Raw genomic sequence first — 57,137 nt, forward strand, 5'->3', positions numbered from 1 at the left:
TGTGCCGGAACCGCTCCACAGAACGCTGCCGGTTTTCAGGTCCACCAGCTTAGAGGTGGCCGTGACAACCGTATTACTGCTGAGAACCTGATAGACAGACCCATAGGCTGTAATGGTGGTGTACAGCGCAGCATCTGCCCCAAAGACTGACTGCAATTTGGCCGCCGGGGCCTGCATGATGTCATCGGGCGTATCCAACCCGTTCTGGCGGAAGGTTTCAATTTCCACGGCTACCGGCACAACGTAATAGCCGCCTTCGGCCAGCGGGTGCGTCATCTGCGCAATCAGGCCGGTGGAGGCGTTGACATCCGGCGTGTGGTTGACCGGCGGCAACACCAGAATGGAGCGCGGCTTGGCGGAGCGGAAAGCGGTGTAGTCCGGCCCTTTGACGGGCGTGGTGCAGGCCGTCGCCATCAGCGGCAGGGCGGCGCAGAGGCACAGGCGGGCAAGGTGAGAGAGCTTCATGAGGACGGCTGTGCTTTCTGACCAAGGTTATTCAGCAGAAAATCCATGTAGGTTGCGGATTCAGGAAACAGCGTTTTTTCCTGACTGAATTCCTGCTGAGCCAGATCTGTCCTGCCTGTGGTGGCGTAGAGCATGCCCAGATGGGCGTGGAAGCCCGGCGGCAGCGCCAGCCCTTTGGCCTGTGCTTTCTGCACGTCTTTTTCCAGCACAATAATCTGGGCCTGCGGGTCGGTCTGCCCTTTCAGATACAGATATTGCTGGGTGGGGAAGTCCTGCCAGCTATAAAGGGGCGGGGTTCTGCCCCCGTTGGAACATGCCGTCAGACAGCCCAGCAGGCCAAGGCCCGCCAGTGCTTTTGTGGACAAAGCCATAAGCGATAAAATCCAGTTTTAAGAAACGCGTTTTTTTAAAAGCGGAGGGGTAGTACGCCTTACCGGATCTGCCCGGCATCCACCTGCTGCGCGAGATGATTGACGGCATCCTGCACGGCGAGATCCAGCACCTTGCCATTCAGCGTGGAATCATAGCTCGCGGTGCTGCCAAAACCGATAATTTCACGGTCAGACAAAGCATATTCCGCAGCGCCTTCGCTGGAGGTGACAATCTGCGAGGTCAGCGGATTGACGATCTGGAGGCTGACTTTGGCATAGGCAATCTGTTTGTGGCCGCGGCCTGCAATGCCAAACAGCTGCTGGTCGCCCACTTCCTTGCGGCCAAATGCCGTGACATCCCCCGTAATCAAATAATTGGCGCCCTGAATGCTCTGGCCCTGTTTGAGGAATGCGGCTTCCTGCCGGCCTTCCGTCAGATTATCGCGGTCCATCACGTTAAAGCGGCCGCTCTGTTGCAGGCGTGTGAGCAGGATGGTGCGGGCCTGATTGCCCAGCCGGTCAATCCCGTCTGAAAAAATGCCGTTCATATAATTGGAGCGGTTGGCAAACTTGCCTGCCGCAATCGCTACACGTGGCCCGTTATAAGCGGTCTGGGCGGCTGCTACGGGAGGAACAGGCAGCGTGCGCGAGGATTCCGTTGCGCATCCACACAGAAGCAGACCAGTCAGAGCAAGGCTGCTGATAGAAAAAACAGAACGCAAACCGATAATCCTTATAAAAATCATAATGCGACAGATGTATACTCATGTTTAGAAAAATTGTGAATACTTTTGGATAGTATGAAAAATGCGTCTAATTTTTAAACCGATTGCTATTTGTGAGGTCCTCTTTCCTTTTTCTTCTGAAAAAGAGGCTAAAAAGCGTTCCGAAACAAAAAATCCGCTCTTGCGCAATCACGGGTCTGCATGGTCTCCCGCCAGCCTGCGGGGTGTCTCTGTTTGCCAGAAAAGGGTGCGTTTTTGCCTGTTGAGAGAAATAAGAACTGCGTGCAGATGTTGTCCGGAATGTCCTCCATGCACGACTCATGAGGGGCAGGAACAGGTTTGTGAAGGAGGCAGACGGTTCGACCGCTTACAGGCTCAGAGTCTTGCATCGTGCGGACGAGCCGGGTTTACAGCCGATTCTTAAGACTTTGTCTTCCGGTCACTCAGAGAGAGTGTTTCAAAAAAGACACAAATCATGCTGTGTACGCATACCTGAATTACCTTGCATGCAAGGAGAAGGCAGAAGTGTGTCGAAAATGTATCATTTCTGGTGCAAAATATTACCCAATTCTATTTTGGGGCTTCCCGACCGCACGGAAAGGCGGTTCTTAAGAAATTACGAGCTTAAAAACTATTTCACACCTTACACCTTGGGAACAAATTTGATGGTGCAGAGACATCGCAGATTGACAAAACACGGGCAGAGCAAAAAAGGACGCGTTTCCCTGTCCTTCTCCCTGCTGTATGTTTTGCCGGTTCTTACTGCCAGCGCACCGGTTTTTGCGCAGGCTGCTGCCCCGCAGGATGCAGCAAATGCGGCAGAAGTCGCACCGGGTTCTGCCAAAGCCTCCAAGAAATATGTCACCCGCTCCAAAACCAGAGCAACGACGACGGCTGCACCGGCTAAAGCCTCTGTGGCCCCGGCGGCTCCTGCCACAGCAGCCCCGATCGCCGGAGCGCCCATCAGCGCATCCAAAACCACGTCTGCGCGTAACACTGTTTCCAATGCCCGGCTTGCTGCGGCGGAATCCAATAAGCCGGAAAGCGTGACGGTTATCGGGTCCCTTTTTAAAGACCCGAACCTGAAAAGCATGTCTCCCATCACGCACATTTCGCGTCAGGACATGCAGCGTCGCGGCTTTGCAAACGTCACCGATGCTCTGCAGTCTCTCTCGTCCAACGGGGCCGGGACGCTCACAAACGCCTTCTCTGCAAACGGCGCGTTTGCCGGGGGTGCGTCTGCGCCGTCCCTGCGCGGCCTTTCCACAGATTCCACACTGGTTCTGATGGACGGCATGCGTCTGTCCTACTATCCGCTTTCTGATGATGGTGAACGCAACTTTGTGGACACCAACTGGATGCCCTCTTCCATCATGGAATCAGTGGATACCATGGAAGATGCAGGTTCCTCCCTTTACGGTGCAGATGCGGTCGCGGGTGTGATCAACTACAACACCCGTAAAGAAATCAAAGGGTTTGAAGGTAACGCGGAAGGTGGTCTGGCGCAGGGCGGCTTTGGTGGCCACCAGAAGCTTTACGCCACCTACGGTGTGGGTGACCTGCATCGTGATGGCTATAACTTCTACATCAACTCCGAATACCAGCAGGATGACGCAATCTATAACCGCCAGCTGGCATATCCGTATAATACGGCAAACCTTTCCGGCCTTGGCGGGATTGACGGCACAACAAACGTTTCTGATGGTGCTGGCGGCATCAGTAACTTTGGTCCAACCCCTGTTGCATTGGTGCGGCCCAGCAATGGTGGCAACAGCGGCACCGGCCCATGGCAGTTGCTGAACCAGGGGGCTGGTTGCGGCAAATACGGATCTGTTGTTACGGGTACAGTGGCCGGCGCTCCGGGAACCAGCCAGGCCTGCTCTCAGGATTCTGTAAACGACTATTCCCAGATTTCGCCGTCCCTGCGGCGTATCAGCGCTACGGCGCATCTGACTGTGGACGTGACGCCGCGTTCTCAGTTGACGACGATGTTCATGTATTCTCAGGCTCTTTCTGAGTATACAGGCACCCCTTATGCAGCACGGTCGCGTTCTCAGTCCCGTAATGCGGATACCTTGAGCACCCCTCTGCCTGTTTACCTGCCAGATGGCTCTGTCAACCCCAACAATCCGTTCGCCTCGGAAAATCAGGCAGCTGAGGTCATGTATGCGTTTGGTGACATAACGCCCACCACGGAGCAGTTCAGCCAGAACTTCCGTGGCGCCATCCGTTACAATGGCACAGCCGCCTCCCATTGGGGGTCTGACTGGAATTACGACGTTAACTTTACCGGCATGAACACCATGCTGCAGCAGACCATTACGGGTGCTCCAACCATTGCCGGTATCAAAAACGCAATCATCAACGGCACGTATGATTTTGTTGATCCCACGCAGAACAGTCAGGCTGTTCTGAATTCCATCGCGCCGAAAAACGTCATGAACGCCCGCTCGCAGGAATATTCGGGTGACATGCATGTGTCCAAAGGGCTGTTCCGCCTGCCCGGCGGTATGGCGAACCTCGCAATTGGCGGTAACATCCGTTACGAGGCCCTGAACGATCCGAGTGCTAACCCGTATGACCGTGAAAACCCCGATGCGCAGTATGTAGGGTATATCAACCCCTTCAACGCTGCCGGGAGCCGCTGGGTTGAGGCTGGTTACTGGGAACTCGGGCTGCCGTTCCACAAAATGGTACAGGCTGATATTTCCGGCCGTTATGACCATTACGCGCAGGGCAGCGGCTTTGGCCGTTACTCGCCCAAGGCTGGTCTGTCCTTCACGCCCGTGCGTCAGTTCACGCTGCGTGGCACGTTCTCTCGTGGTTTCCGCGTGCCGAGCTTTGCGGAAACAAACGGCATGAACGTGGCCTACACCACGTATAACGTGACCAACCAGAACTTCATCAACCAGCATCTGAATTCCAACGGTACGGCAAACAGCTATGCTCAGGCTTACAGCCTTGGGCAGAACACGGCTGGTAACCCCAACCTGAAGCCGGAAATTTCCACCAACTTTACCGGGTCTGCCATCATCCGTCCCACGGACTGGCTGAACTTTACGTTCGGGTATTACTACGTCAAAAAGAGCAATTACATTGCACCGAACCCGCTGGGTGCGACGGCTATTGCCAACGCATGGTTGCAGGGTGGTGATGCAGCTGTCCCGGCCGGTACAAGCGTGACGCCGGACGTGGTTGATACGCAGAGCCCCAACGGGCAGGTGCGTCCGTACATGGTGAATCTGGGCTATCTGAACACCCGCAGTCTGGTGACAGATGGTGTGGATATGAAGGTGAATGCCAATGTGCGTCTGCCGGGCTTCCTGCGGGATGTCCGTCTGATCAGCACCGGGCAGGCAACCTATGTCCGCTCCTTCAACCTGACCATGCCGGATGGAAGTGTGCAGCATTGGGCTGGCACGCTGGCTCCGTATAACGCGGTCTCGGCTTCCGGCACACCCCGCTGGCGCGCCAACTGGTCCAACACCTTCCTCTGGAAAAAACTGGCTGTTACGCCGACGGTTTACTACACCAGCGGTTATAAAAACGTGGCAGAAGACACCAACGGTGTCGGCACCCGGAGCTGCAGTGACAGCGCGAACCTTCTGGCCGGTAGCTCAGAGGCTCCCGCTACGCAGTGCCACATCAAGAACTGGTGGGATGTGGACCTGAACGTGACCTACCGTATCAATGACAGATGGCGCATTTACACCACGGTGTATAACCTCCTTGGCTTCCGCGCTCCTGCCGATTACGGGACGTACGGTTCTTACCTCTACAACTCTTCCTGGTCTCAAAAGGGTGCCATCATGCGTTCCTTCCAGTTCGGTGTGAACGTAGCCCTTTAATCCACAACACAGAGTTTGCAGGGTGGTCTCTCTTAACCGTCCTGCAAACTGTGTCAGGATACTTCGGGTGATATAAAAAAGGGTCAGAGGATTATCCTCTGACCCTTTTTTTATGGGCTGTTCCCAATGTTTCGGAAATCAGCCTGAACTGTGCGGGTGTGTGACTACCGCATAATAAACTGCTGCACCGCCACCATCACGCCAAGGCAGATGGTCAGGAACAGGCTGTGTTTAAAGGTGCGGGCCAGCACCACGCCTTCCTGCCCTTTGAGGGACGTGACGGCCACGCCGGTAGTGATGTTCTGCGGGGAGATCATTTTTCCCATCACGCCGCCGGAGGAGTTGGCGGAAGCAAACACCACCGGGTCCAGCGAGAGCTGGTGCGCTGCTGCCACCTGCAAATTGCCGAACAGTGCGTTGCCGGATGTGTCACTGCCGGTCAGGAAGACCGCAATCCAGCCAAGGAAGACGGACACGAAGGGGAACAGAACCCCTGTGGAGGCCACGGCATATCCCAGCGTATAGGTCATGCCGGAATAGTTCATCAGAAAAGCCAGCCCGATGGTCAGGGCAACCGTCACCACGGCCAGCCAGCCCTGCCGGGCGGTTGTGACCAGTGCGGCCCAGATTTTACGCGGGGCAAGGCGGGTGAACAGCGCCGTCAGCAGGGCGGAAACCAGAATGGCCGTGCCCGTGCCCAGAGGCTCAAAGTTCCAGACCGCCGCATAAGGTTTCTGATACAGCGAGATAAAGACCTGATGGTCCAGCCCCGGCCATTTGATAGGCATCGCGCCAATTTTGGCAATGTGCAGAGAATCCCACACAATCACCACCAGCACGACCGTGATCCACGGAATCCAGCCCTGCCAGTGCGGGCCATTCCACTCGCCAGCCTTGCGGGGCGCCTGTTGCAGAATACGGTCGTCAATGGCGTGGGCCGGGTCAGGCGTTGGCTGCCAGATTTTCAAAAACGCAATGGTCGCCAGAAGGGAAACGCAGGAGGAGAGCACGTTGGTCAGGCTGTACGTCACCCAGCTTGATACAACCAGCAGTGTCAGAGCAAAGCTCCCGCTGGCCACCACCAGCACCGGCCAGATCTGCCGCAGTGTGGACCAGCCCGCATACAGCACCATCACATAAAACGGGATGAAGAAGGCGAAGGGCGCAATCTGGTGGCCAATGGTCGCCCCCAGCGTATCGGCGGGCAGGCCGGTAATGGAGGCCAGCACGGTAATGGGAATACCAAGGCCGCCAAACGCCACCGGGGCGGAGTTGAAGATCAGCACATAGGTCAGGGCTTCCAGCGCGGGGAAGCCGAGCATGATCAGCAAGGCGCTGGTAATGGCGACAGGTGTGCCAAACCCGGCCACCCCTTCCAGCGCCGCGCTGAAGCAGAACCCCAGCACCACCAGCATAATCCGGCGGTCATTGGGCAGGTGGGTGATAATCCATTGCCGGAAGGCGTCAAACCGCCCGCTTTCCATGGCGATGTTGAAGAGAAACAGCGCGGAAAGCGCAATCCACATCACCGGCAGGAAAGAGAAAATCACGCCGTTGCTGATGCTGGCGAGGGCGAGTGACACCGGCAGCCCCCAGACGCCAAGGGCCATGATAACCCCCACAATCAGCCCACCCAGCGTGGCCTGCCAGGCGGGGCGCCTCAGCACGCCCATCAGGATCAGGGTTGTGAGAATAGGGGCGGCGGCAAGAATAAAGGAAAGAACCAGAGAGTGACCTGCAGGCACGAGAGGCTGAATGAACATGATCGTCTCTTTGACAGGATTGATCCCAAAAACGGGAAGGTCCTATGCGTAACGTGCAAGTCTGTAAGAGGCTGACTCACGTTTGAGTGTAAGCTGTCCGGGCAGGGGGCCTCAGCAGTGGAAGAGGCGGAGAAAAGCCGTTTTCATTAAAATGACATAATAGTAACCTTAACAGCATCATCCCTGATATCAGGGTCACTTGAAGGTTTCTGGCGGAGCGTAGCGTAAAACAGGCGCGTCAGTCGGGCAGAACAAGGCCCGGCGCGCAGGGGTAAGGGGCAGATTGTGCGGAGTCGAACACCAAAAGCACATTCACTTTGCGTGCTGGTAACAGCGCTCGGGCTGGGGGCAGGCGGCGGCTTGCTGCCCGCACAGGCCCGTTCCTACCATGCTGTGTATGACCCCAATGCTGCCTATGACCCGGATGCCATTTACGACAGGGGCACCGTCGAGACGACGCACCCGGCCTACCGCGCTCCCGGCCCGGCGGAAGATCCGTGGGGGCCATATATCCGGCAGGCAGCCAAGCGCTTTGCTCTCCCCGAGACGTGGATCCGGGCTGTCATGCAGCAGGAATCCGGCGGCAAACAATATCTCAATGGTGGGCTGACAACGTCCGGGGCAGGGGCGATGGGGCTGATGCAACTCATGCCCGCCACCTATGCGGACATGCAGAGCCAGTATGGTTTGGGGGGTGACCCCTATAACCCGAAGGACAATATTCAGGCCGGGGCCGCCTATATCCGCCTGATGTATGACCGGTACGGCGCACCGGGCTTTCTGGCCGCCTACAACGCCGGGCCGGACCGGGTGGATGATTACCTGAACAACGGCCGCCATCTGCCGGATGAAACGGTGAATTACGTGGCGGCCATCACCCCGCATCTGGGCGGGGGCGTGGCCGTGCGCGGCAAATGGGCACCCGTGCCTATCCAGAGCACAACGCAGGTTGCGTATTCCGAGGCCTATTACGCCAAGGCTGATCTCTCCCGCACCGCCGATGGCTGCCTGAGAGACCCGGATGCCGCGTATGATCCTTCTGCGCCCTGTTTGATGGACCGCGACATTCCGCACCCCGACCCGGTGCCTGAGGCCACCAGCCCGGCCCCTGTCGCAGTGGCGCAGGACGACGTGTCTGCCGCGCCTGCACAGGCTCAGATGGCGACTAACACAGGGGGGAGTCATGTCGGACAGTTTACGTCTGGTTCTTCATCTTACGAAACAGCAGCGCCCATACAGACAGCATCTGCTGCGCCTGTAACGCAGTCCGCTGCTATCACGCAGACCAGCCTGCCCGCGGCTCGTGTCATGCCGGCCTCTTTCACCTCTGCACCGTCTCAAACAGCCCGCGTGCAAAATGCTGTTTACACATCGCCCGCGTCGTCTTCTGCGCATGTGCTGAGGTTGCCCGCTTCCTATTCGCCATCTGCCGGGGCAAGCCGTGCCCCGATGCTGTCTTCCGCGGTCGCAACACGATCTTTGCAGACACCGCATACCGGTAAGGGCGGCACAGTGCAGGTGGGTGCGTTCGCATCCTATGCCGAAGCGCGGCGTACAGCAGAAAGTGTAAACCGTGTTCTCGCGTCTCGCTCCATGCAGGCAACGCCGACAGTGCAGTCAGTCTCCATTTCCGGAAAAGCCATGTACCGGGCACAGCTTGTCGCCAGTGATGACGCAGCCGCTTTCGGTGTTTGCCAGGTTCTGCACGCCCACTCTATGCCCTGTATCCCGGTAAGGAGCAGCTAAGCCAGCGGGCAATGATTCCATGGGGTCATTGCCCTTTAAGGCGTTATTTCGCCGGATCATCCGGGTTGTTTTTGTGGTAAGAGGCCGTGAGCACAGCAAGAGTTTCCGCGTTCGGCTCACCAAGCGGTAGCTTGTAAAGCGTTTTGCCGTAACGGCGGGACAGCAGGCCCCATGTCGCCTTGCCATCTTCCGAGAACACAACGTCAAGCTGATGGTCGCCGCAGTCATGCGGTTTGCACAGATGGCCTGTCAGATAGGTCTTGCCGTTCTGCTTCAGCGTTTCGGTCGGCACGGAAACAGCCGCGGCTTTTGTAACCCAGTCAGGCAGTTCCGTCATGGCCTGATAGGCGTGGCGGTATTTGACCGTATTGACCAGATCCGCCGTGGTTTGCGTGCTTTGTGCAAAAGCCGGGGTCGCGAGGCAAAGAGCCAGTGCCATAAAAGGAAGTTTTTTCATTCTTGTTGCTCCTGTCAGAAGGCTGCAAAAGGATAGCCCCGCCAGTATAAACCCGTTAGACTCAAACACAGAGTATAAAATACGGATGCAAAAGACCCAGATGAACACTCATGCGGGATTGGTGGACTTCCTGAATAGCCTGAATCATCGTGCAAAACGCGCGTTTGATACGCTGCGGGCCGGACCATGCTGGCAGGTGCGGTCAGACGTCACCATTCCCGCTTTGCGGCATGCTGCCCTGCTTATGCTGGTGAAGGATGAAGCCGATATTCTGGGCCTGAATTTACGGCATCATTACCGGCTGGGTTTCCGGCGTTTCTTTATTCTGGATAACAACAGCACAGACGGCACAGCGCAGGAAATTGAGCTTTTCCGCAAAGATGCGCCTCAGGCCGATGTTTTTTATGCGCAGGATTATCAGCAGGCTTATTATCAGGCTGCAAAAATGCAGGCTCTGCAACAGTTTGCAGAAACCTACCTGCGGCATGATGCCAACCCGCCAGACTGGATCTTTTTTGTGGATGCGGATGAATTTATCACCTGCTGCCACACTGGCCCGAACGCGGGGGAAGAATTTGCCCGCATGCTGGCGGACCCGCAGGCCCGTCTTCTGGTCTTCCACTGGGCGCAGGCGGCGTTGGTCACCAGCACGCCCCCTTATCGGCTGACATCCTTTGGTCCGTCACTGGCTGAAACAGAGTGCGTGGTCTGGCCCGCTATGCGGCAGGAGGTCACTAAGGTCGGGCTGCGCACCGGTTACGGGCTGACAACAGGGCAGGGCAACCATTTTGTGGAGCAGGTCGATAGTGTGCAGGACCATACCCGCCTGATGATGGAAGCCGGTTTCTGCATGCTGCACTTTCCGCAACGCTCCATGGCGCAGATTGAAAGAAAAGTGCTGAACGGCATGCGCGCCTTACAGGCAAGCACGCTACCGCCGGAAATGGGGAAACATTGGCGGGAGCATTATGACCGCTATCAACGTGAAGGTTCCAGCGCCTTACGCGCGCTGCTCACACAGCATCTCGCCCTGTGTCTGACAGAAGGTCAGGACACATAACTCAGTGTGTTCGCTGGCAGCGCAGCCCGGAATCTCGCAAAGACCCATGCAGGCAGTCAGGTTTTCTGGAAATTTTGTAGAAAATGGAAAAATAGCCCGCTGAGCGGGAAATCCCTTAAGCCAGCCTGCCTCTGTAAGGCAGAGAAAGGCGGATCACTGAGGCACATTCTCAAACGAAAAGTTTGAAAATCTAAAGTGCTTCAAATTGAAAAAGGGAAGTGGTGCACCCGAAGAGACTCGAACTCCTAACCCCCAGATTCGTAGTCTGGTGCTCTATCCAGTTGAGCTACGGGTGCGCCTTGACGCGGTGTTTAGCCGAGGGAGTGGGGGGTGGCAACCCCCAAAATTCACATCAGGCGATTTTTTTTCAATCATCCCCCATAAAGTTCTTCCAGGCCCGGCCTTCGGGGCGTTTGAGCGTGACGTGCGCGCGGCATTCCGGCGTGCCGTAAACGCCTTCAAACGTATCGCCCACCGGATGCGCTTCAAACACCATGGGCAGCGGCTGGTGGTGGGAGTCCTGCAGGATCAGCTGCGCATGATAATGCTGCGTCTTCTTATCCGGCACACCGCGCAGCACCATCGCGCCCATTTCCGGCGTGAAGGTGATGTGCTTGGGCTGCACCTGCATGAGCGAGACCGTATGCACCGGGCAGTTGTGCCCCTTCTCGGCCACCAGTGTGCCAATCCATTCCCCATACGGGTCATCCGCTGCCGGGCCAGCCGCGCCACAGAACAACGCCAGCAGGGCAACACCGGCCAGCGGCAGAGCGCGCAAGGGCTGGCGTGTGCGGCTGGTGGAGGGCCTGCCGGGGGCCAGAAGAGAGAAAGGATTCATGAACACACTCCTGTCAGAGAGAAGATCCGGGGCCAGATGCCCCCGCTCAAGGGTCTCACCTGCGCCACGCCTTTATAAAATGATGCTGCGGAGAGTCTTATTATAGGGTGACGTTTGTAACCCATCGCTTTATATCCGCTGTCTAGCATACAGCTGCCCCGTTGCCGGTGCCCCCTGTTTCCGGCGCTCTGCCCCGGTGGTGGCTGTCCGTCGTTTAGAATGCCGCTCAGGCGCTGACCAGAAAGACAGTAGCTCATGCCTGCCGATGCCACCATCCCCGCTTCCTCCACCAAACTGGACGAGTCCCTTCATCAGGACCGTATCCTGATCCTGGATTTTGGCAGTCAGGTGACACAGCTTATTGCCCGCCGCGTGCGGGAAAGCGGTGTCTATTGTGAAATCTGGCCGTTCACCGCCACCGCAGAGCGCATCCGCGCCTTTGCACCGCGCGGCATTATTCTCTCTGGCGGCCCTGCCAGCGTGACCAACCCGGATTCTCCCCGCGTGCCGGAAGTGGTGTTTGAGCTGGCCATACCGGTTCTGGGCATCTGCTACGGCCAGCAGGCCATGTGCCTCCAGCTGGGCGGGCAGGTTGAAAGTTCCGACCACCGCGAATTTGGCCGCGCCTTTGTTGATATTGTGGAAGACTGCGCACTCTTCCGTGGCGCATGGGCCCGCGGCAACCGCGAGCAGGTGTGGATGAGCCACGGTGACCGCGTGACGGAACTGCCCCCCGGCTTCCGCATTGTGGCCGTGAGCGAAGGCGCACCGTTTGCCGTCATCGCGGATGAAGGCCGCCGCCTGTATGGCGTGCAGTTCCACCCGGAAGTGGTCCACACGCCGCACGGTGCCGCGCTCCTGCGGAACTTCACACACAATGTTGCAGGCTGCTCCGGCACATGGACCATGGCTGGCTTCCGCGAGATGGAAATTGCCCGCATCCGGGAGCAGGTTGGCACCGGCAAGGTGATCTGCGGTCTGTCCGGCGGCGTCGATTCCTCCGTGGCGGCTGTGCTGATTCATGAAGCGATTGGCGACCAGCTGACCTGTATCTTTGTCGATCACGGCATGCTGCGTGCGGGTGAGGCTGAGGAGGTGATTGAAACCTTCCGTGGCCGCTTCAACATCACGCTCGTGCATCGGGATGCGTCCGAGCTGTTCCTGCGTGAGCTGGACGGCGTGACGGACCCGGAAATCAAGCGCAAGACCATTGGCCGCCTGTTTGTGGAAGTGTTTGAGGAAGAAGCCACCAAGCTGGGCGGCGCACAGTTCCTCGCACAGGGCACACTGTATCCGGATGTGATCGAGAGCGTGAGCTTTACGGGTGGCCCGTCTGTCACCATCAAATCGCACCATAACGTCGGCGGCCTGCCGGAACGCATGAACATGCAGCTGGTCGAACCGCTGCGTGAACTGTTCAAGGACGAAGTGCGCGATCTGGGCCGTGAACTGGATATTCCGGAAGCCATTGTCGGGCGGCATCCGTTCCCCGGCCCGGGGCTGGCCATCCGTATCCCCGGTAACATCACGCGGGAAAAACTGGACCTGCTGCGGAAAGTGGATTCCGTCTTCCTTGAAGAAATCCGCGCTGCTGGCCTGTATGACGCTATCTGGCAGGCCTTTGCGGTCCTGCTGCCGGTCCGCACCGTGGGTGTTATGGGCGATGGCCGCACGTATGATCAGGCCTGTGCTCTGCGCGCCGTGACCAGCACGGACGGCATGACGGCCGATGTCTACCCGTTTGACATGAGCTTCCTCAACCGCGTCGCTGGCCGCATCGTCAACGAAGTCCGCGGCATCAACCGCGTGACGTATGACATCACCTCCAAGCCCCCGGGCACGATTGAGTGGGAATGATCCTCTAAGTTGTCCTCGTAAGAGGTAAAAGACTGATAAACGCAAAAACCGCTGTCTGGGGTTATTTTTTAAGGTAACTTCAGGGGCGGTTTTTGTCGTTTTGGAGGGAATATTCTTTCTGGCATGAAACGTATGAAAAAATGCACAGTATCCGTTTTGAAAATACTGTCAGGGCTGGTGGCTTGCTGCGTTTTTACCTACGGAGCAAAGGCAGCCGATATTTCGGTATGCCGGGACATTAAGAAGAATTTTGACACGCATTATAAAGTATTCCCTACGGCTTCGGTGCTTATAAAGGGCTGGAAAGACGCGCCTCTTCTTTCAGGATTAGCGTATCAACAAACACGGGAAGCGCTGGCGACGTTGCCAGAAATTCAGAAAAGTGCGCCTACCTGGGTAGAGGACACAGATGCGGTTTTGGAAATTCGCTTTCTGCCAGAATTCGGTCTGGGTGTGGCGATGACGATTGAAGGCACCGCAAATGTTCAAACGATGGTGCCGTTTTTGAAAAGAGACGCCTCGTTTATACTTTCCCAGCCGCTTATGCAGACGGACCCCGGCACGCTTGCTTTCGGCCTCGTGCGGGGCAGACTATTTATTGTGATGGTCAATGCTTTTATAAGCAACGCATCCGACCGTGATGTGACATTTCAGAGCGTTGATGTTCTGAGCTGGCAGCATCAGAAATGGTCGGAACTATGCCACGTAAAGCTTTAAAAAACTCATTTTCCTCTAGGGAAAAAGATCAAAACCCCGCACAAACCGGAGCCACGGCCAGCCCAACAGACTGCTGCTCAAAGCGCTCTTTGTAGCGGTTGCGGACGGTGTCCAGCCGGGTGGGGAGGTCCGCCGCCGGTGTGGTAAGGATCGTCACCAGTCGGGCCGGTTCCTGTGAGATGCGGCCAGTTTGTGGGTCCTGCCATTGTCCCTGAGCAGAGACAACGGAAAGCCCGGCAGGGAAGGCAGGGGTAAGGGTGGTTTTCAGAAAATCCCGCCATTCAGAGGCAGAAATAGCCTGCCCGCGCGGGCGTGTCTGCCCAAACAGCAGCGTAATGTTCAGCATCGCATGCGTTTGAAAAGCCTGACACAGTGTGGGTGTGGCGTTTGCAGGCGTTGGCTCTGCAATGTTTGAGCCGGCTTGCAGATTGGCCGTGGCGGGCGGCGTGCCAGCAGCTGTGGCCGGGGCGTGGGCCGCGGACGTGCCGACAATGCTCTCAGCACCGGGGGCGACAAGCGCGCTGCCGCACCCGCTCAGAACAACGGCCATTCCGGCCAGCGCACCCCACCGATGGATGCTGCGCGAAGGAAGCAAGGGTGTGCGGACCGGCATGGTGATGACCTCTTGTTTATCCGGTTATTAATCCAGCCAGGGGGCAACCGGCAGGTTTTTGCCCCGCAGGAAGGTGGGGTTGAACAGCTTGGACTCATAACGCGCCCCGCCATCGCACAGGATAGTCACAATCCGGTGCCCCGGCCCAAGCTTGCGGGCCGTGCGGATGGCAGACGCCACGTTAATGCCGGAGGAGCCACCGACCGACAGACCTTCATCAATCAGCAGGCTGTAGATAATGTCCAGTGCTTCCGGGTCGGGAATACGCTCGGCATCATCAATCGGCGCGCCTTCAAGGTTGGCCGTCACGCGGGACTGGCCAATGCCCTCGGTAATGGAGGAGCCGGAAACGGACAGATCATTGTCCTTCACCCAGCCATACAGGCCGGAGCCTTCCGGGTCAGCCAGCACAATGCGGGGGGCTTTTGCGCCCGCCTTGCTCGCGGCGTCATGCAGGCCCATGGCCGTGCCAGCCAGCGTGCCACCGGTGCCACAGGCGCAGGTAAAGGCATCAACCTTACCGTCCATCTGCTGCCAGATTTCCGCGGCCGTGGTGGCGCGGTGGCCTTCACGGTTGGCAAGGTTGTCAAACTGGTTGGCCCACACATACCCGCCTTCTTCCGCCAACCGGCGCGAGACGTGCACGTAATTGCCTTCATCCCGATACGGCTTGGCAGGCACCAGCCGCAGGTCTGCGCCAATCATGCGCAGAAAGCCGATTTTTTCCTGACTCTGCGTCTCCGGCATCACAATAATGCACTTATAGCCGCGTGCATTAGCCACCAGTGTCAGCCCGATGCCGGTATTGCCAGCCGTGCCTTCCACCAGTGTGCCGCCGGGCTTCAGCACGCCCCGGCGTTCGGCATCTTCAATAATGGCAAGGGCTGCACGGTCCTTCACGGAGCCGCCGGGGTTCATAAATTCGGCTTTGCCGTAAATCTCGCAGCCCGTGGCTTCAGACGCCTTGCGCAGACGAATCAGCGGTGTGCCGCCCACTGCGTCCGGCATATCGGCAGAAAGGGTGTGCCAGCCGGGGCGGGCGGGGGACGTTGCACTGTCGGTCATATCTGGTTGCACCTTCTCGCTTCGTTCAACAGGCTCGCATCTGCGTGCATCAGGGCATGAAGTCTGTCGTATTCAGAACAGGATAACAAGATGGTGCCGGGGTGATTACAGCCCTGCGTCCGGTTCCGCCTCTGCATCATAGAGCACTTCCAGAATGGCGCACCACGGATAGCGCGAGTCATAGCTCTGTCCGCTGGGGGCGGAGATATGGCCGGTTGCGTCTGTCGGCACATGCGTCAGGGCCACGGCATCATCAATATTGCCGCCAATAATGCTCAGCTGGTGGCCAAAAGGCTGCCCGTTCTGGTTGGTGGCAACCACATAGCCGCAATGCGCCGGAAAGCCGTAGGAGGTCGGCAGGCTGGAAAAGCGCACGGACGTTTTGGCGCGGCCACGGCCCACGCAAATCAGGTCACCCTGTTTGGGTACATAGGCCGCCGGGTCCTGCGCGTGCAGGACGGCAGACTGCCCCGCAGCGGCGGCATTGATATAGGTGGAGTGGTTGGGAGAATACGGGAAGCGGTTATTCGCCCCGGCCACACGCATCACATAAGAGATAAAGGCGGCGGACCACGCATAGTCCCCATCACGCACAAAATTGGTCAGGCGGCCACTGGCGTCATGCTTGCCGGTAAAGGTGGATTCCGTCACCTCCGGGTCCATGCCGATCCACCAGTATTCCCCAACACGTTCCCACAGGCCGGGGGCGCGTTCGGGTTTGACAGAGGCAACCTGGGGTTCGGGGCGCAGTTCCGGGTCATCATCATTCACCGGGCTGCCGAACATCCGCCATTCCCGCATGGCAATGGCCACAACGTCCTGCCGGTTGAACGGCTCATAATTGCGGGTGGCAAAATCCGGCACGTGGCCGGAATAGCTGTAGCCGTAGCTCCCTGCGGTGCTGCCTGCGGCTGAAGTTGCAGTGGGGCGCGCCCCCGGAACGTGCGAAGGTTGCGCCGCACAGGCTGCCAGGCATAAGGGGGCCAGCAGGGCAACAGAGAGCTTGCGTGACAATCTCGTCTCCATCCAGACAAATCCCTCCGGGGTGCCCGGAGCGTCAGGAGCCCTTGCCGTCAAGAGCTCTCCTGTTCTGCATAAGCCGCCGCGCGACGTGGGAAAAGAGGGGGATGCCTTTTTCACGGCACCCCTGTTTCCTTTTTGTCGCGTCTGTGTCTTCAGGCAGCCGGTTCAACCGTCAGGTCAGCCGTCTGGCCGTTGACGCATTTTACGGCGTCCGCCGGGGCCAGCCCGACCACCAGACCACGACCGCCGCCGTTGATGTACATGATGTCCTGGTTGAGTGCGCTTTTTTCAAACACGACGGGCACCTGTGTGCGGGCACCAAACGGGCTGATGCCGCCAACCTGAAAGCCCGTCAGCGCTTCTGCCTTTTCCGCACCCAGCATCCGGGCGTTTTTGCCGCCAAACAGGGCCGCGACCTTTTTGAGGTTCATTTTCTGATGCACGGGAATAACTGCACACACCACCTGCTTTTTATCAATTTCGACCATCAGGGTCTTGAAGACCTTTTCGTTATCAATCCCGATACCTGCTGCGGCGTGCAGGCCAATTTTCCCGGGGTCAGACACATACTCATAGTCATGCATGGTGTAGGCAACGCCATGGGCCGCCAGAAATTGGGTTGTGGGGGTTTCTATCGTCTCAGACATGGTCTTGCCCTTTCAAAATGGCATCATGGCGCGGACTGTATTGCGTCGTATAGCGCTTATCAGGCGCAGGCCGGGGGCCGTCAAGAAAAGCCGTGCGCATAGGCGTATGCACAAAAAAATGCGGCACCGGACAAAGGGGGCCGGTACCGCAGGATCAGGCTCGGATGAAAGGCTGTTTGTTTACTGTTCAGGAAACAAAGAGCGCAGGCCTTCTTCTGTCGCCGGGCAGACGCCGCGCTCGGTAATCAGGCCGGTCACAAGCCGGGCGGGGGTCACGTCAAACGCCGGGTTGGCGGCGGGGCTGCCGTCCGGGGTAATCTGCACGCGGGTCTGTTTTCCATTCTCGTCCCGGCCCGCAACATGCGTGATCTCGGACGCTGCCCGCTCTTCAATAGGGATTTCCGTCACGCCGTTGGCCACGCTCCAGTCAATGGTGGTGGAGGGTAGGGCCACCCAGAACGGCACCTTGTTATCCTGCGCGGCCAGCGCCTTCAGATACGTGCCGATCTTGTTGGCAACATCCCCTGTGCGGGTCACGCGGTCTGTGCCCACAATCACCAGATCAACCTTGCCATGCTGCATCAGGTGGCCGCCTGCATTATCCGCAATCACCGTATGTGGCACGCCATGGCTGCCCAGTTCCCACGCGGTTAGAGCAGCGCCCTGATTTCTCGGGCGGGTTTCATCAACCCACACATGCACGTTCAGCCCTTCATCATGCGCCATGTAGATGGGGGCTAGCGCCGTGCCCCAGTCCACGGTGGCAATCCAGCCTGCGTTGCAATGCGTGAGCAGGTTAATCTGCGTGCCAGCCGGGCGGTTTTTGGCAATCTCACGGATCAGTTCCAGTCCATGGCGGCCAATGGCCTCGTTCTGGGCGGCATCTTCATTACAAATCCGGCCTGCTTCCGCATAGGCCGCTGCAACACGGTCTGCCGGGGCAACAGGGCGCAGGCTGTTCAGCATACGGTCAATCGCCCAGTGCAGATTTACGGCTGTGGGCCGTGTGGCAGCCAGCATGGTGGCGTTCTGCTCCATGGCGGCATCACTCGCGTCCTGGCGCAGGGCCAGCGCAAGGCCGTAGGCCGCCACAGCCCCAATCAGCGGTGCGCCGCGCACCTGCATGGTGCGGATGGCATGGGCCACTTCCTGCTGCGTGGTCAGGCGCAGGATATCGAGGGAGAAGGGGAGGCGGGTCTGGTCAAAAATGTGAATGGACCAGCCATCTTTTTCATTCACCCAGACGCTGCGATACGGCGTGCCGTTGATCTTCATGAACCTGTTCCTGTCAGGATTGGGGATATGCGCTGATAATACCGGAGAGTTCATCAGATCACCACTCCCGGCCTGAAGATATGGGGAGACAGAGGCCGGAAGGGAACCCGTGGCACAGGGTTGGTCTCCGTAAAACGCCCGTTATTCTTTCTGGTTCTAAAGTATTTTTTGCATTTTCTGTTGTTTTTGTTATGAATGACACGAGTTTCAGGTCATCGGGGCGCCTTTCAGGAGCCTTTCCTGAAAGAGTAAAAAGAATTGATTCTATAATCTCGTTTGTATTTCTTAAAGTTTTGCAAGCGGGGATCAAAATGGAGTTTTGAATGAGCGAAACCAAAAAGCGCCGCGCCACGGCCCGGACTTCCGTATCCGCCGCCCGTACAGCCCCGGTTGCCACGCGCCGTGCGCGCAAGACCCCCGCAAAAAACGCGGTAGTGGAAGAAGAAATTGCACCCAAGGCTCCGGCTCGTAAGCCGCGCAAGGTTGCCGCTGCAAAAGTGACGGACGCTGTGAAACCGGCCCGCGCCCCCAAAGCTGCAAAAGCTGAGGCCGCCCCGAAGAAAAGAGCAACCGCTGCCAAGGCTCCCGCCAAAGCTGCTGCAAAGCCCGCCACCCGCACCCCGCGCAAAGCCGCCGCAGCAGTTGCTGAAGCCAAACCGGTAACCCGTGCAACACGCCGCAAGGTTGTGGAAACCGTTGTGGAAGCACCCGCTCCCGCACGTCGTGGCCGTCGTCCGGCTGCTGCCGCTGCTGTTGAAGTTGCCAAGCCGGTTAAAGCAACGCGCAAAGCCGCTGCACCCAAGCAGGCTGCTGCTAAAACCACCACGGCCCGTAAGGCTCCGGCCCCGGTTAAAACCCGTACACCGCGCGCTAAAGCTGCTCCGGCAGAAAAGAAAGTGCGTCTCTCCGCTGTTGAAAAACTGCGTATTGTGCAGGAAACCCGCCGCCAGAAGCGCTATGACCGTCTGGCAGCAGAAGCTGCTGAAGTCGCAGCAAAGCCCGCTACAACGCGCGGCCGCAAGGCTTCCAAAACAACCCGCAGCAAGAAATAAGTTTTTCCGGTCTGGCCTCTGTGCGCAGAAGCCAGACCGATCTGCTGCGCCAGCCGGGACCCTGTTTTCTACAGGTTTCTCCCGGCTGGTTTGGTTTCCGGCAACACAGAAAATCTCTGCTGCCGATGGTCTTTTTCTCTGGATGAAGACGTTTTACGGGTCAGACAGACGTTTTTTGTCAGACCAGACACACTAAAAATATTTAATGCGTTTTTTAGAATAAACAAATTTTCTATAAAGTGTTTTTGTTTTGTTCTGGTTTTGCGTAGAACGGCTTTGGAATTCACAGCCTTTTACAGAGTTTCTATGTTCGCAAATGTTCTACTTTTCAGGCGTAGTTAGACATCCCCGCACATCTCTCCTGTTTTTTAGAAGGTAAAGCCGAAAGAGGCTGGTTTGGGCATGCAACCGTGTGCATGCAACGCCCATAAGAAGGCAGCGTCTCATGACGGAGCAGATCATAGCCTTACGGCCCATGTCTGTGCCGCCATAAGATCGCAGCCGGTGTTTTATAAACCCCCGATACTCAGGCCGCTGCGTCTGGCAGCCGGTCTCCGGCCAGTTCGCGGGAGGCGCGGAGTTCACCCACAACCAGACCGTTCCAGTTTTTCAGCGGGCGGCGCATGAAGTGGTTCAGGATCGGCGCGTCTTCACCCCCAAAGCGGGCAATCAGAGCCGCAGCGGCTGTTTCCGCAGCCCGCACGCCGCCATCCCGACATTTAACGGCAATGCCCAGACCTTTCTCTGGCAGAATGGCAATCATCACGCCTTCCGCGCCCATTTTGGTCAGCACACGCGGGGCCAGATCCTGCATGACCAGCGTATCAAACTGGTCCGTGCCCGCAATCATGAACGGCGCAGAGGCAATGGCAGCCCGCAGACGTTCTGCAGCCTGCGCCCGGTCCGCACTCAGCCCCGTGCCAGTAGCAAAGCGCGCATAGGCCAGTGCCAGAGCAGAGAGCGGAATGGCCCATGTGGGAATGGCGCAGCCATCCGTGCCCCGGTTGGCATCGGTATGCGGCACACCCGTCACGTCGGCCAGCGTGCGGGCCATGGTCTGCATAATGGGGTGTTCCGGGCGGCTGTAATGGGCTGGGTCCTGCCCCGTCGCGCAGGAGAGGCAGATAAAGCCCGCATGCTTGCCAGAGCAGCAGTTATGCAGCGCACAGGCCTGCTCACCCGTTGCCGCCAGTGCGCGGGCCGCATGGGCATCCAGCGGCCAGTGGGTGCCACATTCCAGCACACCATAATCCCACCCGGTGCGGCCCAGCATGTCTGCTGCAACGGCAATATGCTCGGGCTCGCCCTGATGCGAGGCACAGGCCAGCGCCAGCGCTTCCTGCGGCAGAGAGAATTTGTCCGCAGCGCCTTCCGTCAGCAGGGGTAACGCCTGCAGAGCCTTCACGGTGGAGCGCGGATAGATGGGGGTGGCGACATCACCCGTGGCAAACACGGTTTTTCCAGAGGCATCCATCACAACAGCCGCGCCATAATGGCGGGATTCCACCCGGCCTCCGCGTGTGACCTCAGCCAGAAGCGTATCGCTTTGCGTGTTTCCTGTCATGGTTGCTTATCGATCCTGTTTCTATCTGCTTCCGCTCAGCAGATAACACGGAGCGGAAAATTCTGCGCTGTGGTCCGGGTCCGGTTCCAGCCACTCGGAGACCATGGTGCGCCGCAGACGTAGCACCACAGGCGTTGTGGCGAAAAGTCCCGGTGGGTCATCAGTCATTTTCGTCAGCCAGTGGGCCACGCCGCCGCGCTCTGTCAGCAAAAGCGGGTGGCTTTTGCGTAAGGGCAGGCCCTCGGCCAGAAACTGGCTCGCGGTGTCTGGCTCCGTGACCAGATAAAGCCAGCTGTCAGGCTTGGCTTGCGGGGAAAAGCCCGTGGCAGGCACAGCAGAAAGCCGAAGCTCTTCGGTGTTCAGATGCGTGCGGGGTGGCCTAGGGCGCGGCGGCAGAGGGTGCGTAAACAGATCGCTCTGTAACGGGTTTTCCGCTTTTGGGCGGGGTGCGCGTCTGGCTGGCGTTGCACGCTGGGGTTGGTCAGCTTCTGCCTTGTGAGCCGGCGTAGTCTGTGCGGCACCCTTGCGGGATCTCTTACCGGGCTGCGCACCCAGCAGGTCAAACTGCACAGGTGGGCGGCCCGGTTTTGAGGTCATGAAGGGGAGGGGGCAGCCTGTTTGCGGGCAGCTTTGCCTGCCGGGTGGGCTTTGGCGGCACAGTCGGCGCACAGGCCAACAACTTCAATAGAGGCCCCCTGCATGACAAAATCCTGCTCCCGACAAATGCCGCGTAATGTTGTCAGCAGGCTGGAGTCCGCAATTTCCGTCACACTCTTGCAGGACTTGCAGATAAGGAACTGCGCCGTGTGCAGGCAGGTGTCATGATCGTGGTCATGGCAATGGTCGGGGTCGTGCCCCGGTGCGTCATGCAAAAGATGGGTGCAGGGCACAAAAGCGGAGAGCCGCTCAATCCGGTGGATCAGCCCGTGTTCCAGCAGAAAATCCAGCGCGCGGTAGACCGTCGGCGGGGCCGGGCGGCGGTCCGGGGTTTTGATTTTTTCCAGCAGGTCATACGCGCCAACCGGGGTTTTTGCGTCCAGAATCAGACCAAGAATTTCGCGGCGCTGCTGCGTCATGCGGCCACCCTGCCGGGTGCACAGGGCATCCGCCCGGTCGAGCTGAGTTGTGGTAGCGGGGGAAAACTCTGTCGGGGTCATGCGGTCACTACAGTCTGCGCGGCAGAAATCACGGTTTATCTCCAGTCCGGCCTTGGGAGCGGGTCTATCTTACGCGTGCCAGAGAGTGAACGCAAAACAGACCAGCCCTTCGGGTTCTGGTCAAAGTCGTCATGTTATAATATCACGTTCACCCGGCTGGCGGTCACAGGACTCGTTTGCCGGTCCACGCCGTCTCTGTGAACAGCCGATCGACAAGGATCAGCCTGATGCGTTTTCCTGCTTCTGTTTTGTCTTGCCTGATGCTTGCCGGGGTGTGGCCCGGCTGTGCGACGGCAGCGGAAACGCCTGTGGTGGTTGCTGCGGAAAATACGTGGGGGGATCTGGCCGCGCAGGTGGCGGAGCCGGATATGCACGTTACCTCTATTCTGAATGCGCCGACTATTGACCCGCATCTGTATGAACCCACCCCGGCAGATGCCCGGCTGGTGGCGCAGGCCAGCCTCGTTGTGGCGAACGGTGCGGGGTATGATGCCTGGCTGGACCGGCTGGTGCAGGCCCGGCGCGGGCCGCCGGTGCCGGTGGTCAAAGCCGATGGCTGGACTGGCTGGCATGAGGGCGATAACGCGCATCTGGCCTATAATCTGCCTGCAGTTGCAGCCTTTGTAAGCCGGTTTATTGCGGCCTGTCAGGCGGCGGATCCGCAGCATGCCGGGGCGTATGAGGCACGGGGCAAAACCGTGATGGCCGCCATTCAAAGTGTTCTGGACCACATGACCACCCTTCGCGCGCAGGTGCAGGGCCAGCCCGTTGCTGCCACGGAGCCGGTCTTTACGCCGCTGGCAGACAGCCTCGGTCTGGTGATGAAGGAGCAGGCCTTTCAGGTGGCCGTCATGAATGATGTGGAACCGCCTGCCTCCTCCGTCGCGCAGTTTGATACCGATATCCGACAGCATGCCGTGCGGTTTGTGGCCTATAACGCTCAGGCGGACCGCCCCTCCGTGCAACGACTGATTGCGCAGGCGCACACCGCTGGCGTGCCGGTGCTGCCAGTGCGTGAAATCATGCCGCCCGACACCCACTGGCAGGACTGGATGCACGGCATTCTCACGCAGGTGGCGCAGGTGCTGGGCCAGTCCACGCCATGATGTCTGGCCGTCCCCTTTCGCCGGACATTTCGGCAGAGTGTGCCTCTGAGCATGCCTCCGGCCAGTCTGCCCATGTGCCCGCATCCTGCGGATTTCCCCATGCCGGGTCCGGCTCCGTGCAGGTCTCTGGTTTAGCCTCAACGCCAGCCTCGGAAGCAGCGGCGTCCGGCGCAACCGCCCGGAGTGCATCACAGAGCATCAGCCTGCAGGATGTCACGCTGGCACGGGGTGGCCGCGTTGTGCTGAGCCAGATCAGTCTGGCCATCCCGCAAGGCAGCTTTGTCGGGGTGCTGGGGGCCAATGGGGCGGGGAAAACCACCCTGTTTCACGCCCTTCTGGGGCTGGAACCGGCAGTGCAGGGGAGCATGCAGATCAACGCTCAGCCGGTGCGGCGCGGGCATCGGTCCGTGGGCTATATGCCGCAGATGCGCAAGCTGATTGGCGGGCAGTTTACCGGCTGGAGCATGGTGGCCTCGGCCCTGCACGGACAACGCTGGGGGCTGCCCTGGTATGGCCGCGCCGGGCGGGCGGCGGTGGATGCCGCTCTTGCGGCGGTCGATGCGCAGGATCTGGCGCAAAGGCCGGTTGCCGCTCTGTCTGGCGGGGAACGCCAGCGTCTGCTGCTGGCGCAAACGCTGCTGGATGATCCTTCCGTGCTGCTGCTGGATGAACCGCTGGCCAGTCTGGACCCCGCCCGTATGCGGGAGACGGTAGAGCGCATTCACACCCTTGCGCGCGCCCGAAACATGACGGTGTTGATGTCCGCCCATGATATCAATCCGCTGCTCGGCCTGATGGACCATGTGCTGTATCTGGCCCGTGGCAAAGCGCTGCTCGGCACGGTGGATGAGGTGATTACCACCAAAGCCCTTACAGCCCTGTATGGCGCACCTGTGGATGTGGTGCGGGCCGGGGGGCGGGTGTTTGTGGTGGCGGAAGGCGGCGGTTCGGCCTTGCAGGAACATGACTGCGGAGGGTGCGGCGCGCATGCTTGATTATGACTTCATGCGCACGGCGTTTCTGGCCGCGCTGCTGGTGGCGCTGGTGTGCGGCCCGGTTGGCTGGTTTCTGGTGTTGCGCGGGCAGACCTTCGCTAGCCATGCGCTCTCTCACGTCGGGTTTGCCGGCGCAACCGGCGCGCTCATGCTCGGGCTTTCCCCCCTGACCGGACTGGCCGGAGGCGCACTGGCCGCCGGCGTTCTGATGGGTCTGGCGGGAGACCGCGTGGCCGGGCGCGATGTGATGATCGGCCTTGTGCTGTCCGTCGCCATGGGCGTGGGGGCGCTGTTCCTGCACCTGCTTACCCGCTCCGCCAGTGCGGCGACTGCGCTATTGTTTGGGGATATTCTGGGCATCAGCCCCGGTATGCTCGGCTGGCTGGCGCTGCTTTCCGCCGGGTGCCTGCTGGGGCTTGGCATCATGGCCCGCCCGCTGCTGTTTGCCACCCTGCAACCGGAAATGGCGGAAGCCAAAGGCGTTCCGCTTCAACTGCTGGATGTACTGTTTCTGGCGCTTGTGGCGATTGCGACGGCAGAATGTGCGCAGATAACCGGCGTTCTACTGGTCTTCACCCTCATGGTGGCCCCGGCAGCAACCGTGCTGCGGCTGGGCCTGTCTCCGCTGGCGGGGCTGGGTGCCGCTGCCGGTCTCGCTCTGGCCGAAGCATGGGGCGGCCTGATTTTATCATGGTATACAGATTGCCCGACCTCCTTCTGGATCGCCCTTCTGGGCGGCGCGGGTTTTCTGCTGGTCGGGCTGGTGCAGCGTTTTAGGGCGTAACAGCCCTTAGGCCTTCCCTTTACTGCGGCAGGGACCAGTCCAGCCAGCCCCACAGCAGAATGAACACTGCCAGACAGACATGAATGATAATCAGCGTGCGAACGGTAATAACCGGCACGTCATCTTCATGTTCCATTTTGGGGCGAGGGGCCATGGGTCAGGGTCCTGTCAGATTAAGGCGCTGTATGCGGCAGGGCATGATAGGCGCGGTTGAAATAGACAAGCCCACCCGCCGTTTCATGAATGCGCAGGGCTTCAACCACCCCAAATAGCACACTATGCGTGCCCACTTCCACAATCTGGCTAATGCGGCAGTCAAACGTGGCCACAGCCTCTTCCAGCACCGGCGCGCCGGTGGCCAGTGTGGTCCAGTGGCCGGTGGCAAAGCGTTCCGCCATGCTGTTGGGGCTGGCAAAATGGTTGGAAAGCGCCTGCTGCGTGCCGGAAAGCACGTTCACGCACAGCGGGCCACCCATCACAAAGGCCTCCCGCGCGCGGCTGGCACGGTTCAGGCAGACCAGCAGGGTCGGCGGGGTATCCGTCACGGAGCAGACGGCGGAGGCAGTAAACCCCACGGGGTCTTCCCGCGTTCCAGTGGTCACAATATTAACAGCAGCACCAAGTCTGGCCATTGCGTTGCGGAAGGTACTGGTTTCCAGCGCCAACATCTGCTCTCCTTCATTCCACTCCAGACGCAGTGTTTTGTGCATGAATATAAGAGGAAAGCAATGACCGAAGCCCTCCTTTCCGGTACGCCAACCGTCAAAACAGAGCGTATAGGGCCGGTGGGCCGCATCCGGCTGGACCGCCCCGCCAAGCTCAATGCGGTCGATCTGGAAATGGCGGAAGGGATTGCCCGCGTGCTGGATGCGTGGCAGGAGGATCCGGAGGTCACGCTGCTGCTGCTGGACAGCACAAGCCCGCGCGCCTTCTGCTCCGGTGGAGACCTCCGCGCTTTGAGCGATCTGATCCGCGAGGACGGGCCAGAGGCCGGGGTGCGGAAAATTACCCGCGTTTATCGTGTCATGCGGCAGATTGCGGCCTATCCCAAAACGATTGTCTCCCTGCTGGATGGTATCGCCATGGGCGGCGGTATCGGGCTGGGCGGCCATGTGTCTTATCGGGTGGTGACGGAACGATCCGTGCTGGCCATGCCGGAAACCGGCATTGGCATTACGCCGGATGCCGGGGGCTCATGGATTCTCTCCCGCATGCCCGGCTTTTCGGGCTTGCGGCTGGCGCTGCTTGGAGAGCGGATGACCGGGGCTCAGGCCGTTCAGAATGGCTTTGCGGATTATCTGCTGCCATCAGAAAGCCTGCCGGATCTCGTCGCGCAGATCGCCACGCAGTCGGTGCCAGAGATACTGGACGCTCTCGCGCAGCCCGTGCCGCTCGCCCCGGAACATTCGGTGGAGGCGTGCTATAATGCGCCCGATCTGGCGCAGGTCCTGCACAATCTGGACGCCGAGGGCAGTGATGCCGCCCGGCAGGATCATGAGGCACTCTCTCGCCTGTGCCCATTTTCTCTTCAGGTCACCTGGGCGGCATGGCACCGGGCGCGCACGCTGGCGTCACTGGATGAGGCCTTTGTGCAGGAAACCACACTGGTTAGTAACCTGATGCATCGCCCGGATTTTCTGGAAGGGGTGCGCGCCAAGCTGATCGACAAGGACAACGCCCCGCGCTGGCAGCCCGCGACACTGGATGCGGTCAACCCGGACGAGGTCGCCCGCTGCTTTCAGCGGCTCTGAGGTTTAAGTGCTAACAGCAGGCACACAAGTCCTGCTCCCAACATGGCGCACAGGCTGCCCAGCAGGAACACCTCGGCATAACCGGTGCGGTCCGCCAGAAATCCGGCCAGCGGCCCGGTGGCGGCATAGGCCAGATCCTGAAACGCTGAAAACCCGCCCAACGCCGTGCTGCGCATGGGGGCGGGCACCAGATGCACCACTTCCACCCCCAGCGAGGGGTAGACCATGGAGCAGCCAGCCCCGGTCAGAAGCGCGCCGACCAGTGCAACTTCCGGTGAGTGCGCGCCCCAGATCAACGCCAGCCCCACGGCTTCCAGTAACAGGGAGGGCAGGGCGACTTTCAGCCCGCCAATCCGGTCCGGCAGATGCCCGCACAGCAGACGCATTGCCACAAACGCCGCGCCAAAGCAGGTCAGCCCCCACCCGGCGTAAGACCATCCGGCCTGCAAAAACCGCAGGGAGAGGAAGGCCCCAAGGGCGGCAAACCCCACCCCCTGCAAAGCCACGGCCAGTCCCGGCCAGCGGATTTTGTTCAGAATAGTCCAGAACGGTTCCCGGTGCCCTGTATGCAGCGGGGCGGCGGGCAGCGTGCTGATCAGTGCCAGTCCCACCAGCGGCAGGGCGGCGCTCACCGCCATCAGGATGGCAAAACTAAAGTGCTGATAGACAATCAGCCCCACCGGCCCCCCCACGGCAAACGCGCCATACATGGCGGCCCCGGTCCAGGCCATCACCCGGCCGGCCTGCGGTTGCCCGGCCAGACCAATGCCCCAGCCCATCATGCCCACAATGCACAGGCTCTCACCCAGTCCCAGCAAAAGCCGCCCGGCAATCAGCACGCCATAGCGCCCGAATGCCGGAAGGGCCGGCAGCGTGGAAAGCATGCAAAGCCCACACGCCAGCGCATATAGCACCAGCCCACGCCGCATGCAGCGGTGGCCGCCTGAAGCATCGGCAATCTGCCCTGCATAATTGCGGGTAAAAATGGTGGAGAGGAATGGGATGCCCACAGCCAGCCCGGCCTGCACGTTGCTGAACCCCGGCCAGGACATGACGTAGACCGGCACGGCTGTGAGAGACAACGCCACGCTGAGGTAGGACAGGAAAAGCGCCAGACTCAATCTGGGCAGGAAGGAACGATCGGTTTTCATGGATGCGGCAGACCGTATCGTGGTCGCCGGTTTATGGCTAGAGGGTCCGCCCCCTCACGCAGCCTGACGCCGCACAGGGGCAGTAAAGGCCTGCCATGTCGTATAAAGGTCAGCCTGTTCCGGGCTGGGGCAGCGTCCTTCCTTCCGCCCGTAATGGATATAATGGGCCGCAGCGGAGGGGCATTCCCCACGCTGCACGGCAATGGCTACGTCCGGGTTCTGGCGCAGATACCAGTCTTCACAAAAGGGAGGGGCTGCTCCATCCCGTTCTTCCCAGTACCCGCGTGTGGCGTAATGTTCTCTGGCAGAGGGCACGAGGCCAGCCCGAACGGCGTCCGCCACATCCGGGTTGGTGCGTAGGTAGGCCTCTTCATCAAACGGCTGAGTCCGCAGATAATTTTCAATCAGCAAAAGCAGCAAAGACCGGGGGATCGGCACAGGGCGCTCATCAGCGTGTTCGGTGGAAAGGCCAAGAGTTCTGGAGAGAATGGAATAGGGGATCATGCGCTCTCCTCTGTCAGATATTAATATTTCCTTAAAGTATGACAGCGCAGTAATCCGGGCAACCCACAACTCTACCCCCGGGAATGGCTGACACGTTGGGCCAGACTGTTGCAGAAAGACGGTTAAACCCGCATCACAGTCTCTGGGCTGGAGAGAGAGGGGAGCGCACAAAAGTGGACGTGGTGGATATCCAGAGCCTGCACAGAGTGCCCGTGGCGGAGGTTTCCTCTCCGGCGTTTGAACTTGCTCCCCCGCGTGTGCTCAACCCCTCCACCATCCCGCCGCATATTTTGGACGCCATGCGTCCCGGCTGGTTTACCGGCGCGTTTCCCGCAGGCTCTGTCCGCCTGACAAAGCTATTTGATGTGTATGTCACCATGGAAGGTCTGGTGTTTACGCAGGACAAAAAGCTGGTGCAGCAAAGCATCACCCAGCACACGCCGGAAGAGTGCGCGCAGGGGCTGGCCCAGATCCTGCAGGCCGAACAGGCGCAGACCGTGCAGGTGGTGACCCCATCCTCCCTGCTGCTACGTAAACGCGGAGAGCAGAATTACGGGCACTGGATGGTCGAGCTTCTGCCAAAACTCTGGCTGGCAGAAGAGCATTTGCCGCTTTGCTCCCTCGTCGTGCCGCATCTGAGTGGCAATTTTGCCCGTGTGCTGCGGGATAGCGTGGCGCTCAGCACGTCCTTTGTGGCGCTCTACCATGAAATGGGCGTGCAGGATGTCGCCTTTTTCAAGGAACTGGTGGTGGTGGACGGGCTGACCAACCACGGCGTTTACATGTCTCCGCTGGTCTTTTCCCGCACGGATGACATGGTGGCCCGCGTGCCCGGCGCGCAGGCCCGCAGGCTGTATCTCACCCGTAAAAACCGGGCCAGAACCATCAGGAATGAAGACGCTCTGATAACATTTTTGCAGGAGCAGGGCTTTTTGTGTCTGGACCCGGCGGAACTGACCCTGCTGGAACAGATCAAACTTTTTAAAAATGCAGAGTGCATTGTGGGTGTTATGGGGGCGGCTATGACCAACATCATGTTCTGCAGCAAGGGCACCAGAGTTATCAATCTGGCACCGGGCAACATGCCGGACACGTTCTTCTACTTCATCGCCGGGCTGCGCGGGCTCGACTATTACGAAATCCGTGGAAAACTGTGCGCGGAAACCGAAAGCTGGGACAGTCCGTTTGAAATTGAGCGGGACCATCTGGCTCATGTTCTGAGCCTCGGCCCGCAAGGCAATGCCGTCTGAGGGCAGAGTATAAGCAGAACAGAACCAGCAGGCGGTCTCTTCTTTTAAAAGGATGAACGCCTGCCGGAGGGCTCAGCTTAGTAGCTGAAGTTGATAAAGCCGCCGATGGTGCGCCGGGCATCGGGAGAGGTGTAGTGCAGATACCCCGCCGTCCCGTAAAGCTGGTATCCGGTGGAGAAATACTGGTTGAACATGTTGCGCACATACAGCCCAACCTGAAGGCGCTTGTTAAGCGGCAACAGGCTGACGCGCAGGTTTACAAGGCTGTAAGCCGGAACTTTTGAATAATCAGGCTGCCCGGTGACAGTCCATGTTGTGCCACGATAGGCGTAGTCAAGATGCGCCTGCACGCCAAGGTGCGGTGTCAGGTCATGGTGGTAGTCAATAAAGGCATTAGCGGACCAGACCGGCGCATTGGTCAGGCGTGTATTGGTATAGTTCGCTTTTGTGCTGGCGACGTAATCCGTAAAATGAGCATCCGTAAAAGAGACTGATCCGGATAGGGTCAGATCCGGAATGGGCCTGTAGGCAACATTGCCTTCCACACCCTGACTGACCAGTCCGCCGGCATTCCCGATAGCACTTGTCAGAATAGTGGTGCCATTTCCTGCCGGAACAGGGGTCAGCACAGTGGCCTGAAAATCAGTAAAGTCTTCACGGAACACATCCATATTCAGCCGCAGCTTATGGTGCATCCATTCAGACTTCATGCCAGCTTCGTAGGATTTAACGGTTTCCTTGTGGTAGGGGTCGTAATTGTTCCCCACAAAAGCAATCCCTGCCGGTTTATAGCCGGTGGAGAACGTAAAATAGGCCATGACATTGGGGTTAAAGTGGTATTCAGGCGAAATCCGGCCTGAAAAATTCTGCCCTGTCATCTGCCCCCACGGGTAAACGGGCGCGTTATGGGTAGCGGTAAAGGTCGGGTTATAGCCCGTTACAGCCTGAGCGTCCGTATTGATAAAGCTCAGACCCTGAGAGTTCTTATCGTGAGTGTAACGCCCACTGATCGCAATATCAAAGTGACGGGAAATATTGAATTTCAGCTGACCAAAGGCCGCCAGAGACTCATTGCGGGACTGGAAAAGAGAGGTATTCCCGCTCTGCCCGATCGCACCGGAGTTGTTATACAGGTTTTGTGCCGGAACACCGTCAACATAGAGTGGCGCCCCCGCAGTGCCCCACTGATACTGCGTCTGGCGCGCATCAAGGCGGTTGAAGAACCCACCGGCCAGCCATTCCAGAAAATGCCCTTTGGGGGATGAGAAACGGATTTCATCACTGAACTTCCGTGTCGTCAGGCTCCCAAAGTTATAAGGGTAATAAGCAAAGGTATCGAGCGGAACCAGATCAACCGGGGTATTGTTGTTATAGAGTGACTCGCGCCATGCACTGATAAAATTGAGGTCGTTTTGACCAATTTTGGTGTGGATCTTTAGAGCCGCACCATATTCTTCTGAGACAATATTGCCATACATAGGGTCGGCCGTATCAGCGTTTTTGGCGTTGGGGTAAATGCCCAGAGAATTCAGTTTGGACGTCACAACCTCATTCTGTCCCCCCACCGGGGTTCGCACGCTACTATCCCAATGGTGGGCGTAATCGCCCTGCAAGGTAATATCCAGATTCTCCGTGGGTTCAACATAGAGTTTTGCGCGGCCACCATATTCATGGGTTGAGCCGACCAGCTTGTTCAGCACCACATTGCGGCCAAAGCCGTCCTGCGCATTGTCAAAGCCGGAAATACGGAAAGCGGCCTTGCTGCCGAGCGGAATATTAACGGTTGCATTCAGAATGCGCTCATTGTGCTCACCATAGCTCGCACTGGTTCTGGCAGTCAGTTTGTTCAGCACCGGCTTGCCGGTTGTCACGGCAATCACGCCGGATGTGGAGTTCATGCCAAACAGCGTGCCCTGCGGGCCCATCATGATATCAACGTTGTTGATATCCACCATACCAATCATCCCGTTGGCACGCTGGGCATCCATCACAACATCATCCACCACCACGCTGACGGATTTTGCATTGGAAAAGTCAAAAGACTCGCTTCCAACACCACGAATCTGGAAAGCGGCCCCCTGTGTGGGGTCATACTGCACACCCGGTGCCAGATATTGCAGGTCGGTCAGGGCGGTGTAGCCTGCGTTTGCAAGCGTTTTGCCATCAATGTGCTGGATGGAAATCGGCACATTCTGGTTGTTTTCCGCCCGGCGCTGGGCTGTCACCATCACGGATTCCAGACCAGAGTCTGCATGGCCCCCGGCTCTCTTTGTAACCTTGACCGTGCGTGGGGCGGGGGCCTTGTGAGGGGCCTGTTTTGGTTTCTGGTCGGCTGGCCTGGCGCTCTTTGTTTCAGCCCATGCTTCGCATGGAAGAGCAATGCCACAACACAAAACAAACTTGAAAAGTGTTTTCTTCATCAGGAAATTTTTCCGGGATAGTCGTGGTGCGGCACCAGATGACTGCGGCATACGGACATGGTTGCGTGCATCCCTCAGTCATAAGGATTTCGAATGACGAACCCCTTACAAAGTTTCATGCCCCGGCAAAAGAATGATTCCTCATTCGTAATATAAGTTTCACAAATGATGTTGAATTTTTATTTGTCCAGTTTTGGTAAAAAATGGAATTTAGTTCATGTGTTCTGTAAGATGTGGTTTATGAAATAAATATGAAAAGGATCTCCGGTTTCTTTACTTCCGGCGTCCTCGTTATTATCCCATGCGGGCCATCGGCCTCCCACAGACAGAGTCCGTCCTCATCCTGCTGAAATGGGACATTTCCATGAAACCAGTTTTTTATGCGTTGCCTGCTCTGCTTTGTGCTTTTTCTGTTTTATCATCCTCCATAAGCTTTGCGGATGACACACTTAAAATGAACCAGATTCAGGTCATCGGCACCCATAACAGCTACCGCCGCAGCATTTCTCCCACCACACTCGCCTGGCTGAAAAGTCAGTCTGCTGAGATGGCAAACGCGCTGGACTACCAGCATGGGTCCCTGAAATCTCAGCTGGATGGCGGTGTGCGTCAGCTGGAGATTGATATTTATGCCGATAGTTCGGGCAAGCGTTACGCTCACCCGCGTGGTGTGGTGTGGGAGAAAAAAGCCGGTTTCACGCCGGATGCGGACCAGAGTGATGCGACCGACAAGCAGGGCACAGATTTCAAGGTCATGCATATTGTGGATATTGACCAGCGGTCCAGTTGCGAGCCTCTGCGCCAGTGCCTGACGATGATCAGGGAATGGTCAGACGCACACCCCAGCCACCTGCCGCTCTATATTGATCTGGAAACCAAGCAGGATGTTCCACTACCCGGTGGCAAGCTGCCCTTCACGCAGCCGGAACAGTTTACCAAAGCCACGTATGACAAGCTGGATGCGGAACTCCTGTCCGTCTTCGGGCGCGAGAACATTCTCACCCCGGATGATGTGCGCGGCCCCTACGCCACGCTGGAGGAGGCTATTTTAAAACGTGGCTGGCCAACTCTGGCTTTCGGGCGAGGTAAGGTTGTGTTCACGTTTGACCGGCCGCATGACACCGCGCGCTATGTGGACGGCCACCCGGCGCTGCGTGGCCGCGTTGTCTTTACCAATGGTCGCCCCGGAGACCCGGACGCTGCGTTTACGGAAGCGAATGAAGGGTTTGTCGGGCAGGCTGGCAACGGCAGTGCTGCGGTTGATAATACGGCGGCCCTGCAGAACATTCAGTCTCTTGTTAAAAAAGGTTATCTGGTCAGAACCCGTTCGGACGCCAATACGGTAGAAGCCAGACAGGGGGATGTCACCCGTCGGGAAATTGCGTTTCAGTCCGGGGCGCAGATCATCAGCACGGACTATCCTGCTTTTGAAACAGCGCCATGGAAAAACTACAATGTTGCCTTCCCCGGTGGCGCTGTAGCGCGCTGCAATCCTGTCAACGCGCCTGCCACATGCTCTGCGGCTGATGTGACAGAGTGAGGCACACCGTCACTTAAGCCGATAGCGCGTAGAGGTAATCCTGCGGCATTGTGTGGAACTGTCACACAGCGGTCGCAGGATGCCTCGTACGGGTCTGTTTACCCAAACACCACATGCCGCGGCGGCACCATGGCAGAAACAGGCGCATCTGCGCCGGGCATGTCAGCGGTAAGTTGCAGCGGGCCGTGGCGGTCAAAAAAGCCCGGCACGGAGCGGATGATGTAGGCTGCCTGCTCAAGGCAGGATACCACGCGGTCTCGTGCCAGCGCAGTGCAGGGGTGGTCAGGGATGGCGCTGATTTTCTGTGCTGCAAGGCTCAGGCTGGCCGCGGTTTCCAGTGGGGCACGGTGCAGGTGGCGGAAGGCCGCCAGAGCCTCTTCCAGAATGTCGTGGGTCTGGCCATCGGGCAGGGTGTGACCTGCATTCCAGCGCAGCCGGACAATCAGCCGCCCGAGCGAGAGGGCGGCAAAAGCGGCATCCGTATAACCCCGGCGGTCCACATCATCCGTAAGAAAGGAAAACCGCATCATCATCCGGGAGATTTTCTGAATCTGAAATCCTTCCCACGCCACCCACATCACCTTCCGGTTTTGCGGAGCAAGGGCCAGACGCTGCACACTACGGGTGAGGGACGAGACCAGCCGCGCCGCGTCCAGCCGATGGTCCGCAGGCAGGATCACCCGGAAGACCAGCACCAGCAGAACACAGGCCACGGCCATGGTCATCCAGGTGTTGGTCAGCGTCAGGTCGTCATAGGTAATCGGGTTATTTACGGACAGCATCATGGTGAAAAACACCGCGTAACCAAATGCGCCAATGCTGTAGCGCGGGTGGAACTGTAGCCAGACGCCGGGCAATAGAAACAGGCAGATGGTCAGCCAGAGCAGCGGGTAGCCATCAATCTGCGGCAGGCCGAGCGTGTGGCACAAAAAGCTGGCGGGAATGGCAAGAGCCGTGCCGCAGGCCATCAACGGGCTGGTTTTTGCGGCGGAAGGCGTTGTGGAGAGCAGGCTGGATGCCGCCACCACAAACAGCATCAGCATGGGTCCTGCGCTCCAGTGCAGCACGTACCACATCATCCCGGCCAGAAGGGCAATAAACATGCCGCGCGCGCCGTTGCGCAGCGCCATGGGCCATTCCAGATAAGGGCGCAGAGGCATGCGTGCGCGGGTGGGGCGGCGGATGGTCAGGTCATGCAAGGCCTGATCCAGTTGCACCAGCACATCCCGCGTATTGTCCAGTGAGGCCAGAACCGTGGGGGATGTTGTCTGGTGTTCCAGACGTTCCAGCGCATGCAGCGTGGTGCGGATGCAGGCGGAAATTGGTTTGGGGTCCTCCTGCCAGTCCGGTTTTTCCGTCAGTTCCAGAATGCGCGTTAGTGTAGCGGCCACTTCCTGATGCACCGCGCAGGAGGCCCCGTTGGCCAGAGAGAGGTTAAGCCAGTAGGGGTGGTATGTCACAATCAGCCCCGTCAGGCGGCTCAGGCCAATGCGCAGGCGGTTGACGCGGGCCTGCATGTCCCGGTCATCAGCCGCAGCATATTCAATGGCAGGGGCGAGCCCGGCCATACGGGCCAGCAGGCGGCTGCGGCTGTCATAAAGCGGTTCCGGCAAAGCGCGGAAGGACGGGGCAGGGGTTGCGGCTTCCAGACGTTCAATCTGTTCTGCCGCGTGCTCCGTGGCCGCTGCCGTCGTGGCATGCTGGCTTTCTGCTGTGTGAAAGGACAAGGCATGGCGGACAGTTTCCCGGAACGCATCGCCCAGTGCGCTCAGCACCCGGCTGGGTTTGCGCGGGGAGGTGAGCATGAACACAAAGGCGGTGGTCACAACCCCGGTTGTCACGGCGGAAAGTCGCCCCATGGCCGCCAGAAAAATATGCTCCGGGTTGGCAAAAGCCGGGGCGGAGACAATCACAATTGTATAGCCCACCAGCACCGCAGCATAGGCGCGGAACAGCCGCAGGAAGGTGGCCACCATACAGGCCAGCCCCACAAAAACAGAGAGGGCCGCAAAATACAGCACCGGAGACTGCACAAACGCCGCCATTACCCCCACGCTGATGGATGCACCAATCACCGTGCCAATCACACGCCACACGCTTTTGGAAACCATGGCTCCCACTGTGGGGTTTGCCACAATTAGCACCGTGGTGGCCGCACTCATGGGGGACTGTAGCTGGAACATGAAAGCCAGAAACAGCGCAATGCCAATGCACAGAAACACCCGCGCCGTATAGGCAGCGGTGCCCAGCATGGCCTGCCAGCGCTCATCCTCTGCAAACAGGGCAGGCATCAGGCGGCGGAGTGTGTCTGAAAAACTGTTGGACATGGCGCAGTCTCTTCCGGGTGCCTTAAGAGGGCAGAGAGTGGGCGGTGGTCAGAAGGGCATCCATGCGGGCCAGAAGGCCCCGTGTGTCCTGCGCGGTCATGCCCTGTTTCATGCTGTGTTCCACCTCTCCTGCAACCTTGTGGAACAGAGCGCATTTTTCCCGCCCCGCTGCGGTCAGGCTCAGGCATTTGGCGCGGCGGTCCTGCGCATCTGGCGTGCGGGAGAGCAGGCCTTCCTTTTCCAGAAGGTCCAGCACGCGCACCAGGGCGGAGCAGTCCGTATCCATTACCAGTGCCAGATCCCGCTGGGTGGTGCCTTCGGGCATCATCATCAGGTACGCCAGAGGCCGCATGACGGCCACGGTCATGCCGTGCGGGCGCAGGGCGCGTTCCAGCCGTGTGCGCCACACCGCCGCCAGCCGCATGACGCGGAAGGTGAGCGCCATGGAACTGAACGCGGAATCATCCAGAGCCGGCAGGCCATGCTGGGTCACCAGAAACCTCTATTTTGTTAGGGTGAGAATATTTGACATGTAAAATATATTGGTAGCAATATAACAGACGCCTCAGGCCGGTCAATACGGCCTACGTCTTTGTAATATTCAGAAAAGTGTGAGGCTCATCAGCCCGCCGACCAGAACCATGCCCCACAGAAAAATCAGGATCATGCGCCGTTTAATCAGGTGCCGCACCAGCAGGCACATCAGCGGGTCCACGGGGGCGGGTGGTGCCTCGGCGTCCGGCTCCAGTTTTTTGTAAGGTGTGTCTGCCTGCGCAACGCCCACTGTGCCAATCAGCGTCTGGCGGAACTGGTCCAGATCTTCCTCCCGGTAGAGCGTCTTGCGGTCCATGGAGATGCTGCGTGGCCCGCAGGCCAGCAGCTTCATGACCAGCAGAGCATTCTGCCCGATGCCCAGATAGCGCGAGGCATCAGGGCGGGAGAGCACTACCCGGCCGGGGAAAGCAATCAGGGCCGCAGTCGGGGGCTCAGAGGGCGTCATGGCCAGAATAATCCTGTGCAGGCGGTCTGGAGTTTATCCGGGGCAAACACTGTAAAAGTGGGACTGAAAAAGTCCATGCCGGAAAAATATTCTGAACAGAAAACAATGCGCCTGCAAAAATGGCAATAATATGTATTCTATTTGAGAATAAATATCATTTTGAGGAAATCCGGAAAGGCGGCCATTTCAGGCTGGAAGCCTGCCGGGTACGTCATTATAGACTTTAACCCTGATGAAATAACAAAAAGGACCATGGCCCTTCTGGGTCGATGGTCTGCCCGGTTATGTACAAACCTGTGGAAAAGGACTGACCATGAAGAAAGACTGGCCCTGCGTGCCTGTCAATCTGCAAAATGTCTCGCCCAATGCTATGAGAATGGCCAGACTGATGCGGATGTCCCGGCGCGATATGCTGATGACGAGCATGGGCGCTGCCGTCGCTTATGGCGTTGCCAGCGGCGCTGCCGGTGCGGAGGAAACGCAACCCAGCCCCGCACCTGGCGCGGACCCTGTGGCCACTCAGTTCATGGCGGTCTCCCGTTTGCTGACAGATCGGCCCACGCTGGACCTGCGTATCGGGAATGCCATCTATGCAGGAATTGTGCACAGCAGTGCCGACCGGCAGGCGCAGATCAGCAAATTGCATGATCTGATGGGCTCCGGGCAGTTTACCGATGCCACCGCTTTTGCCGCTGCGGCAGAAAAGGCGGACCCGGCCCTGAAGGATGTCATCCACGATATTCTTACCGGCTGGTACCGTGGTGTGGCGGACGGCAAAGTGGTGGTTTATCGCTCTGCCCTGATGTTCGACATCACCAAGGACGCCATCTACCCCAAAACCTACGCCGCAGGCGGCCCGTTCTACTGGACCACCCAGCCGCCGGAAGTAGACCGTCCCACAGGGCATCCAGCCCTTTCACCCTCTAAATTCGTCGTAGAACCGACCTGAGAGCGGGAATATCAGCCGTATGCCTTCTGAACAGACTCTTTCTGCCGATGTTGTCATTGTCGGGTCCGGCGTTGCCGGGTCTTCCATTGCCAATGAACTCGCGCGTGCCGGAATTTCCGTCATTGTGCTGGAAGCGGGCCCCCGTGTGGACCGCCAGCATTTTGTAGAAAACTTTCGTAATCTGGAAAACAAGCCCTCTTATCAAGGACCGTTCCCGGCTGTGCCATGGGCCAGACACCCGCCTAACCAGATCACCCCGAACGATTACCTGCACACCAACGGCCCGAATGCCGAAGCCTACCAGCAGGTCTACCTGCGTATGATGGGCGGCACCACATGGCACTGGGCTGGCTGCGCATGGCGCTACCTGCCGTCAGACTTTGAGCTGAAAACCCGCTACGGGCAGGGGCGTGACTGGGCTCTGAAATATGAAGACCTGGAGCCGTTCTATTATCAGGCGGAAGTGATGATGGGCGTCTGCGGCCCGGACCCGGCCAAGGAAGACCTCGGCTCTCCGCGCAAGCAGCCGTACCCGATGGAAGCGCTGCCCATTTCTTACGCCGCACAGCAGTTCCGTAAGCTGATTGATGAGAAGACGCCCTGGCGCGTGGTGCATGAGCCGCAGGCCCGTAACACCCGCCCGTATGACAACCGCCCGACGTGTGAAGGCCACAATAACTGCATGCCCATCTGCCCCATCGGGGCGATGTATAACGGCAGCTATTCCGTGTACCATGCCGAGGCCGCCGGGGCGAAGTTCATCCCCAACGCTGTGGTGTATAAAATCGAGCGTGACAGCGCGAACAAGCGCGTAACCGGTGTGCAGTATTATGACCCGGAGAAAAACTCGCACCGCGTAACCGGCAAATACTTCGTGATTGCCGCGCATTGTATTGAAACCGCCAAACTGCTGCTGGTCTCCGCGGATGAGCAGAGCCCGGATGGTGTTGCCAACAGTTCCGGCCATGTGGGCCGCAACATGATGGACCACACCGGCGTGCAGGTGACGTTCATCAGTGGTGATAAAGCCCTCTGGCCGGGCCGTGGTCCGCTGGAAACCAACGTGATCGACAATTTCCGTGATGGTGACTGGCGGAATGAGCGCGGCGCGTATCTGGTGCATATGGTGGATGACAATCAGGTCGATTTCGCCACCCAGATGGCCATTTCCAAAGGCTATGTCGGGCGGGAACTGGAAGAGCAGATCCGGTATCTGTCCTCCCACACCGTGCGTCTGTTCAGCCATAACGAGGCCCTGCCAGACCCGGACAACCGCCTGACGCTGAGCAAGACCAACAAGGACATTCTCGGCATTCCGCACCCGGAAGTGTATTACAAACTGCCTGAATACACCGTGAAAAGCTGTGAACATACCCGCAAGGTGTTCAAAGAGCTGATCGGCCTGATGCACGGCACGGATGAGGAATGGACCCCGGGCTACTTCCCGCAGGATCATCCCTCCGGCAGCACCATCATGGGTACGGACCCGAAAGATTCCGTGGTGGACGGCCATTGCCGGACGCATGACCATGAGAACCTCTTTATTGCCAGTTCCTCAGTTTTCTCAACCGTGGGCACGGGCAACATCACTCTTACGGTCGCAGCGCTGGCGCTGCGTGTTGCAGATACGCTGAAAAAAGAACTGCTTCATGCCTGATTTCAGAACTCTCCTCTGTTCCGCCCTCGTTGCCGGAACAGCCCTCGGTGGCGTGGCCCTTGCTCCGGTTGCTCTCTCTCCGGTCGCGCTGGCTCAGTCTGCGGATAAACCTGCCGACAAGCCTGCGCCCCAGTCAGCCCCGGCTCAGCCCACGGTGCCCGCACCTGTGGCGGAAGAGGGTAAGCCTGCCGCCGGGTCCGATGCCAAAACATCTGACCACAGCCCAACCTCTCAGACCCCGGCTCCCGCCGGGGAGGCCGCAACGCCTGCCAACAGCCAGTCCGCTGCAACCGGCGCTGCCATGGCTCCGGCCTCTGGCGCCAATGCTGCGGCCCAGCCGGAAGGTGCAGATGCGGAACTGGCGCGTGGTGCGTATCTCGCCACAGCGGCAGACTGCGTGGCCTGCCATACCAAGCCGGGCGGAAAACCCTTTGCGGGCGGCCTGAAAATTGCCACCCCGATGGGAGATGTGGTTGCCACCAACATCACGCCGGACCCGCAGCACGGCATTGGCTCTTATACGGAAGCCGATTTTGAAAACGCGCTCCGTCATGGTGTGCGCAAGGACGGGTCTTACCTGTATCCGGTCATGCCGTATGTGTCTTACGCAGGTATGACGGATCAGGACGTAAAGGCCCTGTATGCGTGGTTCATGCACGTGGTCAAACCTGTGGCGGAAGCACCGGAAGAAACCAATCTGTCCTTTCCGGCCAGCCTCCGTTCGGCCATGATGGCGTGGAACTTTGTTGCCAGTAAGGAAACCCCGGAGACGGGTGATTCCAGCACGTATGATCAGCTCCGTCGTGGCCGCTATCTGGCCAATGCGCTGGAACATTGCGGCACCTGCCACACTCCGCGTAACTTCATGCTGAGTGAAAAGCAGGACCATTATCTGGCCGGCGGGTCACTCGGCACATGGTACGCGCCCAACGTCACCTCCAGCAAAACCGGTGGTATTGGTGACTGGAGCGAGGATGATCTGGTGGCTTACCTGCGCACTGGCCGTGTGGCTGGCCGCGCTCAGGCTGCTGGCCCCATGGCCGAAGCCGTGGAGCACAGCACCAGCCACCTGACGGATGCGGACCTGCACGCACTGGCCGCCTTTATCCTGAAGGTCGCGCCGATGGATGATGATGCCGACCATGCCGCGCGTGACGCTGCGGGTAAGGCAGCAGAAACGCCCGACATCCGCACCAAAGGCCCGCAGCGGATTGATGATCTGGCGGAAATGGATGGCCCGCACATCTATGATGCCAACTGCTCTGCCTGCCACGGGCATGATGGGGCTGGCACGCGGGACCATTATGTGCCGTCGCTGTTCAACAACTCCACAGTCGGGGCCGGGCGTCCGGACAACCTGATCATGACCATCCTCAACGGGGTGGATCGCACGGCTGGCAAGGAACATGCCTTCATGCCGGGCTTTGATGGTCAGTCCAACGTCCAGCGTCTGAGTGATGCGGAAGTCGCGGCTCTGACAAACTACATTACAGCCACCTTCGGCACCGGAGACCATCAGGTCACCCCGGAACTGGTCAAAAGCCTGCGGAAAGACACCCCGGTGGTGAACCCGCTGGCCAAAGGCAAATAACATAACCCAAGACAGGCCGGACCGTTCTTTAAGGTCCGGCCCCTGATTCGGGTTGGAAGAGGGCAGGGGATTACCCATCTGCTCTCTTCCGCCCGTTTCATCCTCTCCTTTCACAAAATTGTCTTCATCCCCGGCGGCTTGCCCGCATGGGTCTGCGCGTCTTTCGTCCTGCGGCTGGCGCAGCATTTTTGCGGCTTTTTGGCGGGTGTCAGGGCAGAGTAACAGCGGGGCCTCCGGTTCCGTAAAACCCGCCGATCTCACTTTGCTGTTCACGAATTGTTGCAGCCGTTTTTTAGGGGGGACGGGCTCCGGAAAAATACTATATGGACACCGCCCTTTGACGAACGCTTTGAGCAAGGGTGAAAACAGTGTTCAGCACGCTTCCTGTTTCAACACGGATTGGCCTTGTCGCGCTGTGCGCGGCAACCTTTACGGCTATCACCAGTGAGCTTGCTCCCGTTGGGCTTCTGCTGGATATGGCGCGCGCTTTTAACATCAGCGCAGGCCGCGCCGGCTTGGCTGTCAGCGCCTATGCACTGATTGTCACGGTGGCCGCTGTCCCGCTGACGGTGCTGACGGCCCGCGTCGAGCGCAAGCGTCTGCTGCTTATCGCGCTCTCGGGTTATGTGGTGTCCAACCTGATTTCAGCCTTCGCGCCGACTTTTGGCCTCGTCTGTTTTGGCCGCGCGATTGGCGGGGGTGCGCATGCGCTGCTCATGTCCATGGTGTCCGCCTATGCCGCGCATCTGGTGCCTAAAAAACTGACGGGCCGGGCCATCTCTTTTGTGTTTGGCGGGGCCTCCATGGGCGGCGTCCTTGGTGTGCCGGGAACGGCGGCCATCAGCCAGCTTGCAGGCTGGCGCGTGGCCCTTGTGGTTGTGGCGGCTCTGGCTGCGGTCCTTACGGTGCTGATTGCCGTTTGTCTGCCGCCCGTTATCAAACCCGCAGGGCGTCCGTCCGGCCCTTACAAAGTGCCGCGTGAGTCTGTCCGGGCTTTTGCGTGGGTCATCTCGGCCAATGCGCTGTTCTTCATCGCGCATAACGTCGTCTACACCTACATCGCCCCGCTGCTGATGGCGCATGGCCTGCCGGAAACTTCCGTTAGTGTGGCGCTCTTGTTTATCGGGGTTTTCAGCCTGTCCGGCCTGTGGGCGTCCGGCCTTATGGTGGACCGCTGGCCGCGTGCGGGCGTGCTGGCATCGGGTATGGCCATCTCGCTGGGGATCGCGCTGCTCGGCGGCCAGTTCATGCCAGCGTGGGGTGGCGTAGGCGTCGCGGCTCTGTGGTGCGCCGGCTATGCGTCCATCATCCCGTTCATGATGTCCGGCGCCATTCGTGCCCGTGCCACCACGGCAGATACCGCCGGGGCGGCCATCAACAGCACCAGCAACCTCGGCATCCTGCTTGGCTCCGCACTCGGTGGGCAACTGCTGGCGGTCTATGGCGTGAGCATTCTGGTGCCGGTTGCACTGGGCGTCTGCGCGCTCTCCATGCTGGTCATTCTGCTCAGCGGCAACGCCTTCCCCGCGCATCTGGGCGAGCATGAGGATGAAGAGGCAGCGGAACAGGTGTGTGCGGAACGCGGTCCGCTCATGACTTGAAAAATACCCCGGTTATGCGATGCTCAGCCGCATGATGGTGTCCCGCAAGGGATGAAAAGGGAAGAACGGTGCGCAGCTTCGGCTGCAAGGCCGTCGCTGCCCCCGCAACTGTAAGTGATTGCATGGTCCGCTGTGGGCCTGCCCCCTCAACCGGGCAGGCTTATGCCACCGGCCCCCACGGGCCGGGAAGGCAGGCAGACCCGCAGACTGCATGGGTTAACCCCCGCGCAGACCCTGCACGACACAAGCCAGGAGACCTGCCATCATCCGCAAGCCCATCGGGGCGGGCGGTTGTCTGAGGTGTCGTGTCCGGCGGGGTGCCCGGAAGGCGAGGGTGCGCTGCGCCGCGCATCACTCCTGCCCCGGCAGGGGCACCGGTTGTGCACTCCGTTTAAGTGCCATTCCGAAGGGAATGGTGCCTGATCGGGAAAACTTTATGCCTGCGTCTGTTACGCACTCCGCTTCTCCCCCCACATCTCCTCCTGCCGCGGCAGAAGGCCCGGTGCTGCATGTCTGCACCACATGTCGTCGCGGTGGTCCCGCCATGGAAAACCCTCCGGGCGCACAATTGCTGGAGCGCCTGCAAACGGTGCTGGAGGCCAGCCCGCAACCCATCACTCTGCGTCCCGTTGCCTGTCTGGCAGCGTGTGACCGGGGCTGCACGGCGGCCATCGCCATGCCGGGCCGCTGGACATGGCTACTCGGCCATCTCGGGCCGGAAAAAGCGGAAGACCTGCTGGCTTACGCAAAACTTTACGCGGCCTCGGCAAAGGGCACGGTCATGCCGTCCCGCCGCCCGGCCTCACTCTCTGATATGATTCTGGGCCGTGTGCCCGCAGCCGAACAGGAGCCGTCATGACCGGTTTACCCGCCCGTGTTCCCGTAACCATCATCACCGGCTTCCTCGGGGCCGGAAAAACCACGCTCCTGCGGCATATTCTGCAAAAAGCGCAGGGCCACCGCATTGCCGTGGTGGTGAATGAATTTGGCTCTCTGGGCATTGATGGAGAAATCCTGCGTGGCTGTGGCGTGGAAGGCTGCCGGGAGGACGATATTGTCGAACTCACCAATGGCTGCCTGTGCTGCACCGTGGCGGATGATTTCCTGCCGACCATGGAAGCTCTGCTGGACCGCGCCGACCCGCCGGAACATGTGGTGATTGAAACCTCCGGCCTCGCACTGCCCAAGCCGCTGCTCAAAGCCTTTGGCTGGCCGACCGTGCGCAGCCGCATGACGGTGGATGGCGTCATTACGGTTCTGGACGCCCCGGCTGTTGCGTCTGGTCGCTTTGCGGATGACCCGGAAGCCGTGGCCAAACAGCGCGAGGCTGATCCCTCACTGGATCATGACAACCCTCTGGCCGAAGTGTTTGAAGACCAGCTGAACGCGGCAGACCTGATTGTTCTCAACAAGACCGACCTGCTGGACGCCGCCCAGCTTGATGCCGTGGAAGCGGAAGTCAAAAAGCTCTGCCCGCGCCCGGTAAGGATTATCCGCGCGCAGGATGGCAAGGTGGACCCCGCCGTGCTGCTCGGTCTTGGTGCGGAGGCCGAAGCCGATCTTCAGGCCCGTCCGTCCCACCATGATGCGGAAGATGGCGAGCATGAGCATGATGATTTTGAAAGCTTCGTTGTCGCCGTGCCAGAGCAGCTTTCTGTCGAACGGTTCCTGACGCTCTTGCAGGATGTCGCCGCCCGGTATGACGTGCTGCGCATGAAAGGCTTTGCCACCGTGCAGGGCAAACCCATGCGTCTGGCCGTGCAGGGCGTGGGCACCCGCTTCCGGCATGAGTTTGACCGCCTGCTAACCCCGCAGGACGCCCGCACGGGCCGCATTGTGGTCATTGGGCAAAAGGGGCTGGATGAGGCCGCCATTACCGCAGCCCTCGCGGCAGATGCCGCCGCAACCACCGCCGGCTAAACAGGCAGGACTGCCCTTATGCACCTTCTGGTTCGGGAAAACAGGACGCTGGATGAGCAGGACGAGGCGGAAGACCTCGGCCTGCCGCCTGCGGATCTGGTGGTCCTCTCTTTTACGGAGAGCGACCTGCTCGGCCTGCTCCACGCGCAGGAGCGGCTAAAAGCCGAACACGGGGCAGAGGGCGCACCGCCGTCTCTTCAGGTCACCAGTCTGGCGCGGTTGCGTCACCCCATGTCGGTGGATCTGTATCTGGAAACCACACTGGCACAGGCCCGCTGTGTGGTAGTGCGTCTGCTGGGTGGTCTGGATTACTGGCGCTATGGCGCGGAGGAACTGGCTGCATGGTGCCGGGAGCATAAAGTGCCGCTGGCCCTCCTGCCCGGTGAGGCCATGCGGCAGGGAACAAGCGCCCCGGCCTCCATGCAGGATGATAGCCGTCTGGCGGACCTCTCCACTGTTCCTGCGGAAATCCGTAATCGTCTAAACGGATTTTTTCAGCATGGTGGCACCCGCAATATGGTGAACGCCCTGCGGCTGATGGCCAGTATTGCCGGGCAAGGCCCGGATGACGATGCACAGCCTGAGCCCCTGCCGCAGTGGGGCCTCTATCGCACCGTGACAGGTGTTCCGGTTGTAAAAGTCACAGCAGCAGAAGAGAGTGATCGGGACACCACCTGCCTGCCGTCAGACTGTGTGCTACGCGCCACGCTGGTGTTTTACCGCGCGCATCTGATGGTGGGAGATATCGCCGCACTGGACCTGCTGGCCGAAACGCTCGCGGCGCAGGGCTGCACGGTTGAGATGCTGTTTGTCACATCGCTCAAAGATCCAGTGGTCGCCAAGGGGGTTGGAGAGGCGCTGAGGCGGTCAAAACCGGATATCCTGCTTAACGCCACGCTGTTTTCCTCCAGAAACCCGCAAGGGAACTCTCCTCTCACAGGGGCGGATGTGCCCATTCTGCAACTGCTGCAACCGGGGGCCACGCAGGCGCTGTGGGAACGCAGCCCGCGCGGTCTCTCCCGGTCGGATCTCGCCATGCAGGCGGTGCTGCCGGAACTGGATGGGTCTATTGCCACTCTCCCTATTTCCTTCCGGGCAGAAGCGCCGCCCGGTCTGCCCGCCGCCCGCGTGCCTTATCTGCCCGGCATCCGCCAGACTGCGGCCCGCGCACTGGCATGGGCACGCCTGCGGTATTTAGCGCCCGAGCAAAAGCGGGTGGGCATCATCCTGTCGGATTATCCGGGGGCAGGGCTCACGCAGGAAACCGGGCATGTGGCCCACGCAGTCGGGCTGGATGGGTTCGCCAGTCTGGCTTCCATCCTCACCCTGCTGCGGGCGGAGGGGTATCAGACGGGTGCAGCACCTCTGCCACAACCGGAACAGCTCGCGGCCTTGCTGGCACAAACCGCCCCCCGGCCTCTGTTCTGCGTCGCCACTTATCGTGCTCTCGCAGCGGGACTGGATGCGGATTTCTTGGCCTCCGTCACACAGGCATGGGGAGAGCCGGAGCAGGACCCCTGTGTGCAGGACGGCACATTTCACCTGCGGGCAACAGAGCTGGGCCATCTGACACTGGCCGTGCAACCGGACAGGGGGCGGCAGGCGGACCGCAAAGCCCTGTATCATGACCCGGACAGCCCACCCTGCCACGCCTATGTTGCGTTCTATCTCTGGTTACGCAGCGTGCAGCGGCTGGACGCACTGGTGCATCTGGGTACCCACGGCACGCTGGAATGGCTCCCCGGTAAGGCCGCCGCTCTGTCCGCCTCCTGCGCACCTGCCGTGCTGACGGGAGATCTGCCCGTCATTTATCCGTTTATCGTCAATAACCCGGGTGAGGCCGCCACGGCCAGACGGCGTCTGGGCGCTGTCACCATCGGGCATATGACGCCCCCGGTCATGCAGGCCGATCTTTCCCCAGACATGCAGGCGCTGGAACGGCTGATTGACGAATATGCCGAAGCCGACGGTCTGGACCCGCGCCGGGGCGCTCTGCTCCGCAAAGATATTCTGGAAAAAGCATCCCGCACCGGCGTCCTTTCAGAAAGCGGCGTCCGCCCTGGTGAGGACGATGAGGCCGAGGCGCTCGCCCGTCTGGACGCCTATTTGTGTGACGTGAAAGATCTGCAAATCCGGGATGGCCTGCACGTCTTTGGCCAGAACGCGCCCAAGGCTGACACGCTCGCAGAGGCCATTTTTCAGGCTTGTCGCCCTCAGAACGAGAGCGCCGGGAACGAGACGCAGCTCTCTGAAAAACAGAGCGCTTTGAAAGAAGAGATTACAAACCGCATTCGCCAGAGCGGCCCTGCGGAAGCACAGGCCCTTCTGGCGGCCCTTGCTGGCCAGTTTGTGGCACCTGGTCCTGCCGGAGCCCCCACACGCGGGCGGCTGGATGTGCTGCCCACCGGGCGCAACCTGTTCACGCTGGACCCACGCGCACTCCCCACGCCCTCCGCCATGGTTCTGGCGGAAAAAATGGAAAAGCTTTTGCTCACACGGCATTTGCAGGAACAGGGTGAACCGCTAACCCGTCTTGTCATGGATCTGTGGGGCTCAGCCAGCCTGCGCACGGGCGGTGAGGATATGGCCCTCGCCCTCCGGCTGATGGGCGTGGAGATCAAACGCGCCGAAGGCACCGGGCACGTCACCGGGTTTGAAGTTATCCCGCTGCCTTTGCTCAATCGCCCCCGGGTGGATGTGACGCTACGCATCTCCGGCCTGTTCCGGGATGCCTTTCCGGATCAGATTGCCCTGTTTGATCAGGTTGTCAGCGCCGTTGCCCACAGGCGAGAACCGCCGGAATGGAACCCTCTGGCAGCCACCGCCAAAGGTCTGGACGGCGAGGCCCGCACCCGCGCCACTGCCCGCATTTTTGGCGCGGCGTCAGGCACCTACGGCACCGGGGTGGAAGAGGCTTTGCAAACCGGCACATGGGCGGATCAGGCTGCTCTGGGCAAAGCCTGGCTGGAAGGCTCCGCATGGACCTACGGTGGCGGGCGAGACGGCGGGCAGGACGCTGACGCACTCGCCACCCTTCTGGGGCAGGCGGATGCCGTGCTGCATGTGCAGGACCACGCGGAAACGGACATGCTGGAAAGCTCGGAAAACGCCGCGCATGAAGGCGGTCTGGCCGCAGCGGCAGCAACACTCGGGGCCAGTCCGGCCCTGTGGCATGGAGATACCTCGCGCCCGGACAGGCCCCGCCTGCGCGCCACCGCGCAGGAAGTGGCGCGGATTGTCCGCGGGCGGCTGGCCAACCCCCGCTGGATTGAGGGCATGCAGCAGCACGGCTACGCAGGCGCTGCGGAACTGGCTCGTGGGCTGGATGCTCTGCATGGTTTTGCCGCCACGCTGCCCCAGCGGTTTGACCAGCAGTTTGACATGGTTTTTGCCGCCACATTGGGGAATGAGGCGTGTGATGCCTTCCTCCAGCGGGAAAACCCGGCAGCGCGAGAGGCCATGCGCGCCCGCTTTGCCGATGTCTGGCAGCGCGGCCTGTGGCACCCGCGCGGCAATAGTGTCGCGCAGGTTCTGGAAAGCGGAGAACAGGCATGAGCGTCCGCGCCATTATGGTTGCAGCCCCCCGCTCTGGCGGCGGGAAAACCACAGTCACGCTGGCTCTGCTGGCGGCCTTCCGGCGGCGCGGTATCCGGGTGGGCGCGGCCAAGACGGGGCCAGACTATATCGACCCCGCCTTCCATGCCGCCCTTACAGGTCGCCCCGGCCTCAATCTGGATAGCTGGTGCATGAACCCGGCCCTGCTGGCCGCAACACTGGAGGCCGCCCGGCAGGATGTGGACCTCGTGGTGGTGGAATCCGCCATGGGCCTGTTTGACGGGCTGGTCGCCCCCAATGGGGCACGTGGGTCACCGTCCGACATTGCCGCCCGCTTCAACATCCCCGTGCTGCTGGTGCTGGATGTGTCCGGTCAGGGCCAGACGGTGGGGGCGGTGGCCCACGGCTTTGCCACATGGCAGCCGGACGTGCAGGTGGCGGGTGTGGTGCTCAACCGTGTGGCCTCCCCGCGTCATGCCCGCCTGACGGAAGGGGCCATTGAGGCGGCAGGTCTGCCCGTGTGCGGCACACTGCTCCGCCAGCCCGGCACCCCGCTGCCAGAGCGGCATCTGGGGCTTGTGCAGGCCCGGGAGCATGACGGCCTGACCGACTGGCTGGAAGATCTGGCGGACAAAGCGGAGCGCGAACTCAACCTCGACGCCATTCTCGCCACCGCACGACCTCTGCCAGAAAACCTCCTGCCAGATATCGGACAGCGGCCCCCGGTTCAGCCAGACAGTCTTCTGCCCGATGCCCTTTTACAGGCTCCGAATAGTCAGCTTAGCCCTCTAAACTCAGCCATCTTACAAGGTTCCAGTCCGGCTCCTCTTCAGGCACTTCCCCCCGGCGCGCTCCCCCCACCGGCCCAGCGGATCGCGTTGGCGGATGATGCCGCGTTCTCCTTCCTCTACGGGCATCTGGCGTTGTTCTGGCGGCAGGCCGGGGCGGAACTGGTGCCGTTCTCGCCACTGGCGAATGAAGCGCCAGATCTATCCTGCGATGTCTGCTGGCTGCCCGGCGGCTACCCGGAACTGCATGCAGGCCGACTGGCAGCCGCAGAGCATTTCCGGCAGGGGCTGACCCGCTTTGCGCAAACGCGCCCGGTGCATGGGGAGTGCGGGGGCTTCATGGTGCTGGGTGAGGCACTGGAGGATGCACAGGGCACCCGCCACCGCATGACGGGCCTGCTGGGCCACGTCACCTCCTTTGCGCGGCGCAAGCTCAATCTGGGCTATCGGGAGGCCACGCTGCTAGCGCCGTCCGTGCTGGGGCAGACCGGCACCACCCTGCGCGGGCATGAATTCCATTACGCCACCGTGGTGGAAGCAGGGGCGGATGCACCGCTTGCGCACCTGCGGGCAGGAGACGGGACGGACCTCGGCCCATGTGGTGGGCGCAGAGGCGTTGTGTCAGGGTCATTTTTCCATGTGCTGGCTTGTGGTCATCCGGCCTCGCCCCCACATGCTGGCTGGTCTCATACCCGGTCTTCGTGAAATGCACGGAGCCGGGCGGGACGGTGCTGCGTTGAAAAGCGTGGTTTACAACAGCAGAGGTGTCAGGGCAGGGGTTATAAAGACCGGCCGCTTCTGGCTGAGGAGAGAAAAATGGCGCAGTCTTTCCCTGTTTTATTAGTGCGCCACGCACCCGTCATGGTGCCGGAGGGTGTGTGTTACGGGCGGCAGGATGTTGCCCTGCGGCCGGGGTGGGAACGGGTAACGTCCGGGCTGGCTGTGCTGGCACAGGGGGCCGTCTGCCGGGTGCTCTACAGCTCCCCAGCCGAACGCTGTCACCAGATGGCCCGTAAACTGGCCGCTTCCACAGGGATGGACTTACGAATCGACCCCCGGCTGGCAGAAATGGATTTTGGGGAATGGGAAGGCCAGCCCTGGCTGGATATTGATCGCGGCCTGCTGGACGCATGGGCCGCGGACCCGGAAGGTTTTGTGCCACCGGGCGGGGAGAGCGGTCGTGCGTTATGCCGCCGCGTTCTGGCCTTCTGGCAGGATGTGCAGCAGGCAGGCACGCCAGCCTGTGTGCTGTCCCACGGTGGCCCGCTTCGTGTGCTGAGCGCACTGGCTGCCGGCACGCCCCCCGCGTTGCTGGCCCCCTCCATGCCGCAGGGCTTTGCGCGCCTGTTTATGGTCAATGGACCTGCTGGGCTTACGCCAGAGGTCAGCGTAGATGAACCCGCTCTGTCTCCCGTGGTGCCTCTCTGGCCGCGTGATGCCCGCCGCACACCGGCTGATGTCAGCCTCACTTTTCCCAAAACTGATACAGGACAAACTCTCACATGACCTCTGCCGCGCCGTCCTCTCCGGAAAGTGAAGCCGCCCGCCATCGCGAGAAAATGCAAAAGCGCAAGGCCGTGCAGGATCAGGAAGTCGCGGGCAAGCAGATCGAAAAAGGTTTGCTCATGGTCCATACCGGGCCGGGTAAGGGGAAATCGACCGCCGCCTTCGGGCTGGCCCTGCGCACGGTAGGCTATGGCCGCCGCGTGGTGGTGGTGCAGTTTATCAAAGGGGCGTGGGATACGGGTGAGCGCCGGGCGCTGGACCGGTTTGAGGACCTTGTGGAATTCCATGCTCTGGGCGAGGGTTTTACGTGGGAAACGCAGGACCGCGCGCGGGATATTGCCGCCTGCCAGCAGGCATGGGCTGTGGCGAAAGACGCGCTCTCCCGCCCGGATGTCGCCCTTGTGGTGCTGGATGAACTCAATATCGCCCTGCGGTATGATTACCTGCCGCTTTCTGAAGTTCTGGCGGCTTTTGCGGCCCGGCCGGAGGGGCAGCATGTGATCGTGACAGGCCGCAACGCCAAACCGGAACTCATCGAGGCGGCGGATCTGGTGACGGAAATGACGTTGGTCAAACACCATTTTAAAAATGGCGTCCGTGCCCAGCAGGGAGTGGAGTTTTGAGCGCACGCGTTCTCATGGTGCAGGGAACAGGCTCAAGCGTTGGAAAATCAACTCTGGTGGCAGGTCTGGCGCGGGCGTTTACCCGGCGTGGCCTGAGGGTGCGGCCCTTCAAACCGCAAAACATGTCCAATAATGCCGCTGTTACCGCTGAGGGCGGGGAAATAGGCCGCGCACAGGCGTTGCAGGCGCGGGCCTGTGGTGTGCGCCCCACGGTGGACATGAACCCGGTCCTGCTCAAACCCCAGGGCGAGACAGGGGCGCAACTGGTGGTGCGCGGGCAGGTGCGCAATAGCCTTGGCGCGCGGGATTATCAGAAACGTAAAGACACCCTTCTTCCTGTTGTGGTCGAAAGTTTTCAGCGCCTTGCTGAACAGGCAGATATTGTTCTGGTAGAGGGCGCTGGCTCCGCATCGGAAATCAACTTACGCGCCCGCGATATTGCCAATATGGGCTTTGCAGAAGCTGTTAACGCCCCGGTTGTTCTGGTGGGTGATATTGATCGCGGCGGCGTTATCGCCAGTCTGGTGGGCACACAGGTTGTGCTGCCACCGCAGGACGCAGCGCGCATCAAAGGCTTCATCGTCAACAGAATGCGCGGCGATATCTCATTGTTTTATGATGGTATGGATTTCATCGCCCAGCGCACCGGCTGGACAGCCCTCGGCCTTGTGCCGGACCTCCCCGCTGTCCGCACCCTGCCTGCGGAAGATGCCGCCGATTTGCTCACCAATCTGACAGCCCGCCGCACCACGCCCCCTGTGTACATCTCTGTGCATAACGGGGATGATAACGCGCAGCACCCCTTGCGCATCGCCATCCCACTTCTGCCACTTATTGCGAATTTTGATGATCTGGACCCGCTCTGTGCAGAACCGGGCGTAGAAATTCTCCTCGTGCAGCGGGGGCAACGCCTGCCGGAGTGTGACCTTGTTTTGCTCCCCGGTTCCAAAGGCACCTTGGCGGACCTTGCGACTTTCCGGGCGGAAGGCTGGGCGGACGATCTCACCGCCCATCTGACCCGAGGCGGCCATGTCATGGGCCTGTGCGGTGGCTATCAGATGCTGGGCCAGACTGTAGCAGACCCGCTCGGCACAGAAGGCCTATCCGGCGCAGCCCCCGGCCTCGGCCTGCTGGCGGTGGAAACGGTGCTGAATGACGATAAACATCTGGAAGACACATCAGGCACCGTTGCAGGCACAGAAGCCCAAGTATCCGGTTATGAAATGCACATTGGCCGCACCACCGGCCCCGACCGCGCGCGCCCGTTACTGGTTTTGAACGGCGCAGGGGAGGGGGCCATCTCCGCCAGCGGGCAGGTTTACGGTACGTATCTGCACGGCGTGTTCGGCCACCGCGCGGCCCGCATGGCCTTGCTGGCCCGTGCAGGGGGTGCTGCGTTCCAGCCCGGGGGCGTCTGGTATGAAGCCAGCCTGCCGGAGCATCACGATACCATCGTGGAACAGGCGCTCGACAGGCTGGCGGACCATCTGGAAGCCCATGTTGACCTGGATGCCCTTCTGGCCCTCGCAACTGTGCCAGACTACAAAACGCTCACGCCCAAAGAGAGCTGTCTTTCCTAAGCGTTTACGCCATAAAAAACGCGGCCTTCTCTGTAAAAAATAAGACCGCGCTCAAAACGCTAACCAATAACAGGCCTGTTTGCCGATATGTGGCGCTCAGGCCTGTCTGTATCCGGCGTTCAGTTAGCCGGAGCCGCGCGGGTGGTGGTGCCCAGACGATAGCCGTTCTGTTTGAGAACCTGAATGGCCGTTTCAGAATATTTACCCGTCAGCGGTGTGACGTTACCCGGCGCACACCAGAAGCTGAGTGTCACCGCAATATTAGCAGGCTGGGGCAGGAAACCGACGGACGGACCGGGGTTTTTTAGAACCAGCTCATCATTTGCCACAGCGCCGAGCAGCAGGGCGCGGGCTTTGTCGATATCGTCGTTATAGTCAATCAGCAGCGTGACAGAGGCCTGAAGTCTGTCAGACTGAGAACTGTTGACCACAATGTTGTTGGAAAGCGTGCCATTAGGCACATAAATCAGATCGTTTTTGGTATCCCGCAGAACCGTGCGGAACATTTCGATAGATTCCACGGTGCCTGCGCTGCCACCGGCTACAATGGAATCCCCCACCTTAAAGGGGCGGAACAGCAGGATCAGCACGCCACCGGCAAAGTTCGCAAGGCTACCCTGCAACGCCATGCCCACGGCCAGACCAGCCGCACCCAGAACCGCGACGAACGATGTTGTGGCAATCCCCACCATGGAGGCCACGCTGATCAGCAGCAGAGCCTTCATCAGCAGGCCAGCAACGCTCAGCAGAAAGCCCTGCAACGTCGGTTCAATATGGCTTGCCGCCATCATCCGGCCCATGGCGCGGATGACCATGTTAATAATCTTCCAGCCAACCAGAAGCACAATAAGAGCCAGAATAACCTGACCGGTGTAGCCTAATACTGTCGGCAGCCAGGCGCTAAGCTGGCTCCATAATGAATTGACCTGATGTTCCATAACCATCCCTGAAGTGTCTGTTTATCACGCGTACGCATCCGCGCACTTACCCCTTTAGTCCAGGGTATTCTGGGCAATTTCAAGACCATGGGGGGAATTGTGACCGCGCGGACTGCAACAAAAGGGACAAAAAGCGCATGAAACAGGGTAACACCGCATCCGTTTCTGCCCTAAAACAAAGGGCATCCGCAGCACGCAGGAAGGACGGCCCGTGACACTCCCGAAAATTCTGATAAGCGCCTGCCTGCTTGGTCGTCCTGTCCGTTATAACGGCTCTGCAAAGCCCGTTTTGCACCCGGCTTTGCGCGCATGGCAGAAGGCGGGGCAACTTGTCATCATCTGCCCGGAAGTCGCCGCAGGCTTCAGCACGCCACGCCCGCCTGCTGAAATCACCCAGGGTCAGTCCGGCCCCGACGTGCTGGCCAGCACCGCCCGCGTGCAGGATACAACCGGAGCGGATGTGACAGACCAGTTCATCACCGGTGCCAAAATCGCACTGGCTTTAGCGCAGGAACAAAACTGCAAATTTGCCATCCTGACCGACGCCAGCCCCTCCTGCGGCAGCACCCACATCTATGACGGCGCATTCCAAGGCCAAAAACACCCCGGCACCGGCGTCACCACAGCCCTCCTCCGCGCCCACGGCATGCAGGTGTTTGCGGAGACGGAGATTGATGGGCTTGTGGCGTGTTTATCAAAAGGCCGTATCAAAAATTAGCTTTTAGCTCATTTTTTCTGACAGTTTTCGCTTTCAATGTTGCCGTTCCGGAGAGTTTGCTGTTTCCTCAAGGTAGACATAGAATTGCAATCATGACGCTTGATGATCTTGGACCACGCATTTGCATTATGGGACCGTCCAACAGTGGGAAGTCCACGCTGGCGGACGCGATATCACGGGCGCGCGGCCTAAGAACCGTACATCTCGACCAATTGAGCCACCTTCCTCACACCGACTGGCTCTCCAGAAGCTCAGAAGAGTTCAAGGCGCTTCATGACGCGGAACTTGTAGGTTCAAGTTGGGTCATTGAAGGTAATTATTCTGCTCTGCTCCCACAACGGTTGGAACGAGCAACTGGATTTATCCTGCTCGATGTTCCCACCCCTGTCAGCCTTTATCGCTATCTACGGCGCTGTTGGGTCAAGGGGGTTCGACTGGGCGCGCTAGAGGGTAGCCGCGACAGCGTGAAATGGAGCATGATCCGTCACATCATCGGAGCCACCAGATCCAATCGCGCCCGCTACAAACGTATGTTTGGCGATATCAGTTTACCAAAAGTGGGACTCACTTCTACTAAAGCACTGGCCGATTTTTACCGAGTTAACGGTTTGAAGCGCTCGTGTCCCTACCGTCATTATTAAAGCGTCTAATGCAGCAAACCGATTGAAAGCAGAAACATAATTTGTTCTGGGTTTGCCCGAAACTTACTTTGTAAATAACCTTAACTGTGCCGTCTGTCCTAATTTCAATGACGAGTAGACAGACCGCTCTCGCCCTCTTCTCAAACATATTTTCTTCGAAACGGGCTTCTACATAGCGGATGCAATTCGGCTAAATCTGAGAGCAGGATTACCGAAGCGCAGGAAACTTAGGTCGGACCGCCAATCAATTTGCATTTCTAAACAGGCTCGTAGCAGCTAGATTTCTTTAAGTCGTATCTCCTAAGACCCAAGGATCGCACAATGAGAGAAAACTATCCTATTTATTTAAATTTACTAGCGTGCACTCTAATATTGATCTGGACGACTTATAATTTCATATCATTTTTTTTGGATAATATTTACTTAAATTCAGAACAAATAAGTAATTATTCAAACACGACAGCGATAATGATTGGCCTATACACCGGATTTTACTGCATAAATTACTTCACACTGGAGAGATATAATATAAAAATAAACACAACATCACTTCTTACCATATCAACTTTAATGTTTTCATCCGCGAGCTTTTCTCAGAATATAACAACAAAACAAAGCATTATGGGGTTTATTTTCATTGCTATGGGGAATGCATTTATAATTATTATTTTTGTTTATTTGATAAAATTAATCTTCGAAGATTGATAGATAAAAGATGATTGTCAGCTTCAATCAATAATCATCAGGCCCGAAGTGGAAGCAGAGTTGACCGGCAGTATTCGCCCTCATGTAAGATATTTGAGACATCGAACTAAGCACTGAAAAGCGGGCATTACTTTCCCGATGAACGGTTAACATTTCTTGTGGCTTATATTGCCTGATATTCTGTCTTCCAGATTCTTTAAAGAGAACGAAATCTCCTTCGTCTGCGCGTTGCGTGACATTAAAACGCATGAATGAAGACACGCTGACTGGGTCCTTCTCAAGACGTTGTCCGGAACATGAATGATTTTATCAACCATGTTTTAGAAAACTTTATTTTTTGGAAGGGAGAACATATGTCTGGGATTAAGTTCGGTCTAGTTGCATCTATCTCCAAAGGCTTGAGGCAAGATCATCATTATGATGCCCGCTTCGTTTTTAGAATATCCGATACACCTCGTAGCGCAATTTAAATACACCCTCGGTAAGCATAGAAATTCCTGGTATTTCCTGTGTAATACTCCACTGATTTTCAAGGGTTGATGCATTTACGGCGGTACCTCCGACATCAAGGATAATACCAATATCAGCAATTACGTAATCAGCGCCCGCAGGCACTAAATCTGGATTGAAATTATCCCATCGAAATTCTCTCAAGGGAAGTTTTTGAATTTCAGGTGGCATAGCATCGCGTAAGAAGCCTGCCGCCGGGTCATATCCTGAATAAAGAGGCTGAAATTCGTAAACACTGACCGCTGTGCGAAGACCCCATATACTACGAATTTCTCCGAACGCTGGTAGAACGTCTATTTCATGGATAGTGTTTTTAAGGGATTCTTCTTCGCAAAATGGCCCGTTAATAATCCGCGGATGTTTGATGTCGCCCCAAAATTCTTCACGAGGATGTAGTATCTCTGTCTCATCCGGCATGAAGCCAACGACTGTGCCGTTGCTACAATGAATATCAAGAAACACTTCGCTGAGTACGCGGATATGAGAGACGTTCTGCCCTCTCAAAGAATTAATAAGATTAAGGTCAAATTCAGAGAATGATATAGTTCTGAGCAGCATTATTTAACTCTTTTCTTTTGATTTTCACTATATCTAGAATTTTTCTTCGTGGCTATACTCATCCTCGTTTGAGGAAACCGTCCGCTTTCGGGCTTCTCAAACCTTTAAGCGGACATTCGGCTTCCCCTACATTCCAGCCTCCTACCGCCCCACCTCACTCCGCACCACCCGCCGGGAAACACTCAGCACAGCGCCAAGCAGGGCAAAGGCGGTGGCCAGTTCAAGG

The 57,137-nt window shown here is 59.0% G+C and carries 51 protein-coding genes, 1 tRNA gene and 1 riboswitch (2 of these 53 cut by a window edge); of the genes, 25 read left to right on the forward strand and 27 right to left on the reverse strand.

The genetic code is table 11. The features are described from left to right. The 3 genes in view from AD930_RS13345 to AD930_RS13355 are tightly spaced (at most 59 nt apart) and all read right to left on the reverse strand, a layout consistent with a single transcriptional unit that may run on beyond the window. Nucleotides 1–465, reverse strand: partial view of a DUF799 domain-containing protein gene (locus AD930_RS13345; protein ID WP_043549585.1) — the 5' portion only. It extends 207 nt beyond the left edge of the window; the window shows 465 of its 672 coding nt (coding positions 1–465); its start codon is at nt 463–465; its stop codon lies off the left edge, out of view. Further along, on the reverse strand, nt 462–836 hold the full coding sequence (locus AD930_RS13350) for a DUF4810 domain-containing protein (RefSeq protein ID WP_081894073.1): 375 nt from the start codon (nt 834–836) through the stop codon (nt 462–464). Before AD930_RS13350 ends, AD930_RS13345 begins: the two co-directional genes overlap by 4 nt. 59 nt (nt 837–895) lie before the next feature. Then, nucleotides 896–1,558: a CsgG/HfaB family protein gene (locus tag AD930_RS13355; protein ID WP_231558129.1), complete on the reverse strand. Its 663-nt coding sequence runs from the start codon at nt 1,556–1,558 to the stop codon at nt 896–898. A 668-nt stretch (nt 1,559–2,226) separates the two neighbouring features. On the opposite strand from AD930_RS13355, the gene AD930_RS13360 reads away from it, so the two are divergent. Then, entirely contained in the window at nt 2,227–5,409 is a 3,183-nt protein-coding gene (locus AD930_RS13360; protein ID WP_082781886.1) for a TonB-dependent receptor domain-containing protein, read from the forward strand. A gap of 164 nt (nt 5,410–5,573) precedes the next feature. On the opposite strand, the gene AD930_RS13365 is transcribed toward AD930_RS13360, so the two are convergent. Continuing rightward, complete coding sequence (locus tag AD930_RS13365) at nt 5,574–7,172, reverse strand: L-lactate permease (protein WP_043549589.1); 1,599 nt, start codon at nt 7,170–7,172, stop codon at nt 5,574–5,576. A 285-nt stretch (nt 7,173–7,457) separates the two neighbouring features. Here AD930_RS13365 and AD930_RS13370 point away from each other — a divergent pair, with 285 nt between their 5' ends. Further along, a complete protein-coding gene (locus AD930_RS13370; protein WP_373320521.1) occupies nt 7,458–8,918 on the forward strand; it encodes a transglycosylase SLT domain-containing protein in 1,461 nt (486 codons plus the stop codon). Nucleotides 8,919–8,961: 43 nt separating this feature from the next. On the opposite strand, the gene AD930_RS13375 is transcribed toward AD930_RS13370, so the two are convergent. Next, the gene (locus AD930_RS13375) at nt 8,962–9,375 is read right to left on the reverse strand and encodes an Ivy family c-type lysozyme inhibitor (protein ID WP_061506637.1); all 414 of its coding nucleotides are present in this window, start codon (nt 9,373–9,375) and stop codon (nt 8,962–8,964) included. Between the two features lie 100 nt (nt 9,376–9,475). Here AD930_RS13375 and AD930_RS13380 point away from each other — a divergent pair, with 100 nt between their 5' ends. Continuing rightward, nucleotides 9,476–10,435: a glycosyltransferase family 2 protein gene (locus AD930_RS13380; protein ID WP_061506638.1), complete on the forward strand. Its 960-nt coding sequence runs from the start codon at nt 9,476–9,478 to the stop codon at nt 10,433–10,435. A gap of 219 nt (nt 10,436–10,654) precedes the next feature. Here AD930_RS13380 and AD930_RS13385 read toward each other — a convergent pair. Together AD930_RS13385 and AD930_RS13390 are read right to left on the reverse strand one after the other, a co-directional pair. Beyond that, nucleotides 10,655–10,731, reverse strand: a tRNA-Arg gene (locus AD930_RS13385). Between the two features lie 71 nt (nt 10,732–10,802). Further along, nucleotides 10,803–11,273 (reverse strand): hypothetical protein, encoded by a 471-nt coding sequence (locus AD930_RS13390; RefSeq protein WP_156475354.1) that lies wholly within the window; start codon nt 11,271–11,273, stop codon nt 10,803–10,805. Between the two features lie 255 nt (nt 11,274–11,528). Between AD930_RS13390 and guaA the strand changes: the two genes are divergently transcribed. Together guaA and AD930_RS13400 are read left to right on the forward strand one after the other, a co-directional pair. Further along, a complete protein-coding gene (gene guaA, locus AD930_RS13395; RefSeq protein WP_043549592.1) occupies nt 11,529–13,130 on the forward strand; it encodes a glutamine-hydrolyzing GMP synthase in 1,602 nt (533 codons plus the stop codon). A 123-nt stretch (nt 13,131–13,253) separates the two neighbouring features. Then, the gene (locus tag AD930_RS13400; RefSeq protein WP_061506639.1) at nt 13,254–13,847 is read left to right on the forward strand and encodes a hypothetical protein; all 594 of its coding nucleotides are present in this window, start codon (nt 13,254–13,256) and stop codon (nt 13,845–13,847) included. A gap of 28 nt (nt 13,848–13,875) precedes the next feature. Here the strand turns inward: AD930_RS13400 and AD930_RS13405 are convergent, their stop codons facing one another. The 5 genes from AD930_RS13405 to mtnA form a co-directional block, all read right to left on the reverse strand. After that, nucleotides 13,876–14,460 (reverse strand): DUF3574 domain-containing protein, encoded by a 585-nt coding sequence (locus AD930_RS13405; RefSeq protein ID WP_082781889.1) that lies wholly within the window; start codon nt 14,458–14,460, stop codon nt 13,876–13,878. A gap of 27 nt (nt 14,461–14,487) precedes the next feature. Beyond that, the gene (locus AD930_RS13410; protein ID WP_061506640.1) at nt 14,488–15,525 is read right to left on the reverse strand and encodes a cysteine synthase A; all 1,038 of its coding nucleotides are present in this window, start codon (nt 15,523–15,525) and stop codon (nt 14,488–14,490) included. Between the two features lie 105 nt (nt 15,526–15,630). After that, the gene (locus AD930_RS13415; protein ID WP_061506641.1) at nt 15,631–16,551 is read right to left on the reverse strand and encodes a DUF2272 domain-containing protein; all 921 of its coding nucleotides are present in this window, start codon (nt 16,549–16,551) and stop codon (nt 15,631–15,633) included. A 149-nt stretch (nt 16,552–16,700) separates the two neighbouring features. Then, the gene (gene ybaK / locus AD930_RS13420; RefSeq protein ID WP_043549598.1) at nt 16,701–17,195 is read right to left on the reverse strand and encodes a Cys-tRNA(Pro) deacylase; all 495 of its coding nucleotides are present in this window, start codon (nt 17,193–17,195) and stop codon (nt 16,701–16,703) included. Nucleotides 17,196–17,375: 180 nt separating this feature from the next. Further along, complete coding sequence (mtnA, locus tag AD930_RS13425) at nt 17,376–18,470, reverse strand: S-methyl-5-thioribose-1-phosphate isomerase (RefSeq protein WP_061506642.1); 1,095 nt, start codon at nt 18,468–18,470, stop codon at nt 17,376–17,378. A gap of 323 nt (nt 18,471–18,793) precedes the next feature. Here mtnA and AD930_RS13430 point away from each other — a divergent pair, with 323 nt between their 5' ends. Further along, nucleotides 18,794–19,522, forward strand: a complete 729-nt coding sequence (locus AD930_RS13430) for a hypothetical protein (protein WP_061506643.1) — start codon at nt 18,794–18,796, stop codon at nt 19,520–19,522. Nucleotides 19,523–20,048: 526 nt separating this feature from the next. Here the strand turns inward: AD930_RS13430 and AD930_RS13435 are convergent. Genes AD930_RS13435 through AD930_RS13445 form a run of 3 tightly spaced genes read right to left on the reverse strand, consistent with a single transcriptional unit; the run spans nt 20,049 to nt 22,243 of the window. Then, nucleotides 20,049–21,086 (reverse strand): asparaginase, encoded by a 1,038-nt coding sequence (locus tag AD930_RS13435; RefSeq protein WP_061506644.1) that lies wholly within the window; start codon nt 21,084–21,086, stop codon nt 20,049–20,051. 21 nt (nt 21,087–21,107) lie between these two features. After that, nucleotides 21,108–21,683 (reverse strand): hypothetical protein, encoded by a 576-nt coding sequence (locus tag AD930_RS13440; protein WP_061506645.1) that lies wholly within the window; start codon nt 21,681–21,683, stop codon nt 21,108–21,110. Beyond that, entirely contained in the window at nt 21,680–22,243 is a 564-nt protein-coding gene (locus AD930_RS13445) for a Fur family transcriptional regulator (protein ID WP_061491854.1), read from the reverse strand. Before AD930_RS13445 ends, AD930_RS13440 begins: the two co-directional genes overlap by 4 nt. Before the next feature lie 227 nt (nt 22,244–22,470). On the opposite strand from AD930_RS13445, the gene AD930_RS13450 reads away from it, so the two are divergent. The 3 genes from AD930_RS13450 to AD930_RS13460 are packed head-to-tail and all read left to right on the forward strand — an operon-like array spanning nt 22,471 to nt 25,128. Beyond that, nucleotides 22,471–23,349: a metal ABC transporter solute-binding protein, Zn/Mn family gene (locus AD930_RS13450; RefSeq protein ID WP_061501284.1), complete on the forward strand. Its 879-nt coding sequence runs from the start codon at nt 22,471–22,473 to the stop codon at nt 23,347–23,349. Further along, the gene (locus tag AD930_RS13455) at nt 23,346–24,344 is read left to right on the forward strand and encodes a metal ABC transporter ATP-binding protein (protein ID WP_244150592.1); all 999 of its coding nucleotides are present in this window, start codon (nt 23,346–23,348) and stop codon (nt 24,342–24,344) included. The genes AD930_RS13450 and AD930_RS13455 overlap by 4 nt, the downstream gene beginning before the upstream one ends. After that, nucleotides 24,337–25,128 carry a metal ABC transporter permease gene (locus AD930_RS13460; protein ID WP_061490871.1) on the forward strand — a complete coding sequence of 264 codons (792 nt, stop codon included), beginning with the start codon at nt 24,337–24,339 and terminating at the stop codon, nt 25,126–25,128. The genes AD930_RS13455 and AD930_RS13460 overlap by 8 nt, the downstream gene beginning before the upstream one ends. A gap of 19 nt (nt 25,129–25,147) precedes the next feature. On the opposite strand, the gene AD930_RS18440 is transcribed toward AD930_RS13460, so the two are convergent. Next, the gene (locus tag AD930_RS18440) at nt 25,148–25,282 is read right to left on the reverse strand and encodes a hypothetical protein (protein ID WP_256441415.1); all 135 of its coding nucleotides are present in this window, start codon (nt 25,280–25,282) and stop codon (nt 25,148–25,150) included. A 19-nt stretch (nt 25,283–25,301) separates the two neighbouring features. Next, a complete protein-coding gene (locus AD930_RS13465; RefSeq protein WP_061490876.1) occupies nt 25,302–25,796 on the reverse strand; it encodes a flavin reductase in 495 nt (164 codons plus the stop codon). A 60-nt stretch (nt 25,797–25,856) separates the two neighbouring features. Between AD930_RS13465 and AD930_RS13470 the strand changes: the two genes are divergently transcribed. Beyond that, nucleotides 25,857–26,879 (forward strand): enoyl-CoA hydratase/isomerase family protein, encoded by a 1,023-nt coding sequence (locus AD930_RS13470; RefSeq protein ID WP_061506646.1) that lies wholly within the window; start codon nt 25,857–25,859, stop codon nt 26,877–26,879. On the opposite strand, the gene AD930_RS13475 is transcribed toward AD930_RS13470, so the two are convergent. Continuing rightward, entirely contained in the window at nt 26,867–28,030 is a 1,164-nt protein-coding gene (locus AD930_RS13475) for an arabinose transporter (RefSeq protein ID WP_061506647.1), read from the reverse strand. The genes AD930_RS13470 and AD930_RS13475 overlap by 13 nt on opposite strands. A gap of 54 nt (nt 28,031–28,084) precedes the next feature. Beyond that, nucleotides 28,085–28,534, reverse strand: coding sequence for a hypothetical protein (locus AD930_RS13480; protein WP_061506648.1), 450 nt, complete (start codon nt 28,532–28,534; stop codon nt 28,085–28,087). An 83-nt stretch (nt 28,535–28,617) separates the two neighbouring features. On the opposite strand from AD930_RS13480, the gene AD930_RS13485 reads away from it, so the two are divergent. Beyond that, nucleotides 28,618–29,784: a glycosyltransferase family 61 protein gene (locus tag AD930_RS13485; RefSeq protein ID WP_061506649.1), complete on the forward strand. Its 1,167-nt coding sequence runs from the start codon at nt 28,618–28,620 to the stop codon at nt 29,782–29,784. Between the two features lie 77 nt (nt 29,785–29,861). Here AD930_RS13485 and AD930_RS13490 read toward each other — a convergent pair whose 3' ends face one another. Beyond that, nucleotides 29,862–32,204 (reverse strand): TonB-dependent receptor, encoded by a 2,343-nt coding sequence (locus AD930_RS13490; RefSeq protein WP_244150593.1) that lies wholly within the window; start codon nt 32,202–32,204, stop codon nt 29,862–29,864. A gap of 364 nt (nt 32,205–32,568) precedes the next feature. Between AD930_RS13490 and AD930_RS13495 the strand changes: the two genes are divergently transcribed. After that, entirely contained in the window at nt 32,569–33,744 is a 1,176-nt protein-coding gene (locus tag AD930_RS13495; RefSeq protein WP_061506761.1) for a phosphatidylinositol-specific phospholipase C1-like protein, read from the forward strand. Nucleotides 33,745–33,842: 98 nt separating this feature from the next. Here AD930_RS13495 and AD930_RS13500 read toward each other — a convergent pair whose 3' ends face one another. The 3 genes from AD930_RS13500 to AD930_RS13510 all read right to left on the reverse strand — a co-directional run bounded on the left by AD930_RS13500 (nt 33,843) and on the right by AD930_RS13510 (nt 37,071). After that, nucleotides 33,843–36,071: an FUSC family protein gene (locus AD930_RS13500; RefSeq protein ID WP_061506650.1), complete on the reverse strand. Its 2,229-nt coding sequence runs from the start codon at nt 36,069–36,071 to the stop codon at nt 33,843–33,845. 22 nt (nt 36,072–36,093) lie between these two features. Further along, complete coding sequence (locus AD930_RS13505; protein ID WP_043549752.1) at nt 36,094–36,516, reverse strand: MarR family winged helix-turn-helix transcriptional regulator; 423 nt, start codon at nt 36,514–36,516, stop codon at nt 36,094–36,096. 156 nt (nt 36,517–36,672) lie between these two features. After that, nucleotides 36,673–37,071: a hypothetical protein gene (locus tag AD930_RS13510; protein WP_043549608.1), complete on the reverse strand. Its 399-nt coding sequence runs from the start codon at nt 37,069–37,071 to the stop codon at nt 36,673–36,675. A gap of 313 nt (nt 37,072–37,384) precedes the next feature. Here AD930_RS13510 and AD930_RS13515 point away from each other — a divergent pair, with 313 nt between their 5' ends. The 11 genes from AD930_RS13515 (at nt 37,385) to AD930_RS13565 (ending at nt 52,841) form a co-directional block, all read left to right on the forward strand. Continuing rightward, on the forward strand, nt 37,385–38,020 hold the full coding sequence (locus AD930_RS13515; protein ID WP_061506651.1) for a sorbitol dehydrogenase family protein: 636 nt from the start codon (nt 37,385–37,387) through the stop codon (nt 38,018–38,020). Between the two features lie 19 nt (nt 38,021–38,039). Then, complete coding sequence (locus AD930_RS13520; RefSeq protein WP_043549611.1) at nt 38,040–39,677, forward strand: GMC family oxidoreductase; 1,638 nt, start codon at nt 38,040–38,042, stop codon at nt 39,675–39,677. 301 nt (nt 39,678–39,978) lie between these two features. Next, the gene (locus AD930_RS13525) at nt 39,979–41,268 is read left to right on the forward strand and encodes a cytochrome c (protein ID WP_052403690.1); all 1,290 of its coding nucleotides are present in this window, start codon (nt 39,979–39,981) and stop codon (nt 41,266–41,268) included. Nucleotides 41,269–41,636: 368 nt separating this feature from the next. Next, complete coding sequence (locus AD930_RS13530; RefSeq protein WP_244150594.1) at nt 41,637–42,869, forward strand: MFS transporter; 1,233 nt, start codon at nt 41,637–41,639, stop codon at nt 42,867–42,869. Nucleotides 42,870–42,887: 18 nt separating this feature from the next. Further along, nucleotides 42,888–43,148, forward strand: a riboswitch (cobalamin riboswitch). A gap of 157 nt (nt 43,149–43,305) precedes the next feature. Continuing rightward, nucleotides 43,306–43,728 carry a DUF1636 domain-containing protein gene (locus tag AD930_RS13535; protein WP_061506762.1) on the forward strand — a complete coding sequence of 141 codons (423 nt, stop codon included), beginning with the start codon at nt 43,306–43,308 and terminating at the stop codon, nt 43,726–43,728. Then, complete coding sequence (gene cobW / locus AD930_RS13540) at nt 43,725–44,789, forward strand: cobalamin biosynthesis protein CobW (RefSeq protein WP_061506653.1); 1,065 nt, start codon at nt 43,725–43,727, stop codon at nt 44,787–44,789. The genes AD930_RS13535 and cobW overlap by 4 nt, the downstream gene beginning before the upstream one ends. A gap of 18 nt (nt 44,790–44,807) precedes the next feature. After that, nucleotides 44,808–48,344: a cobaltochelatase subunit CobN gene (gene cobN / locus AD930_RS13545; protein ID WP_061506654.1), complete on the forward strand. Its 3,537-nt coding sequence runs from the start codon at nt 44,808–44,810 to the stop codon at nt 48,342–48,344. Then, on the forward strand, nt 48,341–49,837 hold the full coding sequence (locus tag AD930_RS13550) for a cobyrinate a,c-diamide synthase (protein WP_061506655.1): 1,497 nt from the start codon (nt 48,341–48,343) through the stop codon (nt 49,835–49,837). The genes cobN and AD930_RS13550 overlap by 4 nt, the downstream gene beginning before the upstream one ends. Before the next feature lie 111 nt (nt 49,838–49,948). Further along, a complete protein-coding gene (locus AD930_RS13555; protein ID WP_082781890.1) occupies nt 49,949–50,638 on the forward strand; it encodes a histidine phosphatase family protein in 690 nt (229 codons plus the stop codon). Then, complete coding sequence (gene cobO / locus AD930_RS13560; RefSeq protein WP_043549616.1) at nt 50,635–51,261, forward strand: cob(I)yrinic acid a,c-diamide adenosyltransferase; 627 nt, start codon at nt 50,635–50,637, stop codon at nt 51,259–51,261. Before AD930_RS13555 ends, cobO begins: the two co-directional genes overlap by 4 nt. Nucleotides 51,262–51,275: 14 nt before the next feature. Further along, nucleotides 51,276–52,841, forward strand: a complete 1,566-nt coding sequence (locus AD930_RS13565; RefSeq protein WP_061506656.1) for a cobyric acid synthase — start codon at nt 51,276–51,278, stop codon at nt 52,839–52,841. Between the two features lie 119 nt (nt 52,842–52,960). Here AD930_RS13565 and AD930_RS13570 read toward each other — a convergent pair whose 3' ends face one another. Continuing rightward, nucleotides 52,961–53,785 carry a mechanosensitive ion channel family protein gene (locus tag AD930_RS13570; RefSeq protein WP_208598614.1) on the reverse strand — a complete coding sequence of 275 codons (825 nt, stop codon included), beginning with the start codon at nt 53,783–53,785 and terminating at the stop codon, nt 52,961–52,963. 205 nt (nt 53,786–53,990) lie between these two features. On the opposite strand from AD930_RS13570, the gene AD930_RS13575 reads away from it, so the two are divergent. Beyond that, nucleotides 53,991–54,497, forward strand: coding sequence for a DUF523 domain-containing protein (locus AD930_RS13575; RefSeq protein ID WP_156477098.1), 507 nt, complete (start codon nt 53,991–53,993; stop codon nt 54,495–54,497). A gap of 92 nt (nt 54,498–54,589) precedes the next feature. Continuing rightward, on the forward strand, nt 54,590–55,138 hold the full coding sequence (locus tag AD930_RS17495; RefSeq protein ID WP_082781891.1) for a P-loop NTPase family protein: 549 nt from the start codon (nt 54,590–54,592) through the stop codon (nt 55,136–55,138). Nucleotides 55,139–55,870: 732 nt separating this feature from the next. On the opposite strand, the gene AD930_RS17945 is transcribed toward AD930_RS17495, so the two are convergent. The 3 genes from AD930_RS17945 to AD930_RS13590 form a co-directional block, all read right to left on the reverse strand. After that, complete coding sequence (locus AD930_RS17945) at nt 55,871–56,104, reverse strand: hypothetical protein (RefSeq protein WP_156477100.1); 234 nt, start codon at nt 56,102–56,104, stop codon at nt 55,871–55,873. A gap of 174 nt (nt 56,105–56,278) precedes the next feature. Continuing rightward, complete coding sequence (locus AD930_RS13585; protein ID WP_061506660.1) at nt 56,279–56,911, reverse strand: hypothetical protein; 633 nt, start codon at nt 56,909–56,911, stop codon at nt 56,279–56,281. A gap of 141 nt (nt 56,912–57,052) precedes the next feature. Then, nucleotides 57,053–57,137: the final stretch of an MFS transporter gene (locus tag AD930_RS13590; RefSeq protein ID WP_061506661.1), read on the reverse strand. The gene runs 1,277 nt beyond the window's last position; 85 of the gene's 1,362 nt are visible here — the last part of the coding sequence; the start codon falls outside the window, past its right edge; the stop codon is at nt 57,053–57,055.

This window comes from Acetobacter malorum (genome assembly GCF_001580615.1).
GTDB classification, from domain to species: Bacteria; Pseudomonadota; Alphaproteobacteria; order Acetobacterales; family Acetobacteraceae; genus Acetobacter; species Acetobacter malorum.

Excerpts from the sequence above, each read along its gene's own strand:
- AD930_RS13555 (WP_082781890.1), top strand. The coding sequence starts at position 49,949 with ATGGCGCAGTCTTTCCCTGTTTTATTAGTGCGCCACGCACCCGTCATG.
- AD930_RS13495 (WP_061506761.1), top strand. The coding sequence starts at position 32,569 with ATGAAACCAGTTTTTTATGCGTTGCCTGCTCTGCTTTGTGCTTTTTCT.
- AD930_RS13570 (WP_208598614.1), bottom strand. The coding sequence starts at position 53,785 with ATGGTTATGGAACATCAGGTCAATTCATTATGGAGCCAGCTTAGCGCC.
- AD930_RS17495 (WP_082781891.1), top strand. The coding sequence starts at position 54,590 with ATGACGCTTGATGATCTTGGACCACGCATTTGCATTATGGGACCGTCC.
- cobN (WP_061506654.1), top strand. The coding sequence starts at position 44,808 with ATGCACCTTCTGGTTCGGGAAAACAGGACGCTGGATGAGCAGGACGAG.
- AD930_RS13455 (WP_244150592.1), top strand. The coding sequence starts at position 23,346 with ATGATGTCTGGCCGTCCCCTTTCGCCGGACATTTCGGCAGAGTGTGCC.
- guaA (WP_043549592.1), top strand. The coding sequence starts at position 11,529 with ATGCCTGCCGATGCCACCATCCCCGCTTCCTCCACCAAACTGGACGAG.
- AD930_RS13490 (WP_244150593.1), bottom strand. The coding sequence starts at position 32,204 with ATGAAGAAAACACTTTTCAAGTTTGTTTTGTGTTGTGGCATTGCTCTT.
- AD930_RS18440 (WP_256441415.1), bottom strand. The coding sequence starts at position 25,282 with ATGGCCCCTCGCCCCAAAATGGAACATGAAGATGACGTGCCGGTTATT.
- AD930_RS13510 (WP_043549608.1), bottom strand. The coding sequence starts at position 37,071 with ATGACGCCCTCTGAGCCCCCGACTGCGGCCCTGATTGCTTTCCCCGGC.
- AD930_RS13585 (WP_061506660.1), bottom strand. The coding sequence starts at position 56,911 with ATGCTGCTCAGAACTATATCATTCTCTGAATTTGACCTTAATCTTATT.
- AD930_RS13465 (WP_061490876.1), bottom strand. The coding sequence starts at position 25,796 with ATGTTGGCGCTGGAAACCAGTACCTTCCGCAACGCAATGGCCAGACTT.
- AD930_RS13400 (WP_061506639.1), top strand. The coding sequence starts at position 13,254 with ATGAAACGTATGAAAAAATGCACAGTATCCGTTTTGAAAATACTGTCA.
- AD930_RS13565 (WP_061506656.1), top strand. The coding sequence starts at position 51,276 with ATGGTGCAGGGAACAGGCTCAAGCGTTGGAAAATCAACTCTGGTGGCA.
- AD930_RS13430 (WP_061506643.1), top strand. The coding sequence starts at position 18,794 with ATGAGCGAAACCAAAAAGCGCCGCGCCACGGCCCGGACTTCCGTATCC.
- AD930_RS13410 (WP_061506640.1), bottom strand. The coding sequence starts at position 15,525 with ATGACCGACAGTGCAACGTCCCCCGCCCGCCCCGGCTGGCACACCCTT.
- AD930_RS13390 (WP_156475354.1), bottom strand. The coding sequence starts at position 11,273 with ATGAATCCTTTCTCTCTTCTGGCCCCCGGCAGGCCCTCCACCAGCCGC.
- mtnA (WP_061506642.1), bottom strand. The coding sequence starts at position 18,470 with ATGAAGATCAACGGCACGCCGTATCGCAGCGTCTGGGTGAATGAAAAA.
- AD930_RS13415 (WP_061506641.1), bottom strand. The coding sequence starts at position 16,551 with ATGGAGACGAGATTGTCACGCAAGCTCTCTGTTGCCCTGCTGGCCCCC.
- AD930_RS13475 (WP_061506647.1), bottom strand. The coding sequence starts at position 28,030 with ATGAAAACCGATCGTTCCTTCCTGCCCAGATTGAGTCTGGCGCTTTTC.
- AD930_RS13525 (WP_052403690.1), top strand. The coding sequence starts at position 39,979 with ATGGCTCCGGCCTCTGGCGCCAATGCTGCGGCCCAGCCGGAAGGTGCA.
- AD930_RS13480 (WP_061506648.1), bottom strand. The coding sequence starts at position 28,534 with ATGATCCCCTATTCCATTCTCTCCAGAACTCTTGGCCTTTCCACCGAA.
- AD930_RS13375 (WP_061506637.1), bottom strand. The coding sequence starts at position 9,375 with ATGAAAAAACTTCCTTTTATGGCACTGGCTCTTTGCCTCGCGACCCCG.
- AD930_RS13470 (WP_061506646.1), top strand. The coding sequence starts at position 25,857 with ATGACCGAAGCCCTCCTTTCCGGTACGCCAACCGTCAAAACAGAGCGT.
- cobO (WP_043549616.1), top strand. The coding sequence starts at position 50,635 with ATGACCTCTGCCGCGCCGTCCTCTCCGGAAAGTGAAGCCGCCCGCCAT.
- AD930_RS13440 (WP_061506645.1), bottom strand. The coding sequence starts at position 21,683 with ATGACCTCAAAACCGGGCCGCCCACCTGTGCAGTTTGACCTGCTGGGT.
- AD930_RS13445 (WP_061491854.1), bottom strand. The coding sequence starts at position 22,243 with ATGACCCCGACAGAGTTTTCCCCCGCTACCACAACTCAGCTCGACCGG.
- AD930_RS13550 (WP_061506655.1), top strand. The coding sequence starts at position 48,341 with ATGAGCGTCCGCGCCATTATGGTTGCAGCCCCCCGCTCTGGCGGCGGG.
- AD930_RS13450 (WP_061501284.1), top strand. The coding sequence starts at position 22,471 with ATGCGTTTTCCTGCTTCTGTTTTGTCTTGCCTGATGCTTGCCGGGGTG.
- AD930_RS13535 (WP_061506762.1), top strand. The coding sequence starts at position 43,306 with ATGCCTGCGTCTGTTACGCACTCCGCTTCTCCCCCCACATCTCCTCCT.
- AD930_RS13350 (WP_081894073.1), bottom strand. The coding sequence starts at position 836 with ATGGCTTTGTCCACAAAAGCACTGGCGGGCCTTGGCCTGCTGGGCTGT.
- AD930_RS13485 (WP_061506649.1), top strand. The coding sequence starts at position 28,618 with ATGGCTGACACGTTGGGCCAGACTGTTGCAGAAAGACGGTTAAACCCG.
- AD930_RS13380 (WP_061506638.1), top strand. The coding sequence starts at position 9,476 with ATGAACACTCATGCGGGATTGGTGGACTTCCTGAATAGCCTGAATCAT.
- AD930_RS13360 (WP_082781886.1), top strand. The coding sequence starts at position 2,227 with ATGGTGCAGAGACATCGCAGATTGACAAAACACGGGCAGAGCAAAAAA.
- AD930_RS13505 (WP_043549752.1), bottom strand. The coding sequence starts at position 36,516 with ATGGCGCTCACCTTCCGCGTCATGCGGCTGGCGGCGGTGTGGCGCACA.
- AD930_RS13500 (WP_061506650.1), bottom strand. The coding sequence starts at position 36,071 with ATGTCCAACAGTTTTTCAGACACACTCCGCCGCCTGATGCCTGCCCTG.
- AD930_RS13515 (WP_061506651.1), top strand. The coding sequence starts at position 37,385 with ATGAAGAAAGACTGGCCCTGCGTGCCTGTCAATCTGCAAAATGTCTCG.
- AD930_RS13520 (WP_043549611.1), top strand. The coding sequence starts at position 38,040 with ATGCCTTCTGAACAGACTCTTTCTGCCGATGTTGTCATTGTCGGGTCC.
- AD930_RS13405 (WP_082781889.1), bottom strand. The coding sequence starts at position 14,460 with ATGCCGGTCCGCACACCCTTGCTTCCTTCGCGCAGCATCCATCGGTGG.
- ybaK (WP_043549598.1), bottom strand. The coding sequence starts at position 17,195 with ATGTCTGAGACGATAGAAACCCCCACAACCCAATTTCTGGCGGCCCAT.
- AD930_RS13460 (WP_061490871.1), top strand. The coding sequence starts at position 24,337 with ATGCTTGATTATGACTTCATGCGCACGGCGTTTCTGGCCGCGCTGCTG.
- cobW (WP_061506653.1), top strand. The coding sequence starts at position 43,725 with ATGACCGGTTTACCCGCCCGTGTTCCCGTAACCATCATCACCGGCTTC.
- AD930_RS13435 (WP_061506644.1), bottom strand. The coding sequence starts at position 21,086 with ATGACAGGAAACACGCAAAGCGATACGCTTCTGGCTGAGGTCACACGC.
- AD930_RS13365 (WP_043549589.1), bottom strand. The coding sequence starts at position 7,172 with ATGTTCATTCAGCCTCTCGTGCCTGCAGGTCACTCTCTGGTTCTTTCC.